The following is a 57,671-nucleotide window of genomic DNA, read 5'->3' on the forward strand; positions in this document are numbered from 1 at the left end:
TGCCATCATCGTTCGGCCATCCCGCGACCCGCGCGACGGCCGATAGTAGACGGCCCGGGCCGGGTAGTTGATCGGCTGGCTTGCCGCGCACGAGCACCAGTGCGTTGCGCGCCCTGGTCGCCGTGATCCAGGCTTCGCGTAGCAGCGAAACATCTTCGACGGCAAGTAATTTGGTCTGCTCGATGACATCGAGGCATTCCAGCGTCGAGGTGTTGTGCAGTGCGCGCACATCGTCGGCGTAGCGCAGCTGCATCAGCTGTACGGTCCATTCGATATCGGCGAGGCCACCGCGCCCGAGTTTGGTGTGAGTCGCCGGATTCGCACCGCGCGGCAGACGTTCGGCATCGATCCTGGCCTTGATCCGGCGGATCTCGCGCACCGCCTCCGCGGAGACCCCACCCTCCGGATAGCGCACCTTATCGATGGTGCGCAGGAACCGGACACCGAGGTCCTGGTCCCCGGCGACCTGATGCGCGCGCAGCAGGGCCTGCACCTCCCACGGCTGTGCCCACTGCTCGTAGTAGGCGGCATAGGCGGCCAGCGTGCGCACCAGGGCACCATTGCGCCCCTCGGGGCGCAGACCCGCATCGACCTGCAGCGGCGGATCGGTACTCGGCGCGCCGAGCATCCGCTGCACCTTCTCCGCGATGCCGATCGCCCATTTCACGGCCTTGGTCTCGTCCTCGCCGGGACGCGGATCGCAGACGAACAGCACATCGGCATCGGAGCCGTAGCCGAGTTCCAAACCGCCGAGTCGCCCCATACCGATCACCGCGAAATCGGCCGGTGCGGGTGTCCCGAGTTCAGCTTCACTGGCCCGAATCACCGCGCGCAGTGCGGCTTCCAGCACCGCAACCCACACCGAGGACAGTGCCCGGCAGACTTGCGGCACGTCCAGCATGCCGAGCAGATCGGCCGAGGCCACCCGCGCCAATTCATGGCGGCGCAGCGAACGGGCAGCGGCCACAGCACGTTTCGGATCGTCGTAGCGCGCCGCTGCGGTAAGGATCCCGCGCGCAACGTCTTCCGGCTGCGGACTGAGCAATAGCGGTCCGCCCGGGCCGTCGGCATACATCCGAATCGTGTCCGGCGCGTTGATCAGCAGATCGGGCAGATACTCCGAGGAGCCGAGCACGATCATCAAGCGTTGCGCGATCGCGCCCTCGTCGCGCAATTCGCGCAGGAACCAGATCTGATCGTCCAAGCCCTCCGAGACCCGCCGGTAGGCGAGCAGTCCGGCATCGGGATTCGGCGTGTCGCCAAGCCATTCGAGCAACGTCGGCAACAACAGTGCCTGAATCCGGCCCTTGCGCGATACGCCGCCGGTGAGCGCTTTGAGATGCCCCAGTGCGTTCTCCGGCGCCGCATAGCCGAGCGCGGCCAGCTGGCGGATCGCCGCGTCCGGACTGAGCCGCAGCGCGTCGGGATCCATCTTGACCACCGATTCGAGCAGTGGTCGATAGAAGAGTTTGGCGTGTAAGCGCCGCACCCGCACCGCATTTCGGCGAATCTCGGTGCTCAGCACGCCGACCGCGTCCTGGCGTCCGTCCGGACGGATATGGGCCGCGCGCGCCAGCCAGCGCATGCCCTCTTCGTCATCGGCGGCGGGCAAGGTGTGCGTGCGCTTGAGCCGCTGCAACTGCAGTCGGTGTTCGAGCAGGCGCAGGAATTCGTAAGAGGCAGTGAGGTTCGCGGCATCGTCGCGGCCGACATACCCGCCTGCGGCCAATGCCGTCAGCGCCTCGACAGTGCCCTGCACATGCAGCGCCTCGTCCACCCGGCCGTGCACCAATTGCAATAGCTGCACGGCGAATTCGACATCGCGCAGGCTGCCGTGGCCGAGTTTGAGTTCACGCTCGCGCAGATCGGCGGGCACCATGTCCTCCACCCGGCGCCGCATCGCCTGTACATCGGCCACGAAGTCGGGGCGCTCGGAGGCGGTCCACACCATCGGCATCAGCGCGTCGCGGTACTGCTCCCCCAGCGCCAGATCGCCGGTCATCGGCCGCGCCTTGAGCAGCGCCTGGAACTCCCAGGTCCTGGCCCAGCGCTTGTAGTAGGCGATATGCGAGTCCAAGGTGCGCACCAGCGCACCCGCCTTGCCCTCGGGCCGCAGTGCCGCATCCACCTCGAAGAAGGCCGCGCTGCCCACGCTCATCATCTCCGCGGCCAACCGGGTGGCAGTGGCATCGGCCGGTTCGGCCACGAAGACGACATCGACATCGCTGACGTAGTTGAGTTCGCAAGCACCGCTCTTGCCCATGGCCACCACGGCCAGCCGCACCGGCACCGGCGCGTCCTTGCAGACTCGGGCCACCGCCACCGCGAGCGCAGCGGTCAACGCGGCATCGGCGAGATCGGTGAGGTGGCGGCCGACCACCTGGTATGGCAGCACGGGCTCGTTCTCGACGGTGGCCGCCAGATCCAGCGCGGCCAAGAGCATGAGTTGATCGCGATATCGCTTGCGCAGCAGCGTGATCGCCTCGGGACCGGATACCTCCGCCCGGTACAGCACCGCATCCGCGTGCGCGCACTCGGCCGGTACGGCCCGCACCGCCGCCAACAGGTCGGCGATCAACTCCTCGCGCGCGGGTAGCTTGTCCCGCAGCAGAATTCGCCATGCGGCCGGATCGGCGACCAGGTGATCGGCGAACGCACTCGACGATCCGATGAGTGCGAAAAGCCTACCGCGCAAAGCGGTATCGATCCGCAGCGTCGAATCGAGCTCGGGCCAGTCGCCGCCGAGCGCGGCCCGCAAGCGCGTCAGAGTCAGCAGTGCGAGATCGGCATCGGGTGCGCGCGACAGCGCCCACAGCACCGGAATGCTGTCGATATTGTCCCAAGCCAACTCTCGTAACGAGGCGGCGGCGGTCGGCTCGAGTAAGCCGAGCCGACCGACACCAGGGACAGCTGAACGAGCAGACGGCGGCCGGACCATATGTCCAACTTAGTTGCCCGACCATCTCTTTCCACCCGGCCGGGTGGAAAGAGTCGTAAACGTAGCCGACCGCGATCGGTTTAGCCGACTAGAGGCCGAGGTACTCCTTGAGCTCGTATGGGGTGACCTGGCTGCGGTAGTCCGCCCATTCCCGGCGCTTATTACGCAGGAAGAAGTCGAAAACGTGCTCACCGAGCGTCTCGGCGACCAGCTCCGAGCGCTCCATCGCCTGCAGCGCCTCGTCGAGGGTGCCGGGCAACTCGCGGAAGCCCATGGCGCGCCGCTCGGCGACAGTCAGCGACCACACGTCGTCCTCGGCCTCCGGCGGCAGCGTGTAGCCCTTCTCGATGCCGCGCAGACCGGCCGCGAGCAGCACGGCGAAGGTCAGGTAGGGGTTGCAGGCCGAATCTGGGCTGCGGATCTCGACGCGGCGCGAGGAGGACTTGTTCGGCGTGTACATCGGCACCCGCACCAACGCGGATCGGTTCGACCGGCCCCATGAGGCTGCCGTCGGTGCTTCGCCGCCGTGGATGAGCCGCTTGTAGGAGTTCACCCACTGGTTGGTGATCGCACTGATCTCCGGTGCGTGCTCGAGGATGCCCGCGATGAACGCCCGTGCGGTCACCGACAGGTTTTGCGGATCGTCGGCATCGTGGAAGGCGTTCGCCTCGCCCTCGAACAGGCTCATGTGCGTGTGCATGGCCGAGCCGGGGTACTGGGCGAACGGCTTGGGCATGAAGGTCGCGCGCACGCCCTCATCGATCGCCACTTCCTTGATCAGGTAGCGGAAGGTCATCACGTTGTCGGCCATGGATAGCGCGTCGGCGTAGCGCAGGTCGATCTCCTGCTGGCCCGGGGCGCCCTCGTGGTGGCTGAACTCGACCGAGATGCCCATCGACTCGAGCGCGTCGATGGCGTGGCGACGGAAGTTGGGGGCCGAATCGTGCACGGCCTGATCGAAGAAGCCGCCGGAATCGGCCGGGGTCGGCATGGAGCCGTCCTGCGGGCCGTTCTCCAGCAGGAAGAATTCGATCTCTGGGTGCACATAGCAGCTGAACCCGACGTCACCCGCCTTGTTGAGCTGACGCCGCAGCACATGGCGCGGGTCGGCCCAGGAGGGCGAACCGTCGGGCATGGTGATATCGCAGAACATGCGCGCGGAGTGCTGGTGGCCTTTGCTGGTCGACCAGGGCAGCACCTGGAAGGTCGAGGGATCCGGCCGCGCCACCATATCGGCCTCCGACACCCGGGCGAAGCCCTCGATGGCCGAACCATCGAAGCCGATGCCCTCTTCGAAGGCGCCCTCTAGCTCCGCCGGAGCGATGGCAACGGACTTCAGATAGCCCAACACATCGGTGAACCAGAGACGCACGAAGCGGATATCCCGTTCTTCGAGCGTCCGCAGCACGAATTCCTTCTGGCGATCCATGTCGCCGAGCGTAAGCACCTGGCGTTAAATCCGTGTTACATACACGCTTAGGGATTGCAATCCCATCATTCGGAATGAATCGCACGGGGTGCAAGATCGCCTTGTGAGCGAGCGAACCGCAGGCAAAGTGCGCCCAGCGCAAGCGCCAGCCAGGTGCATTCGTGCGGGACGCTCAGCAGGTCAGAGCGGAGTCCGGGACCTTCAGATCGGTGAGGTAGGAGATCACCGCGCCGTCGAGGCACTGATCACCGGCGACCAATGCGGCGGTGTGTCGGGTGCCCCGGTAGGTGATCAGTGCGGCACCGAGTTGGTTGGCCAGATCGACACCGGCCTGATACGGCGTCGCGGGATCCTCGGTGGTCGACACCACCACCGTCTTCGGCAGACCCGGTGCCGAGACCTTGTGCGGTGTGCTGGTGTTCGGCACGGGCCAGACGGCGCACAGTTCCAGCGGTGCGGTACCGGTGCCGCGTCCGTCGTCCAGGAACGGCGCCGCCTTGCGGTATTCGGTGTCCTGGCGGCCCGTCACCGCACGATCGTTGATCGGCGGATCATCGACGCAGCGGATGGCGTTGAAGGCCTCCTGGGTGTTGTCGTAGCTGCCGTCGTCGCGGCGACCGTCGTACAGATCCGCGAGCTTCAACAGCGTGTCGCCACGTCCGTCGCGCAATTCGGTCAGGCCGAGGGTGAGCACCTTCCAGAAATCGTCGGAGTAGAGCGCCTGCTGCACACCGGTGATGGCATCGCCGTAGCTGAGTCCGCGCGTATCGGTGGTCGCGGCCGGTCTGGTCTCCAGCGGATTCACCAGCGCGCGGAACTTCGCGACCGCTTGGGCCGGATCGGTGCCGAGCGGGCAGTCCGCCTGCTTGGCACAATCCGCGGCGTAGGCCTCGAAGGCCTGCTGAAAGCCCGCGGCCTGCCGCAGCGATTCCTGGATCGGATCCTGGGATGAGTCCACCGCGCCGTCGAGCACCAGAGCGCGCACATTGTTCGGGTACTTCTCCGCGTAGGCCGAGCCGAGCTTGGTGCCGTAGGAGTAGCCGAGGTAGCTGAGTTTCGGATCGCCGAGTACGGCGCGAATCACGTCCATGTCCTGTACCACCTCGCGGGTGCCGACATGGGCCAGGAATTCGGTGCCGGTGCGCTCGACGCAGTGGCCGACGAACTCACGGTTCTCGTCCTCGGCCTTGGCAATGCCGTCGGGGGTGTTGTCGGTCGGCGGTTCGGCGCGTTCGGCGTCGTTCTGCTGCGGGGTCAGGCAGGCGACGGTCGGGATCGAGGAGCCGACACCGCGCGGATCGAATCCGACCCGGTCGAAACGCTCGGCCAGCGGCGTCTTGCCCGCGATGCCCACCATCGACAAACCCGATACGCCCGGACCGCCCGGATTGAGCAGCAATGAGCCGATCCGCTTACCACTGGCCGGAATTCGGGCCAGCGCGATCTGCGCGGTCGCGCCGTCGGGCTTGCTGTAGTCCACGGGCACGGTGATCCGGGCGCATTCGGTACTCGGCGCGAGGCGGTCGTCCGGGGAGCCGAAGCCGTCGCAGGAACCCCAGTTCGCGGTCTGGCTGTAGAACTTCTCGAGGCCCGCAGGCGAGGTGGGTAACGCGGTGCCCGGTTCGTCCTCGGCTGCGGTACATCCGGCCGCCACCACCGCTGACGCCACCGCGACCAGCACCCAACGCGACCCATTCCGCACCACAGACATGGGAAAGATCCTGGCATGCCTGCCGCACCTGTCCGAATCTCCGGCCGGGCATGGGCGCCGGCAACCTCGATCACCGGCCTCTCGGGTGGGGATGCTGTGACCAATTGCACCGCTTATCGCCTTAAACGGGCGAGACACGGGGTGCACACTGGATTCGTCACACAAACCCGGGGACCCGGACGGGCCTCGAGGCGACAATCACGAAAGGGACGATGATGTCCGTATCCGAATCGGAAACCCCTGCCTACGGCGCTGCGCCCGCGGTTGCCAAGCCGACAAAGCGCAAGACGCGGGTACCTCATCTACAGCAGATGAAGGCCGATGGCGAGAAGTGGTCGATGTTGACCGCCTACGACTATTCCTCCGCTCGCATTTTCGAAGAAGCCGGAATACCGGTCCTCCTGGTGGGTGATTCCGCCGCCAACGTCGTCTACGGCTACGACACCACCGTGCCGATCACCGTCGACGAGCTCATTCCGCTGGTGCGCGGTGTGGTCCGTGGTGCACCGCACGCACTGGTGGTAGCCGATCTACCGTTCGGCACCTACGAATCCTCGCCGCAGCAGGCGCTGGCCACCGCGACCCGGTTCATGAAGGAGGGCGGTGCGCATGCGGTCAAGCTGGAAGGCGGTGAGCGCGTCGCCGAGCAGATCGCGCTGATCACCTCGGCCGGTATTCCGGTGATGGCGCATATCGGCTTCACCCCGCAGAGTGTCAATACCCTCGGTGGTTTCCGGGTGCAGGGCCGTGGCGACGGTGCCGAGCAGCTCATCGCCGATGCCATCGCGGTCCAGGAGGCCGGTGCATTCTCCGTGGTGATGGAGATGGTGCCCGCCGAACTGGCCGGTCAGGTGACCCGAAAGCTGACCATTCCGACCGTCGGTATCGGCGCCGGCGCGGAATGCGACGCTCAGGTGCTGGTCTGGCAGGATATGGCAGGCTACACCAGCGGCAAGACCGCCAAGTTCGTCAAGCGATTCGGCCGCGTTGGCGATGAATTGCGTTCGGCCGCAGTCGCTTACGCCGACGAGGTGCGGCGCGGGACGTTCCCCGCCCCCGAGCACAGCTTCTGAGTCGACGATGAACGGTCGAGCAGTGCACGCGCCAGCGGCGCTGCTCGGCCAACCCGTGCGGCCGATGCTCGACTGGGCCACCGGAGTTCTCGCCGATCGCGGTGTGAAAATCGTTGGTACGCCTGAGGAAATGCGACGGCGATCGTGGTCGTTGATCGTGCGCATCCCGACCGATGCGGGTCCGATGTGGTTGAAGGCCAACGCTCGCGCCGGTGCGCACGAGGGTCCACTGCTGCAGGCCTTGGCCCGGTTGCGGCCCGGTAGTGTGCTCGAACCGCTTGCGGTGCAACCGGAGCGCGGCTGGATACTCAGTCCCGACGGGGGTGCCACCGCACGGGATTCCGCGGCGGCGTGGACCGAATTGGTCCGCCGCTACGCCGAACTCCAGCTGGCGATGGGCGATCACATCGATGAACTGCGCGCCACTGGTACGCCGTATCTGCCGCCGTCCCAACTGATCACGGTGTATCAGCATTTCGAGCCCCGCGTTCCCGGCCTCGGTGCGGCGATCACCGACGCCGCAGCGGCGCTCGCCGACTTCGGCAGACTGAGCATCGAACACAATGATCTGCACCCGGGTAACGTGTTCATCGAGTCGGACATGCTGTTCGACTGGGGTGATGCGGTGATCACCCATCCGTTGCTGTCCTGGCGGGTACTGCGAGGTGCGCACCGCACCGAATACCTGGAACGGTGGCGGCGATCCGATGCCGTTACCGACGCCGAAATCGCGCTAGCCGACCGGCTGGCACCGCTGGTCGCCCTGCATCCTTGGCGCACCATCGACGCATCACCACCGAGGTTCGCGCGCTTCCTGCATGGCTTGCTCGATGAGCTGCGCGCGGGCTTTCGCCAGGTTTGATCGGTGGCGCCCAGCCAACTAGCGCGGGCCACGGGGGGCAAATAATGGCAGACTCGAAGCCGACAATGCCGACACGAGCAGAGGTACCGATGCCGCAAACCCGTTGGATTTCACGCAGCACGCTGGTGGTAGCGGGTATTTTCGCAGCCGTGGCGCTCACCGCCTGCGGGAACGACTCGAGCCCGGCGCCCACCAGCAGCTCGAGTTCGACCACCGGATCGGCCACGGCCACCAGCGCGGGCAAGACCACCAGCGCACCGACGACGACCCTGGAGATCTCCGACGCCTCGGCCACCCAGCTGTGCGACATGATCCGCCCGGAGCTGTCGAACTGGCGGGTACAGGGTCCGACACTGGGCCGGATCGGGCTCAATGCCCTGGTGCACGAATGGGCGCTGCGCAATGGCGGGATCAATGGACATGTGCTCGCCGATAAGGCGATGATCGACCGGATCACCACCAAGAGCTGCGCCGATGTGCACCAGCAGGCGATCGAGGCGTTGGGACTGCCCGATTTGGCTTCAGGGATCGCCTTCTGATGCGAACTCTGTACCCCGCGATCGAGCCGTACCAAACGGGCATGCTCGATGTCGGCGCGGGCCAAGCCGTGTACTGGGAGGTCAGCGGCAATCCCGACGGTAAGCCCGTGGTGTTCCTGCACGGTGGCCCCGGCGGCGGCACCGAGCCGTTTCACCGGCAGTTCTTCGATCCGGCCGCCTACAAGATCGTGCTGTTGGATCAGCGGGGTTGCGGACGGTCCACCCCGCATATCGCGGACGGGGCGAGTCTGGAGACCAATACCACCGCACATCTGATCGCCGATATCGAGGCGCTGCGCATTCATCTGGACCTCGACCGCTGGCAGGTATTCGGCGGTTCCTGGGGTTCGACGCTCGCGCTCGCCTATGCGCAACAGCATCCGGAGCGGGTCACCGAACTGGTGCTGCGCGGGATCTTCCTATTGCGGCGCAAGGAAATCGACTGGTACTACAACGGCGCCGCAGGCTACATCTACCCCGACGAGTGGGAGAAGTTCCTGGCTCCGGTGCCGCAGGACGAGCGCGACAGCGATCTGGTGCAGGTGTATCACCGGCTGCTGCACTCCCCCGACCAGCAGATCGCCGAAGCGGCCGCGATCGCCTGGTCCACCTGGGAGAGCGCGACGAGTTCGCTACTGCCACACCCGGATCGGGTAAAGGAAAGCGCCCAGCCGCGGTTCGCGCTGGCCTTCGCAAGGATCGAGAATCACTACTTCGTCAATGGCGGATTCCTCGATGAGGGACAGTTGCTGCGCGATATCGACAAGATCGCGCATATCCCGGCCGTCATCGTGCAGGGACGCCACGATGTCGTCTGCCCCGCGACCAGCGCATGGGAACTGCATCGCGCCTGGCCGGGTTCGGTACTGCACATCGTCGATGATGCCGGTCATGCCGCGTCCGAACCCGGAATCACCCACCATCTCGTCGAGGCGACCGACGGATTCGCGAAGGTGAGCTGATCATGGTCACGGCCGGAACCGCCATCGTCGCGGCACTGCGCGACGACGTCGACCGGCTGCTGGTCGCCGAACCGGACGTCCGTGCCGACGCCTGGGATTCGGTGCACCAGATGCGGGTCGCGACGCGCAGACTGCGCAGTGTGCTGCGCTCCTACCGCGCTCTCTTCGAGGCCACACCGATCGCCGAGATGCAGCGCGAGTTGAAGTGGCTGGCCGATCTGCTCGGTGCGGCGCGCGACGCCGAGGTGCGGGCGCAACGGTTCACGGCGCTGCTGGCCGCGCATGCGCCACAGGATGAATTCGCCCGACTCGCAATGGAAACGGCCGTTCCAAGGACCGCAGGCAACAGCTATGTACCCGGTACCACCGAGTACGTGCGCACCGAACTGGTCGATGCGGAACGCGAACGGTACCGAACCGCGCATGCGGAGATCCTCGCCGCCCTCGACCACCACCGTTATCACGCACTACGGCATCGTCTTTCGGCCTGGCGCACCGGGCCGCCGCTCGATGCGGAGAAATCGAAACAGCCAGCCGCCGAAGTCTTCGAGCGCACCTTGGGTAAGGACCGCAAGCGTTTACGGCGATTGGTCTACGCCGAACCCGCCGTCTCGCCCGCCGAGCGCGTCGAACTGCTGCACGATATCCGCAAGGGCGCCAAGCGCCTGCGCTACTCGTGCGAGGGCGCGATCGACGTACTCGGCGATCCCGCAAAGGATCTCGGCACCGAGGCGAAGCGCCTCCAAACCGTACTCGGCGATCACCGCGACGCCGTCGAATCCCGCGAAGCCATCCTGGCCCGCGCCGCCGAAACCCACGCCACCGGCGTCAACGCCACAATCTATGAACTATTGGCCGACGCCGAAGAAATCGCCGCGGGCGAAGCGCTGGCCAAATATCCCGCCGCCGCTGCGTTCGTCTCGGGTTGACCTGCCCCGCCGCTCGCCATCGGCCACGCTTAACAGCGCATCGGCAGAACGAGCGACGGTGGAACCAGGCGGCCGGACGCACCAGCACGAGAAGTGCATCCGGCCATGGTCATTCCAGCTAGGGCCGCAGCACCGACACCAGGAACTCGGTCTGGTCGTACACCGCCTGCTCGAACACATCGTCGAAGTAGACATCGAAATGCCCTACCGGATAACGCTTTACGATCGCGTGCTTGGTGCGTTCGGCCGCGCGCAGGGTCGGCTTCGGCGGTGCGATGGTGTCGTTATCGGCGATCGCGTAGAAGACCGGCATCTTCAATGCCTTGGCCCGGCGGCCGGGGGAATCGAACAGTGTCGAGAATGCCACGCGGGCAGCGACTTTCGGTTCGTAGGTCTCGCTCTCATCGGCGAGCCTGCCGTAACCCTCCGGCGCATCCGGCGCGCTCATCAGCGCCGCTGAACGCTTGCGACCGGCCAACCGCACGCGAACAGGCTTGCGCCGGATCGGACCGACGAGCAGATCGGTGGCCGCGATGGTGGCCACCTTGGTCAGGCTGGTCGGGCCCTTCGCAATCGCCGAGGCCCAGCCGCTGGTGAACGGTACCTGAGCGACCACAGCCGCGATGTAGTCGTCATCGGGCGCGACCGACAGCACATGGCCGCCGCCGAAAGAGGTACCCCATAGTGCAATTCGGGTCGCGTCGAAGCCGCGCAGCGTGCGCGCGTAAGCGATGGCCGAGCGCCAGTCCGCACGCTGCCGAGCGATATGCAGCAGCTGACGCGGCGCACCCTGGCTGGCTCCGAAATGGCGGTAATCGAATACCAACACACCCATCCCGGCGGCGGCGAAGCGCCGGGCGTACCTATCCAGACCCATCTCCCGGTTTGCGCCGAGTCCATGCCCCATGACAACGAGTGGGCGGGGCTTGGGGATGCCAGCGGGGGGATATAGCCAGGCAGCGCAGTGCTCGCTACCCGAGGGAAAACTGACCTCGACACGTTCCATGGCACCTCACCGTACTGTTTCGGTCCGAACTCTTGCCCCCCGACCGGTCACCAGGTCAGGCCAGTCAACAACGTACCCGTTGATCGAAGTAGGCTAAACGCTGCGGACGAGTTGGCCGGGCGGCCGCGGTGATGGGAACGGGTACGTGAGTGCCGCCGCCCGTCGCCGAGGAAAGTCCGGACTCCACAGAGCAGGGCGGTTGCTAACGGCAACCCGGGGCGACCCGCGGGAAAGTGCCACAGAAAACAGACCGCCCACGATCCCTCGGGATCGTGCGGTGAGGGTGAAACGGTGCGGTAAGAGCGCACCAGCGCCCCGGGTGACCGGGGCGGCTAGGTAAACCCCGCCCGGAGCAAGGTCGAAGGTCGCACCGTTCGCGGTGCGGCTGCGCAGGTGTTCGAGGGCTGCTCGCCCGAGCCTGCGGGTGGACCGCTCGAGGCACCCGGCAACGGTGTGTCCAGATGGATGGCCGTCACCCGGTGGGAACCGGGGACAGGATCCGGCTTACAGGTCAACTCGTCCGCCCTGCAATCCGGTGCCATGATGGAAGTGGACCGCTGAGCCGGAATTCGGTGCGGTCAGGCACTTCGTACGGGGTGTAGCCATGGATATTCTTGGTGTTATCGGGGCGATTATCGGGGTGGGAGCAATCGCGGGCGGGGTGCTCACCGCGATGAGCGCACGCATTGTCGCCCAATACGAGAAAGGGCTGGTGTTCCGGTTCGGCCGCGTGGTCGGAACCCGAGATCCCGGACTCCGCATGCTGATTCCATTTATCGACCGGATGCGCAAGGTCTCCACACAGATCGTCACCATGCCGGTGCCCGCGCAGGACGGCATCACCCGCGACAACGTGACGGTGCGCGTCGACGCGGTGGTCTACTTCCGGGTGATCGATCCGGTGTGCGCGGTGGTTGAAGTACAGAACTATCTGTTCGCGGTGGGGCAGGTGGCGCAGACATCCTTGCGTTCGATCATTGGAAAGAGTGATCTGGACAGCCTGTTGTCCAATCGCGAGGAGTTGAACAAGGGGCTGGAGATCATGATCGATAGCCCGGCGCTCAGCTGGGGTATCCATATCGATCGGGTGGAGATCAAGGATGTGTCGATACCGGATGCACTGAAGCGCTCGATGTCGCGGCAGGCCGAGGCGGAACGGGAACGGCGGGCACGCGTGATATCCGCCGAGGGTGAATTGCAGGCCTCGAAGAAGTTGGCGCAGGCGGGCGCGCAAATGTCGGAATCCCCCGCGTCACTGCAGCTGCGATTGCTGGAGACCGTGGTTCAGGTTGCGGCGGAAAAGAATTCGACATTGGTGCTGCCGTTCCCGGTGGAATTGCTGCGATTCCTGGAACGGGGCACACCCACCGGGGAAACCACCACTGAGGCCACGACCCCATCCGAAGCCACACCGGAGATCACCCCGCCCGAGCCGACACCGGCGCTCGGTCAGGGAAACACGCCCGCGGCCGAACAAGATGGAACGCGCCCGTAACACAACGGGCGTATACCGATACGGGTACGGCAGCGATCGTGCGCCGTACGACCGCATCGGTAGCACAACGTAAGGAAACCGGGCCGATGTCCATACTGATTCCCGTGATCGCGATCGTCGTCATGATCACGGTGGGGTATGTATTGAAATACCTGCCCAATTACCTGCCGTGGCTGAAGGATTGAGCTTTCGGCTCAGCAGAGCATTTTCGCCATCTGATAGATCGCCTGGGCCTCTTCCTTGGAGGCCTCCCCGGCGGCGCCCTTTGTGCGCTTGACGACGTTCGGAACGACCTCGTCCTCGCTCTTGCCGGCCTTGATGTCCTTGCACGTCTCGACCAGGATGTCGCGGATCTTGGCGTCGTCTTTGCCCTCGGCGAGTTTGGGGAAGGCGCTGCGGTAGCTGACGACAAACGTCCCCGCCTTGACATTGTCCAACGTCTCGCCGCCCGCGGCCTTGGCCGCCGAAGTCGTCGCGGAAGCGGGCGCGGCCGAAGAGTCATTGTTATCGCCGCAACCGGCAAGGAGCAGGGCTGACACGGTAAAGCAGGCCGCGATTGCGGCGGTAGTTCTGGTCACGCAGCGGGATGCTAGCGGCACTTGGGAAACGTCGCCTCCCGTCTGGTTAACGGAAGGCGACGAAGACCGCATCGCTGACGGTGAGGTCAGAGCGGGTTGACCATGAAAACCTGAGCCCAATACGCCGCCTGCTCGGGGCCGAGTAGAGGCATCAGGTAATCGAAAAGAATCGTTGACATCAGTGGATAACTCCCAATTGTCGACGTACGGGTCACTTGCGAATGTGCGGGAAAAGCTCGATCCCGCCACGCCGGGGAACCCTAGCAGCCGGGCCGTGACGCCGCCGGGTTCGGCGTGTCCGGCATGGCGATTCGGTTGGAGCTGGCCTAGAACGTGAGCGACGTCATAGAGTAGGCGCCGTTGGTAAGACCCGTTGCCGGTCCGCCACGAAATCACATTCTTCGATCACGGAAGCAGGTCACAACTCTATGCGGATTGTTCGTTCACTGGTCGCCGGTGCGCTCATCGCCGGGGCCGCATCGGTTTTCGCCATGCTGGGCACCGGGTCCGCCTCGGCGGTCGCGGTCACCCCGCTGGCGGGTGGGGTCCAGGTCGACCTCAACTCGGCCGACACTGCCTGGGTGCACCAGAATCACATCGGGCAGGCCATCGCCGGTCTGCCGCATCCGTCGGCGGCATCGTTCGGCCAGGCGCTGGACGCGGCGGCGGACGTTTCCGCCGGTGTCCCGGGTGGACGGGTGACCTTTACCGTGTACGGCCCGCTCAATGAATTGAACGGCACCATGCTGGCACTGCAGTAGCGACCGACTGCGACAGCGTGGAACTCCACCAGCGGATCGTGTCGGCACCGGTCGATTTCGGCGCCATTCGATCCGAATTCGGATTGGCCTCGGCGTATCCCGCCGAGGCCACCGCGGCGGCCCGCGACGCGATCGACGCGTTCGCGGGCGCACGCGCCGATCGCACCGATATTCCATTCGTCACCATCGACCCGCCCGGCGCCATGGATCTGGACCAGGCGGTGCATATCGAACACACCTCTTCCGGTTTCACCGTCCATTACGCGATCGCCGATGTCGGCGCGGTAATCGACCCCGCGGGCCCGCTGGCCCGAGAAGCGGGCGCGCGCGGCCAAACCTTCTATCTCCCCGACGGCACCGTGCCGCTGCACCCGCCGATCCTGTCGGAGAATTCCGCGAGTCTGCTGCCCGACCAGAACAGGCCCGTCGCGCTCTGGACCATCGAATGCGATGAGAACGCGGAGCCGCAACGATTCTCGGTGATCCGGGCCACCGTGCGCTCGCGGGCCCGGCTCGACTACGCCAGCGTCCAAGCCGACGCCGACGCGAACCGCCTGCACCCCTCGATCGCGGCCCTGCCGGAATTCGGCACGCGGCGCATCGAGGCCGGGCTGGCCCGTGGCGCGATCGGGCTGCGCCTGCCCGCCCAGAGCATCATCCGTGACGACAAGGCCGTCGGCCACTGGCGTCTAGTGGTGGAACCGCGCACCGCCGCCGACGACTGGAATGAGCAGATTTCCTTGCTGACCGGTATATGCGCCGCGCAAATCATGTTGCGCGGCGGGGGATCCGACGGTGTGCCCAGTGTTGGTGAGCGGATCGCATTGCTGCGGACCATGCCGCCGCCCACTGAATCGGCGATCGATTCGATGCGCCGGACTGCTGCGGCGTTGGGGGTTGACTGGCCCGCGGATCAGTCTGTCGGACGGTTGTTGGCCAGGCTCGATCCGAACGCGCCTGCGACGTTGGTGCTGATGTCCGAGGCGACAGGGCTGCTGCGTGGTGCGGGATATACGGTGCTCGATGGGGCTGTCGCAGGAGGGAATGGTGCTGGCGCGGTTGCTCGGTCTGCCGGTGGTGCTCCACCCGTAAGCGGTGTGCGATCGACGGGCGGTGGCTGGTCGGCGAGCGATGCGGAGCTTGCGGCTGATTCGCGGTCTGCAGGTGATTCCGAGTCGCGGGGTGGCGTGGGCGCACCGGACAGGGCGGGTTCCGTCGACACGTCAGGCGGCACGGGCTCGGTCGGCGGCAAGGGCTCGGCGGGCATTCGAGGTGCGGTCGGTAGCGCGGGCTCGGTGGGCGGGGGGCGAACCAGTGCCAGGCCAGCGAGTAACCCCCAAACCGGGAACAACCTGCAGCACAGTGCAATCGGCGCGCCGTACGCACACGTCACCGCACCGCTGCGTCGCCTCGCCGACCGTTTCGCCATCGAGATCTGCCTCGCGCGTTGCGCCGGAACCGAAGTCCCGCAATGGGTTCGCGATGGCCTGATCCCCACCGCAGAATCGATGAAGCGCAGCGACAGCCTCGCAGGCAAGGTCGAACGCGCCTGCATCGACCTCACCGAATCCACCCTGCTGGCCGAACGCAGCGGCGCGATCTTCGAAGCCGTCGTAGTACGCGAAGCCAACGGCACCCGCCCCGCCGAGGTCTTCATCGCCGACCCACCAGTCGTAGGCCCCTGCATCGGCGCACCTCCGGAAGGCGCTCAGGTCCGGGTGCGCCTGGTCGCCGCCGACCCCACCACCCGCAAGATCAGCTTCGGTTACCCCGTCTGACGACCTTCCTGACGCGCCGTCCACACGACGGCAAGCAAAGCCCAACGACTACCTAGCCGAGATGATCGGGAAGACAACGAACACCGTTCGCGGGCATCTGTGGCAAGCGCGGAAGCAGGATCTGCTCACCGGAAGCCCCGGCCGTGTCGGGGGGCAGCTCACGAGCAAGGCAACGAAGATCCTCGAACGGATCGTGCCGAACGCACCCCAGCGGGTTATTTAGCAGCTAGGCAGTCTGAATGCCCCCAAACGCCAGGAGAGCCCGGCGAAAACCAGGGCCTACTTCGATCATGGCCGAATGGCCGGGGGCTGCTGATCCCCTCCGTGGTCACTCGTCCGGGGTGTACTCGGCGTACCGCCCCGACGACTTAGGGAAGGTGGCTACTGCCAACTCTCGTGCAGCTTGAACCAGTGCGGCTATGGCCCGGTGCTCTGGACCGAGGTACCGGCCCGCCTCCTCCGTGATCTTTTGGAGCTGGTCTCGCATCCGCTCCGAGGTTTCCTTGTCGAGTACACCGGGGGGTTCCGTGGTAGACATGCCGCTCCCTTGCTCAGAAACGATTCGGGCACTTGGAGGTTGGTACCTCCACGGCGCCGGATGCGTTGGTGTAGGTGAACTGGTGCCCCTGAATCTTGCCCCGTATGCCGACGCTGACGCGCCATTTCCCGGCGTAGCACGCGGCCGACACCGCGTACGAGTGCCCACCGGCCCGGTACGGCGGTGGAATGGTCGAATCGGGACGGGCGGAGGCAGAGACCCACCTACCACCCTCTTGATAGTCCAGCGACAACGTAACTATGTGTTCGTCCGGCGGGACATCACAGGCGGCAATGCCGTCCCCGGTGATCTGGGGCGGTAGCACTGTCGGCACGCTGTGGGTGAATTCGAAATCGCAACTGCGGGCGGCGTGGGCCGTGCCGGTACCGACCGTACCCGCTGGAAGAATGCCGATCAGCACACCCGCAGAGATAAGCCCTAATCGCGCAATTTTGGTCTTCAAAGGGAACCCCCCGAATTTGATGGATTCGAATCGTTCAGTCCGGACATAACTCGCTCTAGAAGATCAGGCGTCGGAGGGTCCCACTCGTCAAACGCAGAGAGAAGAAACAGGCCCAATTTCGCGCCGGGGTCACGTTCCGGAAGATCTTCGCCGGTCATCTAGATACCGCCTTGCTGACGCGTGTCTTCGCGTTCGATCCGTTCCCGAATCGCTTGTACCGACTTCTCTTTCGGCATCCGCTGAGGCCAGAACACCGCCACCACGAACACACCGAGCGGGATACATACCGCCACGACCAGGCCGATATGCCAGTCGAGCATCAGGAAACCTCTGGTTCGGTCGCGTGGCGGCTCGTTTGCTCGGTCCGGGGATCCGGCCCGAACAACTCCAGATACAACGAACCGTCTTCGTCGCCGTTGTCGGAGACCTCCAGCAACCCGCCTGGGAATACGAACAGTCTTGTGCGCCTGTCCATCTCGACTCCTGTAGTCCGATGTTGGTAGGCACCCCGTGACCGGTTGGCGTCACGTGCCACGGGGGCCGACTTCGAACGCTACGAACCGTCTACCGTGTCGGTCCACGATCATGCTCAATCATGCACAGATCGAATATTCCCACTGCACAGTGAGCATCGCTGCGCCACAATCGATTAGGTACGTGCAACCTCGTGCATGACTCAACAGGGAGGTACAGCGATGTCGTTACGTTTTCTAGGCAAAGGCGGAAGCACCAACAACGGATGCCCTACCTTGCTGGCGAAGGACCCTGGCGGGTACGTCGTCCAAGCATGGAAGACAGACCACACCGATACCGTTGAGCTGCCTCACCTACTGCTCGGCTTCTTGGAGCCGGATACGTTCATCGGTGCGACGTTGACCGACACCGGTCGGGGTACGTTTCCGGCTGACCGGTCGACCGATCACGGATGACGAGACACTGAGTCAACTCGACCTGGCTGACGACGAAACGGCTATCGAGGTCCCGAAACTAGAAAGGACGTTCTACGGTGCGGCTAGTGCCCGATGAGGGTTTTCCGGGTCTGCTCCGGACCTGCAAGCGGGAAGCGTTCCACCTCGAAGTGCTCGACTCCTATGCCGAGCCGTACGAGAACGAACCGCTTCGGCGGTTCCTCGCGGGTGAACCCGATGACTACGCCTGGTTCCAAGACTGGAGCGACCTCGCGGAGGAGACAACCGCCCGAGGTGTAGCGGTTACGCGGGTCCGTATCGTCACGGTCCCTCATACCGACTACACCCGATTCTCAATGGCCGCAGCCGAACTCAACACCAAGGCTGGTGAGGGCATCCGGTACCTGCCCCGGCATCTCGCCGGGGAAGTACCGCCCGATGACTGGTGGCTGTTCGATGACGAGATGGTCATTTTCTCCGCATTCGGAGAGTCCGGGGGGTGGTCCGGGGCGGTAACCACCGACCCGTACATTGCCGCTTACTGCCACGGACTAAAAGAACGGTTCTGGTCTCTGGCTGTACGTTATTCGGAGTACGTCACGCGGTGACCGATTCCGTAGACCAGCAACGCGAATCTCTCGGGGCACGGCTTCGGGAGATTCGTTTTACTGCGCGTATATCCGGCGCAGAACTAGCGCGGCGTAATGACTGGGACCCTAGCAAGGTCTCGAAGATCGAGTACGGCAGAATCAAGCCGTCGCCTGACGATATATCCGCGTACTGCCGAGAGTGCAAGGCGGAAGACCAGCTAGCGGACCTGCTCGCCACCCGGCAAAACATAGAATCCGCATACCTCGAATGGCGGAAGATCCTCGGTACCGGAACCAAGCGCCGCCAACAAGCATCCATCAAATGGGAATCCGAAGCTCGGATACTTCGATCGTATGAGCCTGTGCTAATTCCGGGTCTGCTCCAAACGGCCGACTACGCTACCGGCATCCTGCGGAAGGTTATCGAGTTCCAGCAGATACCAAACGATCTAGACGAAGGCGTCTCGAAGAGGATGCAACGCCAACAGGTCTTGTATCAGCGAGACCATCTTTTCCACTTCGTCATCGCCGAACAAGCTCTATATACGACGGTCGGAGACGATCAGACCATGATCGGACAACTAGACCGACTGCTGGCCGTTCAGGGGATGCCACGGGTGACGTTAGGGATAGTTCCGTTTATGGCACCGTTCGAAACTGCAACAACCAGCTTCTTAATGTTCGACTCAAAAATGGTTTTGGTCGAGGGTATCACGGCAGAGCTGAACGTTACTCAGCCGAGAGAAATAAAGGTGTATCACCGGACGTTCGATATCCTGGTTAATCAGTCCGTGACCGGCGAGGCTGCACGGACGTTGATCGGGGCAGCACTCGACAAACGACGCGGACGGCCCGCGGAATGACGAACCGGGGGCTCTCGGCTTGATTACCCGTACGGTGGATTGATCAGAGAACCGAGACAACCGAACACGGCCGAGCACACGCATACGCGTCATATTAGATAACCCCTGGTCAGGCGTGATCTCCAGCTTTCATAATCGGAGAACTCGAAGGATCCCTCGTGCTCTACAAACTCGCGGGCCTGTGCTGAGTTCATTAGCCTGAAACCACGATCACCTCCTTGGGAGGCTGCGATGTGGCGGATGGGCCTGGCCTGCGCGGTCGCCATAGTTGCGACCGGCTGCGGTGGCGCCGTGCCGTCCGACGCACTGCCGCTGCGTCAGGTCGGGCAGCTCGATTTGCCTGGTGCCGCAGGGCGATTCGATTACATGAGTCTCGATGCCGGGTCCGGTCTGCTGTGGCTGGCGCATATGGGTGCGGGTGCGGTTGTCGAGGTCGATATTCGTTCGCATCGGGTGGTGCGGACCATTTCGGATCTGCCGGATGTGCACGGTGTGCTGGCGATCCCACAGCGGCGGCGGACCTACGCGACCGCGACGGGACGCAACCAGCTCGCGGCCATCGATTCGGAGACCGGTGCAATCGTGTGGACCACGCCGACCGGCGACTATCCGGACGGACTCGCCTACGATTCACGACGCGCCGCCGTGTGGACCACCGATCAACGCGCCGGGACCGAGACAGTCGTCGACGCCGATACCGGAACCTTCCGTGGCACAGTGTCATTGGGAGGAGAGGTCGGCAATGTGGTCTACGACGCCGATGCCGATCGCATGGTTGTCGCGGTGCAGGGCAAGGGAGATCTCGCGGTCATCGATCCGGCGACGCTGGCGGTGACCGATCGGATTCCGGTCCCTGGCTGCGCCGGACCGCACGGCCAGGCCCTCGATGCGGCCGATCAGCTGATGTTCGTGGGTTGTGAGGACAATGCGCGTCTGGTCACGGTCGATCTCACCCATCGGAATGTGGTCGACGAGAACAGCGTCGGCGAAACTCCCGATGTGCTGGTCTATGACGCCTCGGCCCAGCGGTTGTATGTGGCCGCCGAGAGCGGTTGGGTGAATCTGCTCGAGCAGCGTGCGGGGCATACGACCGCGGTGGGGTCGAGGCATCTCGCTGCCGGCGCGCACACGGTTGCCGTCGATCCGCAGAGCCATCACAGCTTCTTCCCGCTTCCGAAGGGACCGGTGCTGCTGGAGTTCGAGCCGTCGAAGTAGGTCGCGGTAGAGTTCATGGCGGAAGTGGGGTGCGTGGGATGACCGATCCATTGGCACTGGAGATTCGCCGGCAGCAGGTGTTTCGTCGGCTGCGGGAATTGCGTGGGGAGTTGGCCGGGCTCGATGCCGATTACGGTTCGTTGCAGGCCTCGGGGATATTGGTCGATACCGAGGGGATCGGGGCGCTCACCACCCCGGCTTACTGCATTGCCGGGGCGCGGGAAGTCTTCGAGGAGACCATGATCGAGCTCGATGCCGCCGCGGATGCGCTCGATCGCGCCGGGGTTTACACCACGCGGCTGCGCCCGGTCGTCCTGGAATAGTCCGCGCTGCGCGAAACCTGTCGGTGCCCGCGACTACAGTCGCCTGCCATGAACCTCGCGACCGCGACCGTCGCCGCTATCGTCGATGGGATCACGCCGCTCGATGCGCTCGAGCTGCAGCAGATCGAGGACACCAGGGCCTGGCTGGCTTCGACCGATGATGTATTCCGTCGCATCAAACCCGACACTCCCCCGCGGCATCTGGTCTCGTATGTGGTGCTCGTCGACCCGCGAGCGCGCAGTGTCCTGCTCGGCCAGCATCTCCTGGCTGGACTGTGGCTGCCGACCGGCGGTCATATCTCACCGGGAGAACATCCGCTGGCGGCCGCCGGACGCGAGGCCACGGAGGAGTTGGGCATCGATCCCGAATTCACCGTCATCGGAACCGAACCGCTGTTCCTCAGCGTCACCACGACGGTAGGTACCCACGCGGGACACCAGGATGTCAGCCTCTGGTACGTCATCCACGGCGACCGCACCCGCGAATACACCTTGGACCCGGGTGAATTCGGTGCGGCACGCTGGTGGGATATCGACACCTTCGACCGGATCGACGCCGATCCACATTTCGCGCGCTTCCTCACCAAACTCGAACCGATACTGCCCGAGAGGATTCCGGACCTTTGAGCGACTACCGATCACCCTCTTCCGGTCCCACGTACTCGATTCCGGTGACGATATCGGGCAGGATTCTGGTCACTCGATCACCGGCACCGACCGTGCGAGCAGGCAAGAACTGCTGGTAGTGCACGATTTCTTTGTGGTCGCGCACGGTGTCGGCGATACCGGTCACGATCACACACCAGCCGAGGGAGGTTCGGTGGTCGATAGCGTCCACCTCGTAGGCCACGACTTGACGATCGAGCGAACCGGTCGTCGCGGCGTCGGCGTAGATGACCAGATGCTCCTCGACCATCGCGTGGCTGACCGGGCGAATCGCGGGTAAGGCGTAACGCGAGAACGCGACACGCCCGAATCCGATCGTGCCCAGCAGGTGCAGTGCGGTATCGACCGACAGTTCGCGTGACTCCCGCACACCTTCTACTGCCATACCCCATTGTCCACCAGTTCGCGGCGCGAAGCACCCTCTATCGATCACCTCACTCCGGACAGGCGGTGAACATGTTGCCTAGCAAGCAATTACACTGTACGAAGGATAAACAGGTATCGGTTTTCCGAAGGAGCCGTTCGTACCCGCTGAAATCGGGCGCAGTCGAATGGCCACGTCTCCGGGGTCCCGAAACGTGGCCACCATTATCAACGACTCAGGAGGAATTTCGATGCCCGACGATGTGCGGTCGAGCTCCCGGACCGGCGCCCGCGGCGGCAGCAGCCGAAGCACGTGGCGCAGCAGGCCGCGCCGATCATTCGGCCCCGCCAAGGAGCTATCCGGAAACGCCACCGCGTTCGCCGACTCCAGCGATCGGCTGGTGCGCCGCCTCTTCGACACCGGGCTGCGGCTGCACAAACTCCGCATGGTTTTCGATCGGCCGGATCCGAGCGCCGCTGAATTGCGAACGGCCAGTGATGCGATCGCCGCGATGCTCGACGATCTGGATGGGCTGATCCGCGAAACCGGACTTGCCATGCTGGATCTCGCCCACGAACGAGACACCGAGACAACCGAATCGCTGCGCGACCAAGCGATACACGACGGACGACTGACGAATCGTCGCGGACGACTGCGCTGAGCCGACGACTCGGCGCATTTGACGTCCTCCCCGCCCTGAACTACGGAGATTCGTCCGCTAGGCGGCAGTCGGTTCCAGCTTCGCGGACCGGCTAGCGCCGAGGTCTTCACAGGCGGTCACCGCACGTCCCGCGGCAAGAATGTCCTTGGCGGCGTTCACGTCCGCGTTCTCGCTGTACCCACACGTGGTGCGCTGGAAGTGCGCTTGGCTCTCACGGCTCCTCGCAGGTTTGCGCGAGGCAGCGGTGTCGATGCACGATCGCCGGATGAGGGTGCGGCAGTTGGGTGAGGGCGAGTGGACGGTCGCCCGGGAGATCCGGCTCGATGCTCTGGCGGGATCGCCACCGGGGACGTTCGCTTCGAGGTTCGAAGTGGCGTCGCGGTGGGATGAGGCGCAGTGGCGGCAGTGGATGGGTACGCGGCTGCTGTTCGTCGCCGAGCACGACGGCCGAGTCGTCGGCTCGGCGGGCATCGTCACCAAGGCCGACAGTCCGCCGATCGTGGTGTCGGTCTGGGTGAACCCGAACGCACGCGGCACCGGAGCATCGGATTCCCTGCTGGCCGCCACCATCGACTGGGCCAGGGCATATCGTCACGGGGAACTTCGGCTCTGGGTGGTCGAGGGCAACCATCACGCCGAGTCCTTGTATCTGCGAACAGGTTTCGCCTTCACCGGATGCCAACAGCGGTGCGGAGAGGATGATCCGCGGCTGGAGAACGAGATGTTCATCGCGGTGACGTCCGATGTAGGACCTGCTCGACCTCCCGGATGACATCTCGACGGGCGCACTCCCCGCATGGCACCGATAGTTCAGATCCCGGCCCGCCGCACCCCACTCAGCTCCAGCGCCGCCAGCACCGCCACCCACACAGCACCGATCAACAGGAACGCGACTCCGAGCCCGGTCAACTCGAGCAGACCCGAGAATGCCAACACGACCAGCGCGAGCGCCGAGACCACATTGACCCCGATAACAGCAATCGCATGACTCGGCACGAGATCCGGGTACCCGGCAATGAGCAGCAGTGCGAGTCCGCCACCGACCATCGCGACGCCGAACGGGATGGACCAAGCGGTCGGCAGCCCCAACGGCCCGCGCAGCGCCGCCGCCCCGGCCAGCATGACAATGCCGAACACCCCGGTGCCCGGACTCGCGGCGGATCAGATGACCTGGAATCCGCTACCGACCCCGCCGGTGGCGTCCACGGCCTGAAGTATCTTATCGATCGGGGCGAAGAATGCCGGTGAGTGAATGGGTATCGCCGGGAAGATGCACGGAATATTGAACCCGACGCCGTTGATTCCGGTCAGCCGCCCCTGATTCATGCCGACCAGCCGATCACCGACGGTAACCGGACCACCGGAATCGCCAGGCTTGGAACAGGATTGGTTGATCGTCGTGCCCTCTAGCGAACCCCAGACCACACCGCAGTCGAATCGGCTGCTGCGCCCGCTCGTGCACACCGGTTCACCGGGCGCTGGTGCCGCACCGATTCCCGCGATGGTGGTCGGGCCGACATCGCGCACGGGCGTGACCTTGTTCGAATCGAATTGCAGCACAGCGAAATCGAGGCCTTCGCCGTCATCGGAGTAGGCCACCGTGCCGATCACACCGGCATCCAGGAAGCGCTCGGCGCCGAATCGCGAGCCGGTCGGGGCGCAGTGCCCCGCGGTCAGTCCGACCAGCTGTCCGGCGTTGTCGTAGCCGATCGCGGTCAGCGAGCACGCGGAGTTGTTATCGAAGACCAGGCCGGAGCCACCGCCGACCACAGCATTCCCGGCCGCCTGCGCGGTTCCGGCCCCCACGAGTCCCACAGCGGCCGAGCACAGCGCGATCATTCCCAACTTCACGGCAACCACTCTCCTTCTCGAAAAACCTTGGCCGACATCGGAATCGACTCAGACGTCGGCCAATCGCACACACGATGGAGAGCCGCCCCGATAGCTGCGGCCACCCCGGAACTCTAGTTCAAGCTTCCGGTTAACCGCACCCATCGGGGCCAAACCATCAGGCGTCGAGCATTTCGACACCGAACTCCCGGTCCGGATCCGGATCGGCCGCCGCTAGCGCCGAATCCAACTGCACCGCGACCTCGCGAACATGCGGTTCGGTCATCATGTGTAGGTGGTCGCCGGGCACCGGGACCAGCGTGAAGCGCCGGGCGGCGTACTGCTCCCAACCGTTATTCGCGCTGTCGAACATGCTGCCGACGGCCTGATGCGCGAAATCCACACCCGGCGGCAGGCCCTCCTGGGCGCGCAGCAGAGTGATATCGCGGTCATAGGGTTCGAGCCGGTATTCCAGCAACGCCGTGTAGTTGGCGTGGAACACCTCGAAGAGCCGCCGGATCGCCTGCGGTGAACTGTCGGCGGGCAGGATGCCGGAGCGGATCGACTCCGCCAGCATCACATCGAAGAGCTCCTCGGATCCGTGCACGTCGGGTTCGAAATCGACCAGTGCGGCCTTGTTTCCGCGGGCATACCACAGCAATTCGAGGAAGAACCAGCGAATGAGCTGCTCCTCGGCGATGGGTTCGCGAGCCTGCTGACGCAATGCCATGGTGTCCAGCAGCGTCACACTGGCCACCTCCCGCTCGGGCAGTTGCCGTGCCATCTCCAGCGCGACATTGCCCCCGAAGGACCAACCAGCCAGGTGGTAGGGCCCCTCCGGATGTACGCGACGCACCGCCGCCAGGTAGGACTCGGCCATCCCGACGATCGTCTTCTCCGGTGCGCTGCCCGCGTCCGCGCCCGCGGCCTGCAGGGCGTAGACCGCGCGATCCGGATCGAGATAACGGGCAAGCGCCAAGTAGCACAGCACATTTCCGCCGATCGGATGCACCAGGAACAGCGGCGGCTTATGACCGCCGACGGTGATCGGCACCAATGGATCGAAGGTGCGCCTGGTATTGCCGGACCGGATCAGCGCCGCGAGTTGGGCTGCGGTCGGCGCGCCGATGAACAAATCCAGCGGCACATCGACACCGAAGCGCCGCGACAACCCCATCACCACGCGCATAGCGCCGATAGAGGTGCCGCCCGCGGCGAAGAAATCCTCGTCGAGACCGATCGAGCGTAGCCCCGCGTACTCGGCGAGTAGTTCGACCGCGCAGCGCTCGTATTCGTCGGCGGGTGCCCGTTGTGCGGTAACCGATTCCGGCGCGGATTCGGCAATCGAGCGCAATGCGCCATCGTCACGCTTACCGCTGGGCGTACGGGGCAGTTCGCCGAGGAAGACGAAGCGCGACGGCACCATGTGCGCGGGCAGTACGCCGCGCAGATCGTGGCGCAGCGCGGCCAGATCGGTCTGCTCGGCAGCGCCGACCAGGAAGGCGATCAGCGCACCGTCGATGCCGCCGAATCCCCGTGCCACCACCGCCGCTTCGGTGATGGCCGGGTACTTCTCGGCCAGTCCGAGGATGCACAATTCCACCTCGGCGGGCTCCACCCGGAAGCCGCGAATCTTGACCTGACTGTCACTGCGGCCGAGGCACACGAGATCCCCGGAGGCCAGCCGCACGCCGAGATCGCCCGTGCGGTAGAGGATCGCACCACCGTGGGTGGCCACGAACCGCTGCGCGGTCAGCGCCGCCTGGTCCTGGTAGCCGCGAGCGAGAGAACGGCCGCCGAGATAGATCTCACCGATCACACCGTCGGCCACCGGGCGCAGGGCACTGTCGAGCAATTCGACGGTATCGCCGTCTACCGGGCGGCCGATGGGCGGCAGCGCCGGGTAGTCGTCAGGTGAGCCGGCGAGAGTGAATACGGTCGCGACGTGGGATTCCGTTGGGCCGTACTGGTTTTCCAGCAACAGCCCCGGCACCACTGTGCACAGCGCGCGGATCTCGTCGGTGATGCGCAATTGCTCCCCCGAGGATGCGAGCACTTTCAGGTCGACCGGGAACTTTCGCCGGGCGACCACGGCCTCCGCAAAGGCCTGCAGTGCGACATAGGGCAGAAACAGCCGCTCGATGCGTTCGGCGACAACGGTATTCAGCAATTCATCGACATTCGAACGCAAATCCGCCGAACTCACCCGCAGCGTGGAACCCGCCGCCAGGGTCGTGAAGATCTCCTGGAACGACACATCGAAGCTCAATGGCGCCAACTGCAATGTGCTGGCCAAGTTCATGCCCGATGGGCTGCGGTTCTGCCAGTCGACCAGCGTGGTCAGGCCGCGGTGCGCCATGGCGACGCCCTTGGGTTCGCCGGTGGAGCCGGAGGTGAACAGCACGTAGGCGAGCGCGTCGGGCGAAATGTGGTCCGGGACCGCGAGATCCATGTCGCTGTCGGTGGTCGGATCGAACACCTCCGCGGTGTCCAGCACCAGTCGAACATTGTCGACGATCTCGGCATAGGCGGCATCGGCGATCACGCGGTGCGGGCGGGCACGATCGATCATGAGGTTCAGCCGGGCCCTCGGGTAGCTGACATCGAGCGGCACGCAGGCCGCACCCATTCGCATGAGTGCCAGCACCAGCAGCACCAATTCCGGGCGACGGCTCATCAGGATGCCGATCCGGTCACCTGGTCTGATCCCCACGCCATTCAGCCACCGGGCGAGTCGTTCGCTGCGCTCGATCAGGTCGTCGTAGGTGAGGCTGGATTCGTCGCCCTGCACGGCGACGGTGTGCGGATTGAGCGCGGCGGCATCGGCGACCAGCGTGCCGACATCGCGCGCGGTCGCCGGACCGGTGCCGCGATCGATCGCCGCATCCGGATCCGTGACGATCGCCGCCAGTATGCGCAGCTGAGTCACGGCGACGGTCTCGCATTGATCCTTGGTCAGCGTGTGGTCACCGTTGACACGCACCCACATCCGGTTGTCGCGCGGGTCATGGGCCACAGTTACCAACAGCTGGAAATTGGTGTCCTCGCGAACATCGAAGTCGCGCAGGCGGACTCGGTCAGTACCGAGAATTGGTGCGAAGAGGTGGTAGTTGATGAAGTTGAAGGCCGTCTCGAAGGCGGGCCCGCCGTCGGCCAGAATGGACCGCAGCGGATAGCGCCGGTGCGGGTAGGCGTCGCGATCCCGTCGCGCTATCTGCTCGACAGCCTCGCGCCAAGTGGTGGCGGTGTCGTCCAGCCGTATCGGCAGCGTGTTCAGGAACAGGCCCGCAATACTTTCCGCGCCCGCCCGATCCGGTCGGCCGTGGCTCACCACACCGGTGGTGATATCGGCGCGTCCGGTCACCGTCCGCAGGGTCAGGCAGTGCGCCGCCAGGTAGACCGCCTTCTCGGGCAGCTGGTGCCGAGCGGCGAATGCGGTGATCCGCTCTGCGAGCCGACGCGGCACCACGGCGGCGACCTGCGGTTCCTCCGCACCCGCACCCTCGTGGACCCTGAGGGCGGTCAGCGCGGTCGGCTCGGCTCCGGCCAGTGCGGCGCGCCAGTACGCGCGGGCCGAATCATCGTGCACGGCGGCGATCTCGGACTGGGCGTACTCGGCCAGGACGGTAGCCGTATGCGGCGTGTCATCGACACCGGTTTGGATCAGTCCCAGCGTGTTCAGGTAGTCGACCAGCAGTTCGAGCACCGAGGTCGCGACACTCCATCCGTCGAGAATCGCGTGGTGGAAGCTGAGCACCAGATCGATCGTCTGCAGCGCACTTTCGGACGGCCGCAGGAATACCCGGACCGCATGCAGCGGGGCGCGGGCAAGGTCGTATCGCGCGTGCCTGCGCTGCTGGGTGTAGTCCTCGACCTCCTGATCGGCCAGCACCGGATCGAGATCGGAGACATCGACGATCTCCAACTCGTACTCGATCGCCCTGTGCACCACCTGCAGCGGGACCGAATACTTGCTCAGCTCGAACGAGGACCGCAGCGCGGGCTGACGACGCACCAGCCGGTCGAGTGCGGCATGGAATTGATCAGCATCCCAAGGCATTTCGAACCGATAGCGGAAGACGTCCTTGTAGGTCACCGAATCCGTGCGCTCGATGCTGTGGAAGAGCATGCCGAGCTGCAATGCGGTGGCCGGGAAGGCATCCTCGGCCCGATGCAGTGCGGCGCGGTCGATCAGCGGCACCGTTGCCAATCGATCGGCGATGCGAATCCGGTTGCCGTCCGGGCCATCCGAGACGATCTGGGCCAATTCGGCAATGGTCGGATGCTCATAGAAGGCATCCACATCGAAGAACAGTCCGGCGCGTTCAGCGGCGGTGCGTACCGATAGCGCGAGTATGGAATCGCCGCCGTGGGTAAAGAAGTTGTCGTGTACACCGATGGAGTCGATGCCGAGCACGGTCCGCCAGACCTGTGCCAGTTCGGCCTCGACCGGTGTCCGCGGCTCGATCGGCACACCAGCGAAGTCCGCATGCTCCGAAACCGCCGCCACCCGTGCCAGCGCTTTGCGGTCGGTCTTGCCGTTGGGGGTCAAGGGAATACGATCGACGCGCAGCAGCCGGGTGGGAATCATATAGCGCGGCAGGAGCATCGCGATCTGTTCGGCGATCTCGTCACCGGTCACGTCATCGCCGACGAAGTATCCGACCAGATGCGGTCCATGCGTCTCGGACTGCTCGTCGACGACGACCGCCGCGCGCACACCCGCGCAGCCGAGGATCGCGTTCTGCACCTCGCCGAGCGTGATCCGGTTACCGCGGATCTTGACCTGATCGTCGAAGCGGCCCAGGTATTCCAGGGTGCCATCGGCCAGCCAGCGCGCAAGGTCACCGGTGCGGTAGCGACGACGGCCCGGCACGGTCAGATCGTCGACGAATGCGGCCGCGGTCAGGTCGGGGCGACCGCGGTAGCCGCGCGCGACCCCGACTCCGGCGATATTGAGTTCACCGGGGACGCCGATAGGCATGCGGCGTCCGGATTCGTCGAGCACCAGCAGGTCGATATTGTCGATCGGACGGCCGATGGGCACCAGATCGAGCGAATCCCGCTGGCTCTCTCGAGCGACCCGCAAGCGGTCGTTAGTGGGTGGGCAGTCGAAATACGAAACGTCAACGGTAGCCTCGGTGGGCCCGTACAGGTTTACCAACTGCGGTGGCCGCTGCGTGACCGCGGCGAAGGCAGCGTGGAAACGGCGAACGAGCGCGGGCGGCAGTGCCTCACCACTGCAGAACACTCGGCGCAGGCTGGCAATGCGCGCCACGATCGTGCGATCCGCCTCGAGTTCGTCCACGAAGGCCGCCAACATGGACGGCACGAAGTGCATGACGGTCACCGCATTCGCCTCGATGGCCTCGGCGATGCGGCGCGGATCGCGCTCACCGCCGACCTCGAGCAGCGCGACCTTGGCTCCGGCGATGGCCCACCAGAACAACTCCCACACCGAAACATCGAAGGTAACAGGCGTTTTCTGCAGGATCACATCATCGGCGAAAAGTGGGTAGCTGCGCTGCATCCAGATCAGCCGGTTGACCACCGAGCGATGCTCGACCATCACCCCCTTGGGCACACCGGTCGAGCCAGAGGTGTAGATGAGGTAGCTCAAATCATGTGGGTGCGAGACATTTTCGACAGCACCGGTGAGCGAGTCGGCCGCTGTGACGCGAGTGACGTCGAGATCCCGGAAGAGCTGCGCATGCTCAGCTCCGGCGACCACGAACCGTGCTTCGCAGTCCGCGAGAATCGTTTCGATGCGCGCCGCCGGATAATCCGGATCGAGCGGCACGTAAGCACATCCGGCCCGCAGGATGCCCAGCACCGCGATGAGCATGTCGGTCGACCGGGGCAGCACGACCGGAATGCACGTGTTCCCAGTTGCGCCGAGCTCGTGCAGCCGCGCGGCGAAACCGTCCACCAGACCGGCCAATTCGGCGTAGTTCAGTTCACGGGAATCCGCCGACACCACCGCAACGCGGTCCGGATGATCGGCGGCCTTTTCGGTGAACAGCCGATCAATGGTGGTGTAGGGGAATTCGATGCGCGGCCCCGCCTCGAAGGCTGCCACTTCGGCACGAGCCTGCTCCGAAAGCAGCGGCAGCGCGCCCACCGGGGTTTCCGGATGGTCCAGCGACGCGGTGACCATTTCACCGACGCTGCGCAGCGCCGATTCGATCGGAAGGTTCGCGTCGAAAATGTCGTTGTCGTAGAACAACTGGAGGCTGATCGAGCCGTCGCGACCGTTTTCCGCCGTGACGATAGTGAGTGCGTTGGTCACCGAACCCGGATTGTGCACCGTCCATTTCGAGATCAGCTCGTGGACGTAATCGGCATCCGGCAGCTTCGTGTGCGAAAAGGCGACATCGTAGAGCGGCGGCGCGGCCGGATCTGGATTCAGCGCACGGGTCAATTCGCCGTACGGGAAGCGCTGATGCTTCTTGAGCTTTCGAATCTGCTGGGTCACCTGCTCGGCGATCTGCCTGAGCGGCACATCGCGATCGACGCGCACCGGCAGCGGGACGACATTGGCGCGATGCCCCTGCGTGCGATAGGTCTGCGCGGAATGCCGGTTCAGCATCGGGACGCCGATCACCACCTGATCGGCGCGGTGGATCGTCGCGAGATATGTCGCCACCGCGGCGGTCAGATACGCGAAGACGGTGACACCGGTCGCACGGACACGATCGAGGTACTCGCCCGGAATCATCCTGCTGTAGTGGCCTCGGGCGATTCTCGGCGAGCTGGTCCGGTTGGGGAACAGCGCTGGTTCGACGCCGTCGAGCGCGGCGAGCAGACCGTCACGGTCCGCTGTGTACTGCTCGGAGGCCCGGTACGTCTCGTCGTCCTCGGCGATCAGACGGTAGGTGGCCGCCGAACGGTCGGTGTGCTCGTTGGCCGGTTCAGGGACCGCAAGCTGTTCGAGCGGAACATCTTTCATCTTGTAGCTGGTATCGAGCGTGGCGATGACCGGATTCATGCCATAGCCGTCGGCCAGCGCGTGATGGAACGACATGAACAGGAAGAACCGGTCCGGCCGATCCACCACCGCGGCCAGCCGAGCGGGCCGATCCGGCCGCTCCGGCGCGCCGACCTCGCGCCACAGCCATTCCTGGGTGGCGGCCTCCGGATCCGGTGCGCCGGTCAGGTCGATGACCTCGACCGGCGGAATCTCATTCGAAATCCATTGGCGGAATTCGCCCTTTTCGAAGACGAACCGCAAACGCAATGCGTCATCGCTCATCAGGGCCCGCTGCCAGCACGCGCGCAGCCGTGCGATATCCAACGGCTCATCGATGCGCAGGCTATAGGTCTGCTGCGCAACGGGTTCCGGTGCCAGCCGGAACGCCAAGCCGAGTACGTCGCGCTGATATGCGCTGACCGGCCACGCTTCGATTGGTCTTTCGGGGTTTGCGCTGGTTTCCGACGTCACAGTCACTCCTATCGCGACAGTCGCGGCACAGACCGTGCGCAAACTGTCCAGGACCCAAACCTGATGACGCCGAAACGCAGAGCTGTTACCACTTGTATCCAGTTTTCAGATAGCGCGAATTACCGGCATCGACATCGATGCCGGGATTCGCCCTCGTATTCGGGTGCGAGCCGGTCAGAACACCGACAGCAATGCGCGCATACTCTCATCGGCGAGACGCTCGGCGCGTTCACGAGAAACCGCGGGCTCGACATAGCCGAGGTTGAACGACAATTCCCCATGGGTGGCATTGGCGGTGGCCATGATGAAGCCGCTCACCGACATGCCCGAGACGAATTGCGCGCCCGAGAGCTGCCACGCACCGATCTTGTCCGGGAACGCGTAGCGCCCCAGATAAGTCATACACAGGTGACCTGGACCGCGGGTGTCCATCAGCTTGACCGTGGATGCACTGGCAGCCACCGATTTCGGTGCGGCGACCTTCAGCAGGCTCAGTGCCGCGAGATGGTCGCGACGGTCCATTCGTGCGCCGTATTCGCGCTCGATCTCCCCGGCTATCTGCCACAGCGAGCACCACGGCGCGTACTTCGCCGGGGTCGCGATCATGCCCTGGTAGGTGCCGACCTCGGTGTCGGCGACCGCACCGTCGAGGTGGCCACGGAAGTTCACCGAACTGCCTACGGTGTACCAGGATTCGGTGTAGACGCCCGACTCGCGTGCCGCCGCGATGAGCAGCGCCGCCGAGAGCGCGGCCTGCAGGCCGACGCCCTGGCGCTGGCAACCCGCGGTCAATGCGTCGAGTTGATCGGCGTCCAGACTGCGGTGCACGACCCGGCTACGCCGCCGCGACGGCGTGGCGAGTTCGGTCGGCTCGAGTCGGCGCGGCCGCTTCAGCTGCGACTTCTGGTCGCGCAGCAGCGATCCGATGGTGCGTCCGAAGCCCTTGGCACCCTGGAACTTCGACGGGAACAGCTCCTCTGGACCTGGTCGAACCGGGGCGGGCTCGAGGTCAGTGCCATCGCCCGCGGCGACCTGCAGTACCTGCTTGGCCACCGACATAGCGCTCTCACCGTCGGCGATCGCGTAGTGCATGGTGACGATCAGATCGCTGGTCTCACCGGTCGCATCCGCGATGAGCGCGGCCCGCGCGAGCGGACCGGAGTGCCAGTCGAAGGGTTCGCGCAACTCGACATCGTCGACCTCGGTCAGCCAGGCATCCGGACCGGCGGATTCGATCACACGCAGCGGAATCGGCGTCGGCACCGGCACGAAACGCGGTGCGGTGCCGTCGGGTTCGGCCGCCACCGCGACGCGGAGCAGCGGATGTCGATGCTGCACTTCGTCGAGACCGATTCGCACCTGCTCGGCGGTAATCGAGCCGTGCACCCGCACGCGGGCCAGAATATGCAGCGGCGCAAGCTGATCCGCGATCCAATGCCAACGCTCCACCGGAGACAGCTGGCGCGGCAGCCGCGCGGTCGGCCCCTCCAGTGGCGGAAACGACATCGGCTTACCCAATTCGCGCAGGAAGAATTCGGTGGGTGCGTGCCGGAAGTAGGTGTCGCGCACCTTCACCAGCTTGGGGTCGGTCGTCTGCTCGATTTTGCCGAGCGACCAGGAACCGTTGACGAACATGGCCGTCCGCTCGGCCCGCACCTGCTCGTAACGACGCAGGCCCGCAACCGGATCCAGCGAGTTCTTCAGCGTGTGAGCGAGTACGACCGCGTCCTCGATTGCCGAGTTGGCGCCCTGACCCAGGCTGGGCAGCATGGGGTGCGCGGCATCACCGAGCAGGGTGACCCGACCGCGTCCCCAGCCGTCCAGCGGCGGACGGTCCTGGCAGGGCACCGCGAGCACATCGGCCCAGTCGGTCTGATCGATGCAGGCGCGCACCTCCGGCGCCCAGTCGGCGTAGAGCCGCCGCAGATCTTCCTTGGTGCCACGCCAGTCGGCGGCCTCATCGCCCGGCATGGACATGGTGCCCCACCAATACACCCGGCCGTGGCCGATGTCATGGATGCCGAAACGCATTCCGGTGCCCCAATAGTGCGCGGAATAGCCGCGCGGCACGGCGGGGTGTTCGAACGGGATGCAGGCCAGCCAGGCGATGAAATCGCCGGGGCGCGGTTCGGCGCGGCCGTGCAATTGGGCACGCACCACGGAGTGGATGCCGTCAGCGCCGATCAGCAGATCGCCCTCGGCGATGCGACCGTCGGCGAAGTCGACGCGCACATGCTCACCGTCGTCGATGAACCGAGTCGCTTGTGCGCCAACATGAGTCGGGGTATCGCCGATCGCGCGCAGCAGGATCGCATGCAGATCCTTGCGATGCAGGGCGACACTCGGTGCGCCGAGCCGCTCGTCCTGTCGGTGCACCGGAAGCACTCGGATGGGGGTGCCGTCCGGGTTGTTGAAGCGGAAGGTCTCGACCTTGCCGCCACGCTCGAACAGCTCCTCCTCGATGCCGAGACCGATGGCACGCAGTGCCTTGATTCCGTTGGCCTGCACCGAAAGTCCGAATCCTTGGCCACGCAGCTCGGGTGCGGCCTCATAGAGTTCGACCGCGAAGCCCGCCTGTCGCAATGCGGCGGCCGTGGTGAGCCCTCCGATCCCCGCACCGAGCACGACAACCTTGATCGGACTACTCATTCGAACCTGCGCTTCCATCGAATCACTCGACCGCACAGGACTACTTCATCGTTCGAAGCGCCCACCGAGCAACGCTGCCCGCCGGTTCTCATCCCCCCGAGCAGCACTGTTCGAAGACCTTGGTTATCCCCGACCAGACAGGCGGGGCGGGATGCCTGTGCCTGACCGAACCGAAGCCTACCGCTATAACCGTGTCTGAAACGTTACCGTGTGAGATTCAACCCAAAGGACCGTTTCGACAGGCCGAATCCATTGCGATGCGCCATAATTCACGGTTCACGGAAAAACGCACGGGTTGGCCCGACGCGACCGAGGTCCTCAGAGGTAGGACGTGTCGTTGACCAATCGAACCGACGAACCACCGTCCGGGTAGAACTCCGCGATCGAGAGCGACGCCAGGTCCAAATGCAGGCGGTACAGCAGCTCTGGACCGACGCCGAGCGCCAGTTGCAGCAGGGTCTTGATCGGGGTCACGTGGCTGACCACCACGACGTTCTGGCCGGGATACAGCGCCAGCAGATCGCGCCGAGCCGCCTCGACTCGTTCGCGCACCTGGTCGAAACTCTCACCGTTCGGCGCGGGAGTAGCGGGATCGCCGATCCAGCGGGCGTGTAGCTGCGGATCTCGTTGTGCCGCTTCCTGGAAGGTGAGGCCCTCCCAATCGCCGAAGTCGGTTTCGGTGAGGCCGTCGAGGACACGCACCGGAATACCGAGTGCGGTGGCGGCGGCTTCGGCGGTCTCGCGGGCTCGGCCGAGCGGAGAGGTGACCACCGCGGCGATACCACCCTTCGCGGCGAGCATTTTCGCGGCGCGGGCGGCCTGTTCGCGGCCGAGAGCGGTGAGGGCCGGGTTGCCGCGGCCGGAATAGCGGCGCTCTATCGAGAGTCCGGTTTGACCATGGCGCAGCAGTAGCAAGCGGGTCGGGCGCCCGGTCGCGCCGGTCCATGCGGGCGAGCTTTCGGCGGCGGTCGGCGTATCACGTTCGGCCGCCTGGATATTCGATGCGCGTACCTCGTCGATCCAACTCGGCAGCCGCTCTTCGACGCCGCGCGCGGCGGTCGGCTCGTCGGTCCAGCCGAGCAGCTGTTCTTCGGCCTCGCGCACCTCCTCCGCCAGGGTCGCGGCGGCCGATCCCGCATCGAGTAGCTGCCGCTCGGCGGCGTGCACCTCGCCGATCAGCGTGGCGTCATCCATGGCCTCGTTCGCGAGCCGGTCGGCATGTGAGTTCTGGGCGCGCGGAATCCAGGTGAAGGTCACCCTGTCGAATCCGGCGACCAGCCTGCGGGCCCGGTCGGCCAGCGGAATCATGGACGCGTGCTTGACCTTCCAGCGTCCGGACATCTGCTCGACAACCAGCTTGGAATCCATGCGCACCGACACCACGCGCGCGCCCAACTCCGCCGCCGCCTCCAAACCCGCGATGAGCCCGCGGTATTCGGCGACATTATTGGTGGTGATGCCGACGTATTCCCTGCGTTCGGCGAGGATGCGAATGTGATCGGCGCTGAAGACGACCGCGCCGTAACCAGCCGGGCCCGGATTGCCCCGGGAACCGCCATCGGCCTCGACGATCACTTCGCGCTCGGTCATTGTTCCTCTCGTCCTCTTCGACAGCCGACCATCCGTCGCTGGGAGCGGACCGACCCGAGTACAGATACCCGCGCCGGAAACCTCACAAACCCGACTCTTTGGTGCGCACCAGGATCGCACCGCATTCCGGACACCGCACGATCACATCCGGTGCGGCCTTGGCGATGCGTGCGATCTCACCGCGATCGAGTTCGATCCGGCACGCGCCGCAGCGCCGGGCCTGCAGCAACGCGGCGCCGGTGCCGTGCTGGGTGCGCTGTCGGTTGTAGATGCTCAGCAGTTCGTCCGGGAACAGCGCGACCAGATGCTTGCGGTCGGACTCGCAACGCCCCTGCGCCACATCGAGATCGGCCAGTGCCTCATCGCGCAGGCGTTGCGCGTCGGCCAACTCCTGCTCGGTCTTGCTGAGCCGCGCACCCGCGTGATCGTGGTCGGATGCCGACGCCTCGCGGCGCTCCATCACCTCGAGCAACTCGTCCTCGAGCACCGAACGGCGCCGCTCCAGGCTGCCCAGCTCGTGCTGAATCTCGGAAAGCTGCTTGGCACCCACCGAACCGGCGGTCAACATGGCGCGGTCGCGCTCCTCGCGCTTGCGCACCGCCTCGACCTCGCCCTCCAGCTTGCGAATATCGCGGTCCAGATCGTCGAGCATGATCTCGACCGCCACCGCCGCATCCTTGTGCGCATTCCGCTCGACCTCGAGCCGCGCCACCTCCTGCTGCTCGGGCAGCACGGTGCGCCGATGCGCGATCCGCGTCAGTTCGGCGTCGACGGCGGCGAGCTGGAGCAGCTTGGCCTGGACAGGCGGTTCGACATTCAACGCGGACAAACTCCTGGACGCTGGGGACGGATGGGGCACGCGAGGTCGCGATGCCAGTCTTCAACCGTACCCCGGATGACGGGTGATTCCGTCCGAGGGGAGTGGTCGGTGCGTCATACATCGGAAGATCCGACGTCTTGTCCGCCCTCGTCGTCAACTACCCGGTGCGCGGGTTTTGATGGCGTCGCGGGAGATGAAGACGTCGTAGGTGCCCGGGGTGGCGATTACGGCGTTGCCATAGGCGGAGCGGACGAAGGGGTCGGTCCACCATTTATGGTTGCGCATATCGTTGAAGAAGTCCTGGTCGTCGCCGTTGACGAAGATCTGGTTCTGGGTGGTGGCGACGCCGTCGAGACGCTGGCCGTAGAGGCGGGTGACCTTGTAGCCGGAGTGGAAGCCGAGGGCGTTCACCCAGGGCTCCAACTCGACGATATTGGCCTGCAGCACCCATAGGTCACCCTCGACCTGATATTTCTCGTGCTTGTCGGGATGGTGATCGTCGCCGTAGAGGGTGAGGTCGACCTCGAGCCGGTGGTCTTGGCCCGCAACCTGATTCACCACCACGTGCGCGGCCTTGACCTCCCCACTCAGGCCCAGGAATGTCTGGACGAGCGTGATCACCCACAGCAGCAGTACCGCGACGATCAGCAGGGCGAGTCCACCCGCCCCGCGCCCGAGCAAAACCCGCAATCCGACCTTGCGCACCATGACGAGCGCCGATATCAGCAACGCGACCGCGACCAGGATGATCAGCACCAGGCCGATCTGCACGATCCCGAAGTCCACCGGGAAATTCATGCGGTAGTTGTACCCCGAGCGGGCGTGTCAACTCACCTGTTCCACATACCAACTCCGACAACACGCCCTGAACACGCCGTCGCACGGGACGGTTCGTTATCGGGTCACGCCGGTGGCGCTGAGCGTCCAGGGGTCGGTGCGCAGCGTACAGATGCGGGTCTCCAGGTCGGGCAGCGCGGTTCGGATCGCTGTTTGCGCCTGTGCGCACCAAGGGAATTCGGTGGCCCAGTGGGCGGCATCGATCACCGCGGGGCCGCCGCGGCGCAGATGTTCGTCGACCGGGTGGTGGCGCAGGTCGGAGGTGACGTAGGCGTCGACGCCAAGGCGCGCCGCGGTATTCAGATAGGAGTCGCCCGCGCCGCCGCATACCGCGACGGTCCGGATCATGCGGTCCGGGTCACCGGCCGCGCGGACGCCCCAGGTGGTCGCGGGCAATGCGGCGGCGACCCGAGAGGTGAACTCGCGCAGGGACTCCGGTTCGGGGAGGGTGCCGACCCGACCGATGCCGAGTCCCGATGGCAGCGCAGCGCGCTCGGTGACGTGATATGCGGGATCTTCGTAGGGATGGGCCGACCGCAGCGCCGCCAGCACGGCCGTGCGCGCCGAGGGTGGTGCGAGCACTTCGAGGCGGTCCTCGTCGACTCGCTGCAATTCCCCGATCGCGCCGATCGCCGGATTCGCCCCCGCCACCGGGCGAAACTGGCCCACTCCAGGCACCCGTAAAGCACAGTCGCGGTAGGTGCCGCTACCACCGGCACCGGCCGCGAACAGCGCCGCCAATACCGCATCCGCATGCGAACGCGGCACCTGCACCACCCAATTGTCCACGGCGGCGCGTGGTTTCGAATCCAAAGGCCCGGTGACGGTGAGTCCGAGCGCATCGGCCAGCGCATCGGAAACTCCCGGATCAGCGGAGTCCGCATTGGTATGCGCCGCGAACAACGCGCAACCGGACCGGATGAGCCGATGCAACAGAGCGCCTTTGGGTGTGTCTGCCGCGACTGTGTCGACGCCACGCAAAAGCAACGGATGGTGCACCACCAAAGCCTGTGCCCGCCAATCGATCGCCTCATCCACCACGGCGGCGGTGGCATCCACGGCGAACAGCACCCGAGTCACCTCATCGTCCGGATCACCGCACACCAGCCCCACCGAATCCCAGGACTCCGCCAACTTCGGCGGATAAGCCGCGTCGAGCACCTCGATGAGATCCGCCAGCATCGTCATCCGCCTACCTCCGTCTCCAGATTTCCGCCCACACCAAGATCGCCTGCCAACACTCGACGGCCCGGGGACAGCGCCGTCCCACCACACCGCCCGACCTTCCGAAGACCACCGCGCTGCCCGCCGTCGGTGGCGCGCGGCACCTCCGGATCGGCCCGCCACCACATCGAATCCTGCATGCCCGACGATCGGGTTCGCTGGCACCACGTCCCCACGAGGCCGACATCATGAGGCTGGGCCGACATCAAACTCCCGCCGCACGGATTCCAGCTACCAACCGATCGACCTCGGCGCGACCGCGGACGGCAACGCGCAGGTAATCCGGTCCGAGTCCCGGGAAAGTGTCCGCACGGCGGATCGCGATGCCCTGGTTCGACAGGTGCTTTCGCAGGAGTTCACCGTCCGGCACGCGCAGCAGCAGGAATGGCCCGGCGGCGGGGGCGTGGACGTGCATGCCCAGCGCGGTCAGTCGTTCGATCATCGAATCGCGTTCGGCGGCGATCGTCTGTGCTCGCTGTTGTGCCGCGGCGACCGCGTCCGGTTCGGCGGTCGCGGCGATCGCTTCCAGTTGCAGCGTGCCGAGCGGCCAGTGGGCGCGGCCCTGATTCAGGCGGGCGAGCAACTCGGGTGCGCCGAGGAAATAACCACAGCGCAGACCCGCCAAGGCCCAGGTTTTGGTGAGGCTGCGCAATACGAGGATGTCCGGTGCGGGCGTGGCGGCCAGGGACTGTGGTTCGCCGGGAATCGCATCGGCAAAGGCCTCGTCGACCACGATGATGCGACCCGGACGGCGCAGTGCGCGGATGATGTCGGCGGGGTGCAGGACCGAGGTCGGGTTGGTCGGGTTGCCGAGGACCACGAGGTCGGCGGCGGTGGGGACGAGCGCCGGGTCGAGGGTGTACGGCGGTTCGAGTACGACGCGGGTCACTGGGATATCGGCCTCGCGCAGCGCCAGCTCGGGTTCGGTGAACGTGGGGTGCAGCACCGCGGCCAGTCGCGGGGCGAGCCGGGGCAGCATTGCGAAACCCTCGGCCGCGCCCGCCAGCAGCAGCACTTCATCGGTGCCGCGACGGTGGCGGGCCGCCACCGCGGTGCGGGCGGCGAGTTCGTCGGCCGCGCTCGGATACCTGCCGAGGTCGTCGAGGCGTGCGGACAGCCGGTTCCGCAACCAGGGTGGCGGGGCACTGCCCTGTACGTTCACCGCGAAATCGAGCATGCCGGGGCGCGCGTCGACATCACCGTGATGACGCAGTTTCGCGTGATCGACGCTCTCGGCTGACACGAGAAAACACCCTACGTGGCGGTCCATCGGGACGACCGGCCAGAATGGCTGTCGTGGGTGAGTTGCACGTGTCGTTCGTCTGTACCGGCAACATTTGCCGATCGCCGATGGCGGAGAAGATGTTCGCGGTACATCTGTACCGCGAGGGACTCGCCGACCGCGTGCGGGTCAGCAGCGCAGGCACCGACGGCTGGCATGCCGGACAGGACGCCGACGCCCGCACCAACGCCACCCTGCGCCGCCACGGCTACCCGACCGGCCACGTCGCCGCGAAATTCGGCAATCAACACCGCGGCGCGGACTTGCTGATCGCCCTCGACTCCGGCCACGAACGCCGCCTCGCCACGCTCGGCATCCCATCGGAGCGACGCCGCCTACTGCGCAGCTTCGATCCGGCCGCCGACACCCTCGACGTCCCCGACCCGTACTACGGCGACAACACCGACTTCGACCTGGTCCACGCCCAGATCGAAGCCGCCATCCCCGGGCTGTTGGACTGGGTCCGCGCCGCCCTCGCCGCCAATGACCCCGGACACAATCCAGACCAATCAGTCTCTTACGAACCCGTTCCCGACGGACGCCCGTGATGCGCCGTCTGACGTTCCTCTTGCGCCCGAGCTGGCTGATCCTGGCCGTACTCGTGGCGGCCTTCGCCTATCTCTGCTTCACCGTCCTCGCGCCGTGGCAGCTCGGGAAGAACACCACCACCTCGCACCGCAACCAGTTGATCGCCGATTCGGTAGACGCTGCTCCGATCGATATCGCCACCGTCCTGGACGAGGAGAGCACCGATTCGCACCCCGAATGGCGTCGTGTCACAGCGACCGGCAGCTATATGCCGAACTCGACCGTGCTGGTCCGTCTGCGCCACCTCGACGGCGCGCCCGGCTACTCGGTACTGGGCACCTTCAAACTCGACGACGGCCGCATCCTGCTCATCGATCGCGGTCTCGTCGGGGCCGTGGACGGCTCCCGCCCACCGCAGATTCCGGACCCGCCCACCGGACCGCAGAAGATCGAGGCGCGCATCCGGATGTCCGAGGGCGTCACTCCCGGTAAGGACCCGACGGTTCAGGACGGATACCGCCAGGTGTACTCGGTGGACACCACACAGGAAATGACCGTCCTGCAGCAGCCCCTCACCGTCATCCATACCGGCGAACGCGGCGGCTACCTGCAGCTCAGCGAAAACCAGCCCGGCGCGTTCACTCCCACTCCCCTACCGCAACTCGACGCGGGTCCCTATCTCTCCTACGGTCTGCAATGGCTGGCCTTCGGCATCATGGCTCCCCTCGGCCTCGGCTACTTCATCTACGCCGAGATCCGCGAGCGCCGCAAGGGAAAGGCCGCGGCCACCCCGCAACCGACCCCGACCGAAACCCCGACCGCCGCCCCCGCATCCACCAACGAGCAGCGCCTGGCCGACCGCTACGGCGGTACTCGCTGACCGCGTCCGCCGAGTCAACGACGCAGAATCGACCACAGCGCGGCGCTCAGGACCGCACCCACCTGGATCGCCTCCGACATGCGTACCGCGCGCCGGAGATCCGCGACCTGAGGTGCGGCGCCGTCACCGAGAGTTGGACGCAGTTCGGTGCCGTACCGGTATTGCGTCCGCCCGCCGAGCTGGACACCGAGCGCACCTGCCATCGCGGCCTCGACGACCCCGGCATTGGGGCTGGGATGCTTGGACGCGTCTCGTCGCCACGCGTGCAGCACATCGGCCGGATGACCGCCCACCGCAGGGGCCAAGGCAGCGGTGAGCATGCCGGTGATGCGCGCGGGCAGCAGATTGGCCAGATCGTCGACGCGGGCGGCGGCCCAGCCGAAGCGCAGGTACCGGTCGTTGCGGTAGCCGATCATCGCGTCGAGTGTGTTGACGGCGCGATACCCGAGCAGACCGGGTGTCCCGGCGACAGCACCCCACAGCAGCGGCGCGACGGTCGCATCCGAGGTGTTCTCGGCAATGGATTCCACTGCGGCGCGGGCCAATCCGTCCGCATCGAGTACCTCGGGGTCGCGCCCGCACAGTGACGGCAGCAGTGCCCGCGCAGCCGCCACGTCACCGGATTCGAGCCGGTCGGCCATCTCGCGTCCGGCGCGCACGAGGCTGCGACCGCCGAGCACCGTCCATGTCGCCAGCGCGGTCGCGACTACCCCACCGCGCCGTAGCCCGAACCCGAACGCCGTTGTCGCACCGACCAACACCAGTTCGTGCACGACTCCCGCCGAACGCCGATCGGTGTAGGTCAGCCGCTCCAGCGCAACTGCCGCCGTACCGAATCCAGCCACCGGATGCCATCGGCGTGGATCACCGAATACGCGGTCGAGTGCGAAGCCGAGCATCAGCCCGGCCGCCCTGGAAATCCCCGTTCGCACCCGGCGAGGGTAACCGGTCACCGCGAGCGACCGGCCAGCGCGCCGTGGGAGCCGAGATGTCACACTCGCTGGCCCTGCGTCGTCATCAGCATGACGACACATAAGCTCGCCCCTGAGGGGGCCGCACGACCGAATGGCGAGACCAGTGACTGACCAGCCTTCCTCCGAACCCATCGACCAGGCCGAGTTGGCTCGGCGATTCGAGGAGCACCGGCCGTATCTGCGCAGGCTCGCCTACAGCACCCTCGGCAGTCTCACCGATGCCGATGATGTGGTGCAGGAGGCATGGCTGCGACTGCAACGTCAGTACGAGGCCGGGACCGCGGGCGAAATCGAGAATCTGCGGGCCTGGCTCGCCACGGTCACCGGGCGTCTGGCCCTCGACCAGCTCGGGTCGGCGCGCAACAGGCGCGAGCAGTACGTGGGTGAGTGGCTGCCGGAGCCCGAGGTCACCACCTGGGACGATCCGGCCGATCGGATCACGCAGGACGAGCGCGTCACCACGGCGCTGCTGGTCGTACTGGAATCGCTCTCACCCGCCGAGCGCACCGCATTCGTCCTGCAGGATGTTTTCGGTATGAGCGGGCCCGAGGTCGCCGAGGTCGTCGGGCGCACTCCGGCGGCCGTGCGGCAGCTCGCCTCGCGTGCACGCAAGCGCGTCGAGGACGGCACACCCCGCTTCCCTGCCTCACCGGATGAGCAGGAGAAGGTCGTCTCGGCCTTCGCGGTCGCTTGGCGCTCAGGGGATCTGAGCGCGCTGCTCGGCGTGCTCGATGCGAATGTCAGCCTGACCGCCGATGGCGGCGGCAAGGTTCCCGCCATCCGCCAGCCAGTGCGCGGCGCCGAGCTCATCGCGAAGATGCTGCTCGGCTGGTACCACGCACCATCGGCGGCGGGCGCATGGGGTCGCGCGGTTCTGGTCAACGGTGCGCCCGGTCTGGTCGTCTTCGACGGCAACCACACCGGCGTCTTCTCCTTCACCATCGATAACGGCCGCATCGTCGCCATCAATGTGGTCCGCAACCCGGACAAGCTGCACGATCTGCCCACCGAAGGAGCCCCCGACTGGTACCTCGGCCCGAACGCCGAATAACCCACAGGGCCCGGACATTCGATGTGCGGGCCCTACCGGCTAGGCGGTAACCGGCGTTTCTTGCTCGACATCGGTCCCGCAGCGATTACGCCGCAACACAATGAGCCACACACCGCGAGCCAGAACAACGCAAACGCCCGCCAACGCGGCAATGCCGAGAAACACAACGAGACCAGGCCAAACGTAAGTCACCTGGAGGAAAGTCGGAGCCCGACCGCGGAACACCAGGCCTGCGAGCTCCGGCAGCGCGATCATGATCGGTATCGGAGCCAGATAGGGCAATCCGCGCACGGCGATCAGCCAGATGGGGCGAGCCTGCCGATCAGCCCAGCGGCGCGATCGCACCAGGCAGAACCCACCGAGACCGATCGTCGCGAGCGTCAGCAGTGCCATCCCCCAGTCGGCGTAGATGCCCCATGGGCGGTGCACGTCCGGCGACTCGCCCTGGGTAAGCTCGACCAAGCCCTGCGCGATGATCTTGGGATCGTCCTCGAGTGCCAAGCCGGTATCGGCGATGACCGCGATCCCGTAGCCCGTGTCGGGTACCAGGACCTGCGCGGCGGTGTAGGTGAACCAGTCACCGTAGTGCACGATCTGATCGGATTGTGCCCGCTCCCAACCCATTCCGTAATCGTCGTCACCGACTCCCGAGGGTGTGTGCGTGTCGGTCACCGCAGCCGACGACACCACCCGGCGCCCGTCCGGTGCGACGCCGCCGTTGTTCTGGGTGATCAACCATGCGGCCAGATCGGTGGCCGTGGTGATCACCCCGTGGCTACCGCCGACGAACCAATCGGGCTCGGCAACCGGTATCGCGAATCCGTATGCCCGAATGTATCCGTGGGTCACATCCTCGGCGTCACGCGCCGAGTTCACCGTCGTACTGTCCCGCATTCCGATGGGCCCGAATATATTTCGCCACATATAGTCCGCGAACGGTTCTCCGCTGACCACCTCCACCAACCGAGCCGCCACCTGGTAATTCGGGTTGTGATAATGGAATTCCGTCCCTGGATCGGCGGCGAGTTTCGCAGCATGCAGTCGCTCGACCGCACCGGCCAGCGAATCCGCCTGCGGCCGCCGCAGATCGGGAAAGGCGGTATCCGACATTCCGGACGTCTGATTCAACAACTCGCGCACCGTGATCCGGTCACCGCGCGAATCGGCCAGCCGAAAGTCCGTGACATAGTCACGCACCGGCGCATCGAGACGCACCTTGCCGGCATCGACCAACTGCATCACGGCCAACGCCGTCATGGATTTGCTCACCGAAGCGATCGGCATACGCGTCGTCGCGCTGATCGCCGCACCGCTCGAATCGTGCCCGTACCCTGCGACATAGACGATCCGATCACCGTGGGTAATGGCGATCGAAGCCCCCGGCAACCGTGTCCGGGAAAGATATTCGGACATATACCGATCCACCGCGGCCGGATCGACGCCTTGCGCCGCCGGTGCCGCGACCGCGGCACCAACCGACGGCAACACCACCAGAAGCAACGCAACCACCACTACCCGCCGCAGGAATTCCGCAGTCACCGCTTTCGCCCTTCTCATTGCGCGGCCGCGCAATCGCACCACGTCAGCCAGCCAACCCAACCGGTTCGGGCATCGAATATCCGTGCGCCGCCGCGACCTCCGCCGATAAAAGCCGCCCTTTATCCGCGGTGGCCCCGTGTGCGAGATCGGGATGCGTGCTGCACGCCTCCCGCCAACCATGATCGGCAATCGCGCGCACATACGGGAGGGTGGCATTGGTGAGCGCCACCGTAGCGGTGTGCGGCACCGCTCCCGGCATATTCGCCACACAGTAATACAGCGAATCCGCGACGCGGAAAGTGGGATTCGCATGCGTAGTCGGATGTGAACCGGCGAAACATCCGCCCTGATCGATCGCGATATCCACCAGCACCGAGCCGGGCCGCATACCGCGTACCAGTTCCTCGGATACCAGCTTCGGCGCCCGCGCACCCGGCACCAATACCGACCCGATGACCAGATCCGCCGCCAGCACCGCCCGCTCGATTTCGACCGCATTCGAGGCCACGGTGCAGATGCGCCCATCGAACCGCGCGTCGAGCTCGCGCAAGCGCACCAGATTCGTATCCAGCACAGTGACTTTCGCACCCATTCCGGCCGCGACGGTGGCCGCGTTCGTCCCCGCGACACCACCGCCGAGCACCACCACATCGACCGGAAGCACTCCCGGCACCCCACCGAGCAATAGCCCCGCACCGCCGAGCGGCGCCATCAGGTGATATGCGCCGACCTGCGGTCCGAGCTTGCCCGCGACCTCGCTCATCGGTGCGAGCAGCGGCAGCGACCCATCCGCCGCGCGCACCGTCTCATAGGCGATCGCGGTGATTCCGGACCGCAGAATCGCATCGGTGCACTCGCGCGACGCCGCCAGATGCAGATACGTGAACAGCACCTGCTCCCGCCGCATCCGCGGATACTCCTCGGCGATCGGCTCCTTGACCTTCAGAACCAGCTCGCCCTCCCACCACACCTGCTCGGCGGCGGGCACCATCCGCGCACCCGCGGCCACATAGTCCGCATCCGAAAATCCGGACCCCACCCCCGCACCGGCCTGAACCAGCACCTCGTGCCCGTGCCGCACCAGTTCCCCGGCACCGGCCGGGGTCAGCGCCACCCGAAACTCCTGCTCCTTGACCTCCCGCGGAACTGCGATCCTCATATCGCCATCGTGGACCACCGATGGTCCCGGCGCCATGTACGCCGCGCTGGACGCACCGTAGGTTTTCCCGGGGCCGCTCACACGGCGAACGTCTCACCCAACTTCGGTATGCGCAGCTGCTCGCTCCGACCGGCGTAACCGAAATTCCGCTCCAGGCGTTCGAGCGTCTCACTGAAATGCGCCCAACCCTCGGCGTGCACCGGCACGATCACCGCATCACCCAACGCCTCGGCGGCCTGCACCGCGGTACGGGCATTCAGCGTGAGATCGATATCGCCGAACCGGCCGACATTCGCGGCACCGGCGAACAGAATCGCGATATCGATCCGACCGATCCGCGCCACGATCTGCTCGACCAACTCGACCGAGGCATTGTCACCCGAGACGTACACGGTCGGCAGGCCCTCGGCCTGCAATACGAACCCGGTGACCACGCCGGTCTGCGACTCACACCCCGCTGGGCCGTGCAGTGCGGGCACACCCGTCACGCGCACCTCACCCAATGTGACGGTCTCCCAATTCGCCAGTCCCCGAACGCCGTCGATGCGTTCGGCGGCATCCGGCGTCGACAAGACGGTCGGCACGGTGGAGAGGAATTCCCGGCCGGAGTGGTCCAGATTGTCGTCGTGCTGGTCATGCGAGAGCAGCACGACGTCCACCGGTCCCACCCGGTCGACGGGAACCGCCGGGCCGGTGAGCTTGTGCAGCGTGATCGGACCCGGGTAGTCACCCGGAGCATCGAAGGTCGGATCGGTCAGCCACGTCAGGCTGCCGTACCGAAAGCGCAGGGTGGGCCCGCCGATGTGCAGGGCTTCGAAGGTGGTGCGTGCGATCGTCTCGGTCATGGGATCAATACTTGTCGCCCCGATATTCGATCAATAGTGGCCCGCGAGCCGCTTAGCGATAAGATCGGGCCATGCGTTCCGTCGCCGCGCTGGCCTTCGATGGGGTCATCCCCTTCCATCTGTCGGTACCGACGCTGGTTTTCGGCCGGGTCGGCACCGAGGGCACACCCGACTATCGCGTCGAGGTGTGCGCCGAACGGCCGGGCACGCTGCGAACTCCGGCCGGTTTCGACATCGTCGTGAAAACCGGACTCGACGCCTTCGAGCGCGCCGACCTGGTGGTTATCCCGAGCTGGCAGCGCGGCATGGGCCTGTCGCCGCAACTGCGCGACGCACTTAGTGCCGCACATGCCAGGGGCGCCCGGATCGTCGGCCTGTGCCTCGGTTCCTTCGCGGTGGCGGCGAGCGGTCTCGCGGACGGCAGGGAAGTCACCACGCACTGGGCCGCGGCCGCCGAATTGGCCGCGGCCTATCCGAGAGTCCGGGTCCGCGCCGACACCCTCTGGACCGACCTCGGCGATATCGTCACCTCCGCGGGCGTCGCCGCCGCACTCGATTGCTGCCTGCACCTCGTCCGCGAAGACCTCGGCAGCCGCGCCGCCACCGAACTGGCCAGGTCGCTCGTCACCGCCCCGCACCGCAGCGGCTCCCAGGCCCAGTACATTCCGGTGGCCGTACCCGAAGCCGCCGACGATGATCCGATCGAACGCGCGATGGTCTGGGCGCGAACGAATCTCGGTGAGCCGATCGACCTGGACAGTTGGGCGCGCATCGCGCTCATGTCGCGACGCACCTTCACCCGTCGCTTCCGCGAACGCACCGGGAACAGTCCGCAGCAATGGCTGCTGCAACAGCGCACCGACCGCGCCCGACTACTCCTGGAATCCACCAGCGAGACCATGGATCGCATTGCCGCCGAAACCGGCTTCGGCACCGCGGTCAGTCTGCGCCACCACTTCCACCGCATTCTCGGCACCAGTCCGGCAGCGCACCGCGCGCTGTTCGCGGGGGCACCGGTACCCGAATACGCGGCCGCGCAGTAGCAGCGACGCCGATTGCGATGCCGCCGACCGTCTCGTCCCAGTCGCCCACACCGCAGGCTCCATCCGGCTGTGTTCGCCGCCGCAGGCTTCCACCCAGCCGTTTTCGGCCCCCCGCCGGCTCTGCCGGCATCCGCCCCCTTATGTTTTCGACATGAGGATCGAGGTAAGCGGACATACACCCGAAATCGACGAGACCGCGTGGATCGCACCCAACGCCACCGTAATCGGACGGGTGCGACTCGCCGCCGAGGTGAGCATCTGGTACAGCGCGGTCCTGCGTGGCGACCTCGAGGCGATCAGCGTCGGCGCGCGCACCAATATTCAGGACGGCTGCGTCCTGCACGCCGACCCCGGCTTCCCGCTCACCGTCGGCACCGGAGTCTCGGTGGGACACAATGCGATCCTGCACGGCTGCACCGTCGGCGACGATGTGCTCGTCGGCATGGGCGCCACGGTGCTCAATGGCGCGGTGATCGGTGCGGGCAGTCTGATCGCCGCCAATGCCCTGATTCCGGAAGGTGCGCACATTCCGCCCGGCTCGCTGGTCGCGGGTGTACCCGGCAAGGTGCGTCGCGAGTTGAGTGCGGCCGAGCAGGACGGCATCCGACTGAATAGCGCTGTGTATCTACACAACATGGCAAACCACCGCGACGCGAAGCAGCTGTGAGACAGAGCACACTGATCAAGTGACCAAACTAAATCGCTGATAGCATTCTGCCAGCGTGCCCGGTGTCCCGGGATCTCCCGCCGACGCAGCTGTCGAGTGGCCTGTAGCGCGGAGGGCGAGCCCACCGGGATGGTGGCCGCGCAGCGTGCAGGTAGGAGGTATCACGGTGGCGTACGTGCAGCAGAGTATGCACCGGCCGTCGGGGCGGATCAGCGTGGCCGATATCGCGGCCCAACCGGGCGGGATCGAGGCGCTACAGCGGCGAGTGCATGAGTTGCGCTCCAGTGGAGTGGATTTCGCCGCCAATGCGATCGAAAAGGAGATGGCGGAGCTGGATCTGCCGCGCACATAGTCGCGCGTGCGCCTGTCGTGTGTCGAGCTCCGGTGCCGATCCGCGGTCGCACCGTCGCGCCGCGGTGAAATAATGAACGGCACTCACCCGCACCGTCGCGACGCACGCCACCACCGGCGTCGTGAGCCGATTCGACTGGAGCCTCGATGCCGACCGTTCCGCCCATCCTCCAGCGCATCCTGGAAAAGCCCGTCGGCGACGGCGAGAAGCTGCTGGAGAGTGCGCTCTCGGCATTCCTGGACTTCGGCATCAAACGCACCAGCATGGGTGAGATCGCGCGGCGGGCCGGAATAAGCCCGGCCACCCTGTATCGCCGCTTCGAATCGAAGAACGATCTGGTCGAGGCGGTCAGTGTGCGCGAGGCACAGCGTTTCGTCGCCGAGATCGATAAGCGGGTACAGAAGGTCGACGGGGTCGAGGAACAGCTGATCGAGATCTTCGTCGCGGTCATTACCGCGATCGCGGGCAACGAGCTGTTGCGGCGGCTGCTGCGCACCGAACCCGATCTCATCCTGCCGCGGCTCACCACCGAGGCGGGACCGATCATCGCGGTCGGGCGCACGTATCTGGCGGAGAAATTGCGTGAACTCCACAGTGGTGCCGATGACGGTTTCGACTTCGAACTCGTCGCCGAGATCATGGCGCGGCTGGCACTGTCGCTGGCATTGACGCCCGACGGACTCATTCCGATCGACGATGTGGCAGCGGGTCGGGATTTCGCGCGACGCACCCTGCTGCCGATGGTCGGTGTCCGCGCGAGCGCATAACCGTCAACGCATGTCGAACACCCGGGTGCCGAATGCGGCCGCTACCCACTCATCGAGCAACCGGAGCGAATTCGTATCCGGCTCCCTGCCGTCGTCGATGAATTCCCGCACCAATTCGACAACTCCGCCCGCCCGCATCGTGGTGGGATCCGGCAGCGGCAGTCGCGACACATACTGGGTGATCCACCGCCGCCGACCCGAGTACAGCCGATTCCCACACACCGCATCGTAGAACCGCAGGCCCAGTGCTGAATTCGCGACGCCCATCAGCAAATACGCCAACCGCTCCGCGGCGCCGTCGACCCCGAGATCGGCCAGCGACATCCAATAGCAGTCACCGTTCACCACCGCCCCGGACCGATCCAGGGCGAATCGCGGTCGCTCACTGATATCGGGAAAGACCACCTTCGGCACCCGCCACAGATGCGGCCGCTGCGGCACCCAGATCTCGAACCATTCCCTGCCGCTGTCGGTCAGATATTTCCGACCGGCCAATGTATCCCGATGTGACTCCAAATACGCTGCGGCACCGGGAAATTCTTGCAGGTCAACGGGCATGCGCGTCGGCGCGGCCGTGTCGTACGGATACAGCACCCGCACATCGCGCTGCCGCGAGATCCGCCACGGATCGACATCCTGATGGGTGATCAAATCGAAGAGCAACTCCCGCTCCGGCCGCGGCCGCACCTCCCCCCAATGATCGGAAATGAACACCCGATCCGCAGTTGTTTTGATACCCACTCGAATCCGCCCCACGGCGCCGAATGTCCGCCAAGTCCCCGCCGCCACCTCGGCCAACCACCTGTCGACCTCCGGCCGCGACATTCGCCACGCGCCGCTGTCCTCGGCCGCGTCACACCTCGCATCCGCACCGTCATCCGGACCGGACGCGGCAGCCCGCCAGACCTCCACCGGCTCGCTTCGGATCGCTCGATTGCCTGTTATCCGATAGCCCGACGCCCCACCGACCACCGCCTGCTCACCTGTCGCCAACGTGCCGACTTCGACCGCGAAAGTGCGCCCACCATGCTCGACGCAGTGACTGCGTTCAGCCGCCAGAGCCTCGAAAAGGTCTGTCCCCCCGACGAGTTCGGGAGTATCCACCTCGTAGGCCGAAACATAGCGGCAGACCGCGCGCGCTGCGGTCCGAGTGGCGATGGTGACCGCGGGCAGCACCGCCGCCTCGAACAACTTCGTATCACCCAGGTCGTACAGTTCGACCGGAGCCAACTCGGTGCGCAGCAGACTGCGAATATTCGCACCGGCCTTGGTGGTGAGAAACCGGTTGGCGCACAGCAACCCGAGCACCCCACCCGACCGCAGCAGCCGCGGCGCGACCGCGACGAATGGATGGGTGAGATCGATCCGCCCCCGCAGCCCGAACTGCTTGCTGAGCAACCGCGCGGTCTGTCCTCCCAATTGCTGAGTCCGCACATACGGCGGATTGGTGATGATCGCATCGAACGACCCCGCCGCGATCCCCGCCGATTCGGTCAAGAAATCCCCGATATGCCACTCGACCGCGACCCCCGCGTCCTGCGCCCGCTCCCGCGCCACCGCCACCCCGGCCGCATCCAGGTCGTATCCGACCAACTTCACCCGCACCCCCGGCAATAATTCCCCCGCAATCTGATCCAGCGCGAGCAGCAGCTCACCGTCCCCACAGGCCGGATCGAGCACGCGTAGCACCCCTGCATTCGGCACGCGCAGCCCAGCCTCCCGCACACCAGTGCCCAGTGCTGCTGTGTCCCGCTCTTCGCCGTCAGGCATCCCAGCCCCGGATAACGCGGCCGGTCGCCACTCCTGCCCAGGTCCCGGGCCCGTCCGCACGTCCGGCCCCACAGCACGAGCAACTCCCGACAGCCCGACATCGGCTGGCAGCGGCGCATGTTCGAGCAGCCGCCGCGCGAGAAACCGCGCCAGGGCCGGTGGCGTGTAGTGCCTGCCGTGCCGTTTGCGGTCGCGCGCGGCGGGCTCGCCGGAATTCATTCCTCGGATTCTGCCCCGTCGCGGCGCAACCGAGGCGATAACGCGGTCGACCGGATCTCGCGTCGTCGCCGGCGGACCCGCCGTGCGGCGTCCGGACGGCGCATGAGCGGTTCGTCTATCCAGCGGTAGATCACGACCGTCCGGCTGCGGGAACCAGGCCGGTGACGCGTCCAACTCGAAGCACGGCGACACGTCCCCCGGAACAAGCTGCGGCGCAAAAGCATTCGTAATGCTCTTCGTGCCCGGCACCCACCGCCGCCTGCTGTTCGACCACAATCCCATGTTCGATCAGCCGAGCCTACCGAGGCCGGGGCGCCCGGCAGCGGCTTTACCGCCGGGCACTGATGCTCATGCCGCTGAGTAGTCGACCATCGGATCCTTATCTTCCAATGGCGGCACCTCTTCTCCGTCCAGCACCTTGCGCATTCGCTCCGAATCCAATTGCCCCTCCCACTTCGCCACCACGAATGTCGCGACGCAATTGCCGAGCAGATTCACCGTGACCCGCATCGAATCCATCAGCCGATCGGCCCCGAGCAGCAGCGCGACCGCCGCCACCGGAATCGACCCGTGTCCGATCGCAGTGATCGTCGCCGACAGCGCCAAGAAGGACGATCCGGGCACGCCCGCCATACCTTTCGAGGTCAACATCAGCACGCCGACCGCTGTGACCTGCTCGCCGAGACTCAGATCCACCCCGAGTGCCTGTGCCAGGAACAGCACGCAGATGGACAAATACAGCGTCGCACCATCGAGATTGAACGAATACCCGGTCGGTATCACCAGCCCCGTAGTGGCCCGCGAACACCCGGCCTCGGTCAGCTTGATCATGATCCGCGGCAGCACCACCTCGGTCGACGCGGTGCCCAGCGCGAGGAACAGCTCATCCTTGATGTATTTGACGAGCTTCCACAGACTCACCCCCGCGAAAACCCGCACCACCATCGCGAGCACCAGCAGGAACAGCGCCGCCGCCACATAACAGCAGGCGATCAACTTGCCATAGCTGCTGAGCGCGGAAAGTCCGTACTGCCCCACGATGTAGGCCATCGCGCCGAACGCGCCGAGCGGCGCCAATTTCATGATCCAGCCGATAATCGTGAAGAAGATCTTCCCGACGTGATCGACTGCCTCCAGAATCACCGGCGGGCCGTGCTCTCCGAACTTCGCCAGCGCCAATCCGAACAGCACCGCGAAGAACAACACCTGCAGCAGCGCATTTTCCGCGAATGCCGAAATCACCGATGCCGGAATGATATTCAGCAAAAAGTCGACGGTATGCGGCAGCTCGCCGTTCTTGGTGGTCTTGGCGATCTTCTCGGCGCCGGTCGCCAGCGTCTGCGCGTCGATATGAAAGCCCGCACCCGGCTTCACCAGATTGCCGACCAGCAAACCGAAGAGCAGCGCGAAGGTGGTAATCGCCTCGAAGTAGATCAGCGCCTTCACCCCGATCCGCCCCACCGACTTCATATCGCCCACATGGGCGATGCCGAGCACGACCGTGCAGAAGATGATCGGCGCGATCACCATTTTGATCAGCTTGACGAACCCGTCGGCCAGCGGTTTGAGATCCGCGCCGAAGCCGGGCCACAGCTTGCCGACCACAATTCCGGCCACGATCGCCACCAGCAGTTGCAGGAAAAGCGACCGGTACCATGGTGGTTTGCGCACCGGGTCGGTAGCCGCGGTGGATTCGATCGTCACGCTCATGCGCGCAACGTACGAGCTATTCGTATCGCCGAAGTTTCAACTATATTGCCGCGCGGAAACCCGATCGTCACCCCAGCTCGGACAACCGGAACAATACGAACGAAAAGCGGGCCCAGGGAAATCCCGAGGCCCGCTTTTCCAACCGCATTTACAGCGGAATGTTCTTGTGGTGACTTTTGCGCACCGGCGCCGCCGCCAACGCAGCGGCAATGGTGCTGCGCGTCTTGGCTGGGTCGATGACCTCGTCCACCACACCGATCGCTATCGCCCGCTCGACACCACCGGCGATGCGCTCGTGCTCGATCGTCAGCCGCTCATGCAGCGCCTCACGCTCTTCCTCCGGCGCGGCCGCGAGAGCCTTCTTGTGCAGGATGCCGACCGCGGCCTTGGCGCCCATCACGGCGACCTCGGAACCGGGCCAGGCATACACCGCGGTCGCGCCGAGCGAACGGGCGTTCATCGCGATGTAGGCGCCACCGTAGATCTTGCGAGTGACCAGCGTGACCCGCGGCACCCGAGCCTCGGCGAATGCGTGCAGCAGCTTCGCACCACGGCGCACCACACCTTCCCACTCCATGCTGACGCCGGGCAGGTACCCGGGCACATCGGTGAGCACGACCAGCGGAATGCCGAAGGCGTCGCACAACCGCACGAAGCGCGCTGCCTTCTCGGCACTTTCGGAGTTCAGGCAGCCACCGAGACGAATCGGATTATTGGCGAGCACACCTACGGTGCGCCCGGCGAGCCGTCCGAGACCGGTGACAATGCTGCGGGCATAACCGCCCTGCAACTCCTCGAACGAGGACTCACCGTCGACGTTGTCGAGCAGCTCGTGAACGATCGGCTTCACGTCGTAGGCACGCTTGGCCGATTCCGGCATCATCGCCTTCAGATCGACATCACCGTGCGCGGCCGCGACCAGATCGAATTCACCCTGCTCGGCGAACATCGACACCAGGCGCCGACCACGGTGCAGCGCATCGGCCTCGTCGTTGGCGACGATGTGCGCGACACCGGATTTCTTGCCGTGCGTTTCCGGACCGCCCAGGGTGGCCATATCGACCTGTTCACCGGTCACACTGCGCACCACATCAGGACCGGTCACGAAGACCCGCCCCTCTGGCGCCATGATCACGATGTCGGTCAGCGCGGGACCGTAGGCGGCGCCACCGGCCGCGAAACCGAGCACCACCGAAATCTGCGGCACCAGGCCGGATGCGCGAACCATAGCCTCGAAGACCAGGCCGACCGCATGCAGCGCCTCGACACCCTCGGCCAGGCGAGCGCCGCCGGAATGCCAGATGCCGACCACCGGAATGGCGGAATCGATCGCGGTGTCGATCGCGTCGACGATGTGCTTGCAGCCCGCCACGCCCATCGCGCCACCCATCACGGTGGCATCGGAGCAGTAGGCAACGGTGCGGACACCGTCGACCTCGCCGATCGCGGCGAGCACCCCGGACTTATCGCGCGGATGCAGCGGGAGAACGGTTCCGGGGTCGAAGAAGCGTTGGAGCCGACCAAGCGGATCACGCGGATCGGTTTCAGTTTCTGGTCGAAACGCGGGAGCCATGATTGTCATCGCGTTTACTCCTCACTTCAAAGCAAGTGCGCCGCTACTGCGGCTGCGTATGGCGAACACCGGTGGGGTCGACCGACGTTGGCGTTGGTCGACCCCACCGGAGATCGTTGTGCAGTCTGTCCGGTCTGCACGGGCGAGCCCAGAGGCACGCATGCGTAACCACGGAGGGCTCCGCACAGACCGAATCGGATACCGAGCGGCTATGCCCGACCGAAGGCGAGCGCGACGTTGTGCCCACCGAATCCGAACGAGTTGTTGATCGCGTACTCGATCTCCTGGCGGCGGGCCTCGCCGTGCACCACATCCAGATCGATCTCCGGATCCTGGTTGTCCAGGTTCAGCGTCGGCGGGACGATGCCGTCGCGGATGCTGAGCACGGTGAGAATCGATTCGAGTGCACCGACCGCGCCGATCGAGTGACCGAGCGCCGACTTCGGCGCGTACACCGAAGCGTGGTTGCCCACGGCCTTGTTGATCGCGTTCGCCTCGGCGGTATCGCCGATCGGGGTAGCGGTCGCGTGCGCGTTGATGTGGGTGATGTCCTTGGGCGTGAGACCAGCGGTCTGCATCGCCCGCGTCATCGCCCTGGCGGCACCGTCGCCCGTGGGATCCGGTGCGACCAAGTGGTAGCCATCGGAGGTGATACCGGCGCCGAGCAGGCGCGCGTGAATCGTCGCGCCACGAGCCTTGGCGTGCTCCTCGGTCTCGATGACCATCAGCGCACCGGCTTCACCGAAGACGAAGCCGTCACGATCGGAGTCGAAGGGACGCGAGGCGCCCTTCGGGTTGTCATTGCGGGTGCTCATCGCGCGCATCATGGTAAATGCCGCGATCGGCACCGCGTCGATGAAACCCTCAACGCCACCGGTAACGACCATATCGGCGTCACCCATGACGATCATTCGCCACGCATTGGCGATGGCCTCGGAGCCCGATGAGCATGCCGAGACCGGAGTGACCACTCCTGCCCGGGCCTTCAATTCGAGACCGACGACGGCCGACGGACCATTCGGCATGACCATCTGAACAGCCAGCGGCGAAATCTTGCGATAGCCACCGTTCTTCAGCTTGTCGACCGAGTCGATGAGGGCGTCGCCGCCACCGAGCCCGGTACCGATCGCCACACCCAGCCGTTCCGGGTCGACCTCGGGGCTGCCCGCGTTCTGCCAGACCTCACGACCGAGTACGGTCGCGAGCTGCTCGACGTAGGCCATGCGCCGACATTCGACACGGCTCAGCAGGGTCTCTGGCCGGACCTTCAGGTGACCGCCGATGCGGACCGGAAGGTCGTACTCCTCGACGAAGGGGTCCTCGAGAACGTCGATTCCGCTCTCGCCGTTGAGGAGTCCCTTCCACGTCGCATCGACATCACCAGCGATCGACGTGGTCGCCGCCAGGCTTGTAACGACGACGTTGGGGAAGTTCCCGTTCAAAGTGGAAGGAGTGGTCACGGTGTCGGCCCTACTCGGCGTCGAACTTGGCCTTGAGCTCCGCGGCCGCGTCAGCGTTCTCGGCCTCGAGCTTCTGGATGTAGGCGACAGCGTCGCCGACCGTCTTCAGGCTGGCCAGATCCTCGTCCGGGATCTTCACGCCGTACTTGTCCTCGGTCTGAACCGCGATCTCGACCATGGACAGCGAGTCGATGTCCAGGTCATCGACGAAGGACTTCTCGATCGTCACCTCGGAGGGCTCGATACCGGTCACCTCTTCGATGATCTTGCCGAGTTCCTCGACGATTTGTTCCTGGGTCAGAGCGGCCACTTCGTGGCTCCCTTCTTATCTACTTTGTAGGGCTTCACTGTTGTTTTTCGAATCGAGCGAGCCGATGGTTACCGTCCGCTCGGTCACGATCGCGTATTTGATTACACGGTCGCGGGGGAAAGCTAGCCGGAAATGGTGAGTCCGGCCAACGCGGGGAGGTCTTCGGGGGTCTTCAGGGCCAGTGTCGGTGTGCCCTTCAGTTCCCGTTTTGCGATGCCGACGAGCGTGCCCGCCGGCGGCAGCTCCGCCACTGCCGACACCGCCGCTGCACGGACGGTCTCGGTGCACAGATCCCACCGGACGGGCCGGGTGACCTGCGCCGCGAGCTTAGCGACAGCATCGGCCCCGGAGGTAACCGGCTTGCCGTCGAAGTTCGAAAGCAGGGTTCTGGTCGGTTCGTTCGGCGCGATCTTGGATATGGCGTCCGTCACAGCATCCTGAGCCGGAGCCATGAACACGGTGTGGAACGCACCCGCGACGGGCAACGCACGTACCCGCG

General features: G+C 65.5%; 51 protein-coding genes and 1 other RNA gene (2 of these 52 running past the window's edge). 23 read left to right on the plus strand and 29 right to left on the minus strand.

What is annotated here, in order from left to right; all coding sequences use genetic code 11:
* The 3 genes from ACIBG0_RS32825 to ACIBG0_RS32835 form a co-directional block, all read right to left on the minus strand.
* Positions 1 to 2,938: the 5' portion of a bifunctional [glutamine synthetase] adenylyltransferase/[glutamine synthetase]-adenylyl-L-tyrosine phosphorylase gene (locus ACIBG0_RS32825; protein WP_397037885.1), read on the minus strand. 74 nt of this gene lie to the left of the window's left edge; 2,938 of the gene's 3,012 nt are visible here — the first part of the coding sequence; the start codon lies at positions 2,936 to 2,938; its stop codon lies off the left edge, out of view.
* 88 nt (positions 2,939 to 3,026) lie between these two features.
* Positions 3,027 to 4,367, minus strand: coding sequence for a type I glutamate--ammonia ligase (gene glnA, locus ACIBG0_RS32830; RefSeq protein WP_397037887.1), 1,341 nt, complete (start codon positions 4,365 to 4,367; stop codon positions 3,027 to 3,029).
* A gap of 172 nt (positions 4,368 to 4,539) precedes the next feature.
* Positions 4,540 to 6,078, minus strand: a complete 1,539-nt coding sequence (locus ACIBG0_RS32835) for an alpha/beta hydrolase (protein WP_397037889.1) — start codon at positions 6,076 to 6,078, stop codon at positions 4,540 to 4,542.
* Positions 6,079 to 6,293: 215 nt separating this feature from the next.
* Between ACIBG0_RS32835 and panB the strand changes: the two genes are divergently transcribed.
* The 5 genes from panB to ACIBG0_RS32860 all read left to right on the plus strand — a co-directional run bounded on the left by panB (position 6,294) and on the right by ACIBG0_RS32860 (position 10,443).
* A complete protein-coding gene (panB, locus tag ACIBG0_RS32840; protein ID WP_397037891.1) occupies positions 6,294 to 7,151 on the plus strand; it encodes a 3-methyl-2-oxobutanoate hydroxymethyltransferase in 858 nt (285 codons plus the stop codon).
* Positions 7,152 to 7,158: 7 nt separating this feature from the next.
* The gene (locus ACIBG0_RS32845) at positions 7,159 to 8,013 is read left to right on the plus strand and encodes a phosphotransferase (protein WP_397037893.1); all 855 of its coding nucleotides are present in this window, start codon (positions 7,159 to 7,161) and stop codon (positions 8,011 to 8,013) included.
* Between the two features lie 89 nt (positions 8,014 to 8,102).
* A complete protein-coding gene (locus ACIBG0_RS32850) occupies positions 8,103 to 8,552 on the plus strand; it encodes a hypothetical protein (RefSeq protein WP_397037895.1) in 450 nt (149 codons plus the stop codon).
* Positions 8,552 to 9,514, plus strand: a complete 963-nt coding sequence (gene pip, locus ACIBG0_RS32855) for a prolyl aminopeptidase (protein ID WP_397037897.1) — start codon at positions 8,552 to 8,554, stop codon at positions 9,512 to 9,514. Before ACIBG0_RS32850 ends, pip begins: the two co-directional genes overlap by 1 nt.
* Before the next feature lie 2 nt (positions 9,515 to 9,516).
* Positions 9,517 to 10,443 carry a CHAD domain-containing protein gene (locus ACIBG0_RS32860; RefSeq protein ID WP_397037899.1) on the plus strand — a complete coding sequence of 309 codons (927 nt, stop codon included), beginning with the start codon at positions 9,517 to 9,519 and terminating at the stop codon, positions 10,441 to 10,443.
* 118 nt (positions 10,444 to 10,561) lie between these two features.
* Here ACIBG0_RS32860 and ACIBG0_RS32865 read toward each other — a convergent pair whose 3' ends face one another.
* A complete protein-coding gene (locus ACIBG0_RS32865; RefSeq protein WP_397037900.1) occupies positions 10,562 to 11,449 on the minus strand; it encodes an alpha/beta hydrolase in 888 nt (295 codons plus the stop codon).
* A 107-nt stretch (positions 11,450 to 11,556) separates the two neighbouring features.
* On the opposite strand from ACIBG0_RS32865, the gene rnpB reads away from it, so the two are divergent.
* Together rnpB and ACIBG0_RS32875 are read left to right on the plus strand one after the other, a co-directional pair.
* Positions 11,557 to 11,972, plus strand: an RNA gene (gene rnpB, locus ACIBG0_RS32870) — RNase P RNA component class A.
* Between the two features lie 81 nt (positions 11,973 to 12,053).
* Positions 12,054 to 12,944: a slipin family protein gene (locus ACIBG0_RS32875; protein ID WP_397037902.1), complete on the plus strand. Its 891-nt coding sequence runs from the start codon at positions 12,054 to 12,056 to the stop codon at positions 12,942 to 12,944.
* Positions 12,945 to 13,138: 194 nt separating this feature from the next.
* Here ACIBG0_RS32875 and ACIBG0_RS32880 read toward each other — a convergent pair whose 3' ends face one another.
* Positions 13,139 to 13,522, minus strand: coding sequence for a hypothetical protein (locus tag ACIBG0_RS32880; RefSeq protein WP_397037904.1), 384 nt, complete (start codon positions 13,520 to 13,522; stop codon positions 13,139 to 13,141).
* Between the two features lie 428 nt (positions 13,523 to 13,950).
* On the opposite strand from ACIBG0_RS32880, the gene ACIBG0_RS32885 reads away from it, so the two are divergent.
* Positions 13,951 to 14,283, plus strand: a complete 333-nt coding sequence (locus ACIBG0_RS32885) for a hypothetical protein (RefSeq protein ID WP_364345362.1) — start codon at positions 13,951 to 13,953, stop codon at positions 14,281 to 14,283.
* Between the two features lie 38 nt (positions 14,284 to 14,321).
* Positions 14,322 to 16,061 (plus strand): RNB domain-containing ribonuclease, encoded by a 1,740-nt coding sequence (locus ACIBG0_RS32890; RefSeq protein ID WP_397037905.1) that lies wholly within the window; start codon positions 14,322 to 14,324, stop codon positions 16,059 to 16,061.
* Positions 16,062 to 16,389: 328 nt separating this feature from the next.
* Here the strand turns inward: ACIBG0_RS32890 and ACIBG0_RS32895 are convergent, their stop codons facing one another.
* From ACIBG0_RS32895 to ACIBG0_RS32910, 4 genes are all read right to left on the minus strand, one after another.
* Positions 16,390 to 16,599, minus strand: a complete 210-nt coding sequence (locus ACIBG0_RS32895) for a hypothetical protein (RefSeq protein ID WP_397037907.1) — start codon at positions 16,597 to 16,599, stop codon at positions 16,390 to 16,392.
* A 13-nt stretch (positions 16,600 to 16,612) separates the two neighbouring features.
* Positions 16,613 to 17,062 carry a hypothetical protein gene (locus tag ACIBG0_RS32900; RefSeq protein ID WP_397037909.1) on the minus strand — a complete coding sequence of 150 codons (450 nt, stop codon included), beginning with the start codon at positions 17,060 to 17,062 and terminating at the stop codon, positions 16,613 to 16,615.
* A 158-nt stretch (positions 17,063 to 17,220) separates the two neighbouring features.
* On the minus strand, positions 17,221 to 17,382 hold the full coding sequence (locus tag ACIBG0_RS32905) for a hypothetical protein (RefSeq protein ID WP_397037910.1): 162 nt from the start codon (positions 17,380 to 17,382) through the stop codon (positions 17,221 to 17,223).
* On the minus strand, positions 17,382 to 17,537 hold the full coding sequence (locus tag ACIBG0_RS32910; RefSeq protein ID WP_397037912.1) for a hypothetical protein: 156 nt from the start codon (positions 17,535 to 17,537) through the stop codon (positions 17,382 to 17,384). Before ACIBG0_RS32910 ends, ACIBG0_RS32905 begins: the two co-directional genes overlap by 1 nt.
* Before the next feature lie 540 nt (positions 17,538 to 18,077).
* On the opposite strand from ACIBG0_RS32910, the gene ACIBG0_RS32915 reads away from it, so the two are divergent.
* From ACIBG0_RS32915 to ACIBG0_RS32935, 5 genes are all read left to right on the plus strand, one after another.
* Positions 18,078 to 18,578: a DUF6879 family protein gene (locus ACIBG0_RS32915; protein ID WP_397037914.1), complete on the plus strand. Its 501-nt coding sequence runs from the start codon at positions 18,078 to 18,080 to the stop codon at positions 18,576 to 18,578.
* Positions 18,575 to 19,423, plus strand: coding sequence for a helix-turn-helix domain-containing protein (locus tag ACIBG0_RS32920; RefSeq protein ID WP_397037916.1), 849 nt, complete (start codon positions 18,575 to 18,577; stop codon positions 19,421 to 19,423). Before ACIBG0_RS32915 ends, ACIBG0_RS32920 begins: the two co-directional genes overlap by 4 nt.
* A 231-nt stretch (positions 19,424 to 19,654) precedes the next feature.
* Positions 19,655 to 20,638 carry a YncE family protein gene (locus tag ACIBG0_RS32925; RefSeq protein WP_397037918.1) on the plus strand — a complete coding sequence of 328 codons (984 nt, stop codon included), beginning with the start codon at positions 19,655 to 19,657 and terminating at the stop codon, positions 20,636 to 20,638.
* Positions 20,639 to 20,676: 38 nt separating this feature from the next.
* Positions 20,677 to 20,961 carry a hypothetical protein gene (locus tag ACIBG0_RS32930; RefSeq protein ID WP_397037919.1) on the plus strand — a complete coding sequence of 95 codons (285 nt, stop codon included), beginning with the start codon at positions 20,677 to 20,679 and terminating at the stop codon, positions 20,959 to 20,961.
* A gap of 48 nt (positions 20,962 to 21,009) precedes the next feature.
* Positions 21,010 to 21,588: an NUDIX hydrolase gene (locus ACIBG0_RS32935; protein ID WP_397037921.1), complete on the plus strand. Its 579-nt coding sequence runs from the start codon at positions 21,010 to 21,012 to the stop codon at positions 21,586 to 21,588.
* Positions 21,589 to 21,592: 4 nt separating this feature from the next.
* Here the strand turns inward: ACIBG0_RS32935 and ACIBG0_RS32940 are convergent, their stop codons facing one another.
* On the minus strand, positions 21,593 to 22,012 hold the full coding sequence (locus tag ACIBG0_RS32940) for a pyridoxamine 5'-phosphate oxidase family protein (RefSeq protein ID WP_397037923.1): 420 nt from the start codon (positions 22,010 to 22,012) through the stop codon (positions 21,593 to 21,595).
* Positions 22,013 to 22,241: 229 nt separating this feature from the next.
* Here ACIBG0_RS32940 and ACIBG0_RS32945 point away from each other — a divergent pair, with 229 nt between their 5' ends.
* On the plus strand, positions 22,242 to 22,652 hold the full coding sequence (locus tag ACIBG0_RS32945; protein WP_397037925.1) for a hypothetical protein: 411 nt from the start codon (positions 22,242 to 22,244) through the stop codon (positions 22,650 to 22,652).
* A gap of 265 nt (positions 22,653 to 22,917) precedes the next feature.
* Positions 22,918 to 23,424: a GNAT family N-acetyltransferase gene (locus tag ACIBG0_RS32950; RefSeq protein ID WP_397037926.1), complete on the plus strand. Its 507-nt coding sequence runs from the start codon at positions 22,918 to 22,920 to the stop codon at positions 23,422 to 23,424.
* 38 nt (positions 23,425 to 23,462) lie between these two features.
* On the opposite strand, the gene ACIBG0_RS32955 is transcribed toward ACIBG0_RS32950, so the two are convergent.
* The 9 genes from ACIBG0_RS32955 to cobC all read right to left on the minus strand — a co-directional run bounded on the left by ACIBG0_RS32955 (position 23,463) and on the right by cobC (position 40,313).
* Entirely contained in the window at positions 23,463 to 23,789 is a 327-nt protein-coding gene (locus ACIBG0_RS32955) for a hypothetical protein (protein WP_397037928.1), read from the minus strand.
* A gap of 24 nt (positions 23,790 to 23,813) precedes the next feature.
* On the minus strand, positions 23,814 to 24,503 hold the full coding sequence (locus ACIBG0_RS32960) for a S1 family peptidase (protein ID WP_397037930.1): 690 nt from the start codon (positions 24,501 to 24,503) through the stop codon (positions 23,814 to 23,816).
* 157 nt (positions 24,504 to 24,660) lie between these two features.
* The gene (locus ACIBG0_RS32965) at positions 24,661 to 31,923 is read right to left on the minus strand and encodes an amino acid adenylation domain-containing protein (RefSeq protein WP_397037932.1); all 7,263 of its coding nucleotides are present in this window, start codon (positions 31,921 to 31,923) and stop codon (positions 24,661 to 24,663) included.
* Between the two features lie 174 nt (positions 31,924 to 32,097).
* Entirely contained in the window at positions 32,098 to 34,572 is a 2,475-nt protein-coding gene (locus ACIBG0_RS32970; RefSeq protein ID WP_397037934.1) for an FAD-dependent monooxygenase, read from the minus strand.
* Positions 34,573 to 34,890: 318 nt separating this feature from the next.
* Positions 34,891 to 36,162, minus strand: a complete 1,272-nt coding sequence (locus tag ACIBG0_RS32975) for a bifunctional RNase H/acid phosphatase (protein ID WP_397037936.1) — start codon at positions 36,160 to 36,162, stop codon at positions 34,891 to 34,893.
* Positions 36,163 to 36,244: 82 nt separating this feature from the next.
* On the minus strand, positions 36,245 to 36,982 hold the full coding sequence (locus ACIBG0_RS32980) for a zinc ribbon domain-containing protein (protein ID WP_397037938.1): 738 nt from the start codon (positions 36,980 to 36,982) through the stop codon (positions 36,245 to 36,247).
* A 153-nt stretch (positions 36,983 to 37,135) separates the two neighbouring features.
* Positions 37,136 to 37,780, minus strand: a complete 645-nt coding sequence (locus ACIBG0_RS32985; protein ID WP_397037939.1) for a hypothetical protein — start codon at positions 37,778 to 37,780, stop codon at positions 37,136 to 37,138.
* A 96-nt stretch (positions 37,781 to 37,876) separates the two neighbouring features.
* On the minus strand, positions 37,877 to 39,007 hold the full coding sequence (locus ACIBG0_RS32990) for a Nif3-like dinuclear metal center hexameric protein (RefSeq protein WP_397037941.1): 1,131 nt from the start codon (positions 39,005 to 39,007) through the stop codon (positions 37,877 to 37,879).
* 241 nt (positions 39,008 to 39,248) lie between these two features.
* Positions 39,249 to 40,313, minus strand: coding sequence for an Rv2231c family pyridoxal phosphate-dependent protein CobC (gene cobC / locus ACIBG0_RS32995; RefSeq protein WP_397037943.1), 1,065 nt, complete (start codon positions 40,311 to 40,313; stop codon positions 39,249 to 39,251).
* A gap of 17 nt (positions 40,314 to 40,330) precedes the next feature.
* Between cobC and ACIBG0_RS33000 the strand changes: the two genes are divergently transcribed.
* Positions 40,331 to 40,873, plus strand: coding sequence for a low molecular weight protein-tyrosine-phosphatase (locus ACIBG0_RS33000; RefSeq protein WP_397037945.1), 543 nt, complete (start codon positions 40,331 to 40,333; stop codon positions 40,871 to 40,873).
* Positions 40,873 to 41,733, plus strand: a complete 861-nt coding sequence (locus ACIBG0_RS33005) for an SURF1 family protein (RefSeq protein WP_397037947.1) — start codon at positions 40,873 to 40,875, stop codon at positions 41,731 to 41,733. The genes ACIBG0_RS33000 and ACIBG0_RS33005 overlap by 1 nt, the downstream gene beginning before the upstream one ends.
* 14 nt (positions 41,734 to 41,747) lie before the next feature.
* Here the strand turns inward: ACIBG0_RS33005 and ACIBG0_RS33010 are convergent, their stop codons facing one another.
* The gene (locus tag ACIBG0_RS33010) at positions 41,748 to 42,665 is read right to left on the minus strand and encodes a cobalamin biosynthesis protein (protein ID WP_397037949.1); all 918 of its coding nucleotides are present in this window, start codon (positions 42,663 to 42,665) and stop codon (positions 41,748 to 41,750) included.
* A 145-nt stretch (positions 42,666 to 42,810) separates the two neighbouring features.
* Between ACIBG0_RS33010 and sigJ the strand changes: the two genes are divergently transcribed.
* Positions 42,811 to 43,758 (plus strand): RNA polymerase sigma factor SigJ, encoded by a 948-nt coding sequence (sigJ, locus tag ACIBG0_RS33015; RefSeq protein ID WP_397037951.1) that lies wholly within the window; start codon positions 42,811 to 42,813, stop codon positions 43,756 to 43,758.
* A gap of 39 nt (positions 43,759 to 43,797) precedes the next feature.
* Here the strand turns inward: sigJ and ACIBG0_RS33020 are convergent, their stop codons facing one another.
* The 3 genes from ACIBG0_RS33020 to ACIBG0_RS33030 all read right to left on the minus strand — a co-directional run bounded on the left by ACIBG0_RS33020 (position 43,798) and on the right by ACIBG0_RS33030 (position 47,301).
* Positions 43,798 to 45,297 (minus strand): serine hydrolase domain-containing protein, encoded by a 1,500-nt coding sequence (locus ACIBG0_RS33020; RefSeq protein ID WP_397037953.1) that lies wholly within the window; start codon positions 45,295 to 45,297, stop codon positions 43,798 to 43,800.
* Between the two features lie 43 nt (positions 45,298 to 45,340).
* The gene (ald, locus tag ACIBG0_RS33025) at positions 45,341 to 46,456 is read right to left on the minus strand and encodes an alanine dehydrogenase (RefSeq protein WP_397037954.1); all 1,116 of its coding nucleotides are present in this window, start codon (positions 46,454 to 46,456) and stop codon (positions 45,341 to 45,343) included.
* Positions 46,457 to 46,533: 77 nt separating this feature from the next.
* Positions 46,534 to 47,301 carry an MBL fold metallo-hydrolase gene (locus ACIBG0_RS33030; protein ID WP_397037956.1) on the minus strand — a complete coding sequence of 256 codons (768 nt, stop codon included), beginning with the start codon at positions 47,299 to 47,301 and terminating at the stop codon, positions 46,534 to 46,536.
* A 71-nt stretch (positions 47,302 to 47,372) separates the two neighbouring features.
* Between ACIBG0_RS33030 and ACIBG0_RS33035 the strand changes: the two genes are divergently transcribed.
* The 4 genes from ACIBG0_RS33035 (at position 47,373) to ACIBG0_RS33050 (ending at position 50,130) form a co-directional block, all read left to right on the plus strand.
* Positions 47,373 to 48,344 carry a GlxA family transcriptional regulator gene (locus ACIBG0_RS33035; RefSeq protein ID WP_397037958.1) on the plus strand — a complete coding sequence of 324 codons (972 nt, stop codon included), beginning with the start codon at positions 47,373 to 47,375 and terminating at the stop codon, positions 48,342 to 48,344.
* A gap of 151 nt (positions 48,345 to 48,495) precedes the next feature.
* Positions 48,496 to 49,011: a gamma carbonic anhydrase family protein gene (locus ACIBG0_RS33040; protein WP_397037960.1), complete on the plus strand. Its 516-nt coding sequence runs from the start codon at positions 48,496 to 48,498 to the stop codon at positions 49,009 to 49,011.
* 166 nt (positions 49,012 to 49,177) lie between these two features.
* Positions 49,178 to 49,363 (plus strand): hypothetical protein, encoded by a 186-nt coding sequence (locus ACIBG0_RS33045; RefSeq protein WP_063040439.1) that lies wholly within the window; start codon positions 49,178 to 49,180, stop codon positions 49,361 to 49,363.
* Between the two features lie 146 nt (positions 49,364 to 49,509).
* The gene (locus ACIBG0_RS33050) at positions 49,510 to 50,130 is read left to right on the plus strand and encodes a TetR/AcrR family transcriptional regulator (protein WP_397037963.1); all 621 of its coding nucleotides are present in this window, start codon (positions 49,510 to 49,512) and stop codon (positions 50,128 to 50,130) included.
* 3 nt (positions 50,131 to 50,133) lie between these two features.
* Here the strand turns inward: ACIBG0_RS33050 and ACIBG0_RS33055 are convergent, their stop codons facing one another.
* From ACIBG0_RS33055 to ACIBG0_RS33080, 6 genes are all read right to left on the minus strand, one after another.
* Positions 50,134 to 52,119, minus strand: coding sequence for an Eco57I restriction-modification methylase domain-containing protein (locus ACIBG0_RS33055; protein WP_397037965.1), 1,986 nt, complete (start codon positions 52,117 to 52,119; stop codon positions 50,134 to 50,136).
* A gap of 348 nt (positions 52,120 to 52,467) precedes the next feature.
* Entirely contained in the window at positions 52,468 to 53,829 is a 1,362-nt protein-coding gene (gene dctA, locus ACIBG0_RS33060; RefSeq protein WP_397037966.1) for a C4-dicarboxylate transporter DctA, read from the minus strand.
* Between the two features lie 148 nt (positions 53,830 to 53,977).
* Positions 53,978 to 55,411: an acyl-CoA carboxylase subunit beta gene (locus ACIBG0_RS33065; RefSeq protein ID WP_397037967.1), complete on the minus strand. Its 1,434-nt coding sequence runs from the start codon at positions 55,409 to 55,411 to the stop codon at positions 53,978 to 53,980.
* 200 nt (positions 55,412 to 55,611) lie between these two features.
* A complete protein-coding gene (locus tag ACIBG0_RS33070) occupies positions 55,612 to 56,862 on the minus strand; it encodes a KasA/KasB family beta-ketoacyl-ACP synthase (protein ID WP_397037969.1) in 1,251 nt (416 codons plus the stop codon).
* Between the two features lie 10 nt (positions 56,863 to 56,872).
* The gene (acpM, locus tag ACIBG0_RS33075; RefSeq protein ID WP_014982996.1) at positions 56,873 to 57,172 is read right to left on the minus strand and encodes a meromycolate extension acyl carrier protein AcpM; all 300 of its coding nucleotides are present in this window, start codon (positions 57,170 to 57,172) and stop codon (positions 56,873 to 56,875) included.
* A 122-nt stretch (positions 57,173 to 57,294) separates the two neighbouring features.
* Positions 57,295 to 57,671, minus strand: partial view of an ACP S-malonyltransferase gene (locus ACIBG0_RS33080; protein ID WP_397037972.1) — the end only. Its footprint extends 538 nt past the window's final position; 377 of the gene's 915 nt are visible here — the last part of the coding sequence; the start codon falls outside the window, past its right edge — the gene reads right to left on this strand; the stop codon is at positions 57,295 to 57,297.

This window comes from Nocardia sp. NPDC050630, assembly GCF_044457245.1.
Lineage (GTDB): Bacteria > Actinomycetota > Actinomycetes > Mycobacteriales > Mycobacteriaceae > Nocardia.

Excerpts from the sequence above, each read along its gene's own strand:
- ACIBG0_RS32970 (WP_397037934.1), bottom strand. The coding sequence starts at position 34,572 with ATGAGTAGTCCGATCAAGGTTGTCGTGCTCGGTGCGGGGATCGGAGGG.
- ACIBG0_RS32885 (WP_364345362.1), top strand. The coding sequence starts at position 13,951 with ATGCGGATTGTTCGTTCACTGGTCGCCGGTGCGCTCATCGCCGGGGCC.
- pip (WP_397037897.1), top strand. The coding sequence starts at position 8,552 with ATGCGAACTCTGTACCCCGCGATCGAGCCGTACCAAACGGGCATGCTC.
- panB (WP_397037891.1), top strand. The coding sequence starts at position 6,294 with ATGTCCGTATCCGAATCGGAAACCCCTGCCTACGGCGCTGCGCCCGCG.
- ACIBG0_RS32985 (WP_397037939.1), bottom strand. The coding sequence starts at position 37,780 with ATGAATTTCCCGGTGGACTTCGGGATCGTGCAGATCGGCCTGGTGCTG.
- ACIBG0_RS32835 (WP_397037889.1), bottom strand. The coding sequence starts at position 6,078 with ATGTCTGTGGTGCGGAATGGGTCGCGTTGGGTGCTGGTCGCGGTGGCG.
- dctA (WP_397037966.1), bottom strand. The coding sequence starts at position 53,829 with ATGAGCGTGACGATCGAATCCACCGCGGCTACCGACCCGGTGCGCAAA.
- ACIBG0_RS32945 (WP_397037925.1), top strand. The coding sequence starts at position 22,242 with ATGCCCGACGATGTGCGGTCGAGCTCCCGGACCGGCGCCCGCGGCGGC.
- glnA (WP_397037887.1), bottom strand. The coding sequence starts at position 4,367 with ATGGATCGCCAGAAGGAATTCGTGCTGCGGACGCTCGAAGAACGGGAT.
- ACIBG0_RS32975 (WP_397037936.1), bottom strand. The coding sequence starts at position 36,162 with ATGACCGAGCGCGAAGTGATCGTCGAGGCCGATGGCGGTTCCCGGGGC.
- ACIBG0_RS32875 (WP_397037902.1), top strand. The coding sequence starts at position 12,054 with ATGGATATTCTTGGTGTTATCGGGGCGATTATCGGGGTGGGAGCAATC.
- ACIBG0_RS32990 (WP_397037941.1), bottom strand. The coding sequence starts at position 39,007 with ATGACGATGCTGGCGGATCTCATCGAGGTGCTCGACGCGGCTTATCCG.
- ACIBG0_RS32910 (WP_397037912.1), bottom strand. The coding sequence starts at position 17,537 with ATGGACAGGCGCACAAGACTGTTCGTATTCCCAGGCGGGTTGCTGGAG.
- ACIBG0_RS33055 (WP_397037965.1), bottom strand. The coding sequence starts at position 52,119 with ATGAATTCCGGCGAGCCCGCCGCGCGCGACCGCAAACGGCACGGCAGG.
- ACIBG0_RS32940 (WP_397037923.1), bottom strand. The coding sequence starts at position 22,012 with ATGGCAGTAGAAGGTGTGCGGGAGTCACGCGAACTGTCGGTCGATACC.
- ACIBG0_RS33040 (WP_397037960.1), top strand. The coding sequence starts at position 48,496 with ATGAGGATCGAGGTAAGCGGACATACACCCGAAATCGACGAGACCGCG.
- ACIBG0_RS33035 (WP_397037958.1), top strand. The coding sequence starts at position 47,373 with ATGCGTTCCGTCGCCGCGCTGGCCTTCGATGGGGTCATCCCCTTCCAT.
- ACIBG0_RS32930 (WP_397037919.1), top strand. The coding sequence starts at position 20,677 with ATGACCGATCCATTGGCACTGGAGATTCGCCGGCAGCAGGTGTTTCGT.
- ACIBG0_RS33005 (WP_397037947.1), top strand. The coding sequence starts at position 40,873 with ATGCGCCGTCTGACGTTCCTCTTGCGCCCGAGCTGGCTGATCCTGGCC.
- cobC (WP_397037943.1), bottom strand. The coding sequence starts at position 40,313 with ATGGACCGCCACGTAGGGTGTTTTCTCGTGTCAGCCGAGAGCGTCGAT.
- ACIBG0_RS32845 (WP_397037893.1), top strand. The coding sequence starts at position 7,159 with ATGAACGGTCGAGCAGTGCACGCGCCAGCGGCGCTGCTCGGCCAACCC.
- ACIBG0_RS32905 (WP_397037910.1), bottom strand. The coding sequence starts at position 17,382 with ATGCTCGACTGGCATATCGGCCTGGTCGTGGCGGTATGTATCCCGCTC.
- ACIBG0_RS32950 (WP_397037926.1), top strand. The coding sequence starts at position 22,918 with ATGAGGGTGCGGCAGTTGGGTGAGGGCGAGTGGACGGTCGCCCGGGAG.
- ACIBG0_RS32850 (WP_397037895.1), top strand. The coding sequence starts at position 8,103 with ATGCCGCAAACCCGTTGGATTTCACGCAGCACGCTGGTGGTAGCGGGT.
- ACIBG0_RS32895 (WP_397037907.1), bottom strand. The coding sequence starts at position 16,599 with ATGTCTACCACGGAACCCCCCGGTGTACTCGACAAGGAAACCTCGGAG.
- ACIBG0_RS33050 (WP_397037963.1), top strand. The coding sequence starts at position 49,510 with ATGCCGACCGTTCCGCCCATCCTCCAGCGCATCCTGGAAAAGCCCGTC.
- ACIBG0_RS32925 (WP_397037918.1), top strand. The coding sequence starts at position 19,655 with ATGTGGCGGATGGGCCTGGCCTGCGCGGTCGCCATAGTTGCGACCGGC.
- ald (WP_397037954.1), bottom strand. The coding sequence starts at position 46,456 with ATGAGGATCGCAGTTCCGCGGGAGGTCAAGGAGCAGGAGTTTCGGGTG.
- ACIBG0_RS33000 (WP_397037945.1), top strand. The coding sequence starts at position 40,331 with ATGGCTGTCGTGGGTGAGTTGCACGTGTCGTTCGTCTGTACCGGCAAC.
- ACIBG0_RS33065 (WP_397037967.1), bottom strand. The coding sequence starts at position 55,411 with ATGACAATCATGGCTCCCGCGTTTCGACCAGAAACTGAAACCGATCCG.
- ACIBG0_RS32860 (WP_397037899.1), top strand. The coding sequence starts at position 9,517 with ATGGTCACGGCCGGAACCGCCATCGTCGCGGCACTGCGCGACGACGTC.
- ACIBG0_RS33030 (WP_397037956.1), bottom strand. The coding sequence starts at position 47,301 with ATGACCGAGACGATCGCACGCACCACCTTCGAAGCCCTGCACATCGGC.
- ACIBG0_RS32935 (WP_397037921.1), top strand. The coding sequence starts at position 21,010 with ATGAACCTCGCGACCGCGACCGTCGCCGCTATCGTCGATGGGATCACG.
- ACIBG0_RS32865 (WP_397037900.1), bottom strand. The coding sequence starts at position 11,449 with ATGGAACGTGTCGAGGTCAGTTTTCCCTCGGGTAGCGAGCACTGCGCT.